The sequence below is a fragment of the Collimonas sp. GW821-FHT02H07 genome (assembly GCF_059421505.1).
On the sequence record NZ_JBWKVC010000016.1, the window covers coordinates 1 to 57,671 of the forward strand.

The 57,671-nt window shown below is 58.3% G+C and carries 45 protein-coding genes, 1 tRNA gene and 1 pseudogene (1 of these 47 running past the window's edge); 22 read left to right on the plus strand and 25 right to left on the minus strand.

Going from position 1 to position 57,671, the window contains the following annotated elements; genetic code table 11:
• A partial coding sequence (locus tag AC07V8_RS21235) for a hypothetical protein (protein ID WP_494681168.1) occupies positions 1-263 on the minus strand: 263 nt, incomplete at its 3' end.
• A 689-nt stretch (positions 264-952) separates the two neighbouring features.
• Complete coding sequence (locus AC07V8_RS21240; protein WP_494681169.1) at positions 953-2,230, minus strand: dicarboxylate/amino acid:cation symporter; 1,278 nt, start codon at positions 2,228-2,230, stop codon at positions 953-955.
• A 548-nt stretch (positions 2,231-2,778) separates the two neighbouring features.
• Here AC07V8_RS21240 and AC07V8_RS21245 point away from each other — a divergent pair.
• The 8 genes and pseudogenes from AC07V8_RS21245 (at position 2,779) to AC07V8_RS21280 (ending at position 18,259) form a co-directional block, all read left to right on the plus strand.
• Positions 2,779-4,590, plus strand: a complete 1,812-nt coding sequence (locus AC07V8_RS21245; RefSeq protein ID WP_494681170.1) for a ShlB/FhaC/HecB family hemolysin secretion/activation protein — start codon at positions 2,779-2,781, stop codon at positions 4,588-4,590.
• 112 nt (positions 4,591-4,702) lie between these two features.
• Positions 4,703-5,749 (plus strand): annotated as a pseudogene (locus AC07V8_RS21250) (filamentous hemagglutinin N-terminal domain-containing protein); the annotation flags it as partial.
• Between the two features lie 468 nt (positions 5,750-6,217).
• Positions 6,218-13,009 (plus strand): hemagglutinin repeat-containing protein, encoded by a 6,792-nt coding sequence (locus AC07V8_RS21255; RefSeq protein ID WP_494721496.1) that lies wholly within the window; start codon positions 6,218-6,220, stop codon positions 13,007-13,009.
• Between the two features lie 14 nt (positions 13,010-13,023).
• Complete coding sequence (locus AC07V8_RS21260; RefSeq protein WP_494681162.1) at positions 13,024-13,311, plus strand: hypothetical protein; 288 nt, start codon at positions 13,024-13,026, stop codon at positions 13,309-13,311.
• 91 nt (positions 13,312-13,402) lie between these two features.
• Positions 13,403-13,651 (plus strand): hypothetical protein, encoded by a 249-nt coding sequence (locus AC07V8_RS21265; RefSeq protein WP_494681163.1) that lies wholly within the window; start codon positions 13,403-13,405, stop codon positions 13,649-13,651.
• A 63-nt stretch (positions 13,652-13,714) separates the two neighbouring features.
• Positions 13,715-17,431 (plus strand): hemagglutinin repeat-containing protein, encoded by a 3,717-nt coding sequence (locus AC07V8_RS21270; protein ID WP_494681167.1) that lies wholly within the window; start codon positions 13,715-13,717, stop codon positions 17,429-17,431.
• The gene (locus AC07V8_RS21275) at positions 17,428-17,685 is read left to right on the plus strand and encodes a hypothetical protein (RefSeq protein WP_494681164.1); all 258 of its coding nucleotides are present in this window, start codon (positions 17,428-17,430) and stop codon (positions 17,683-17,685) included. Before AC07V8_RS21270 ends, AC07V8_RS21275 begins: the two co-directional genes overlap by 4 nt.
• A 40-nt stretch (positions 17,686-17,725) precedes the next feature.
• Positions 17,726-18,259, plus strand: coding sequence for a hypothetical protein (locus AC07V8_RS21280; RefSeq protein ID WP_494681165.1), 534 nt, complete (start codon positions 17,726-17,728; stop codon positions 18,257-18,259).
• Positions 18,260-18,363: 104 nt separating this feature from the next.
• On the opposite strand, the gene AC07V8_RS21285 is transcribed toward AC07V8_RS21280, so the two are convergent.
• Both AC07V8_RS21285 and AC07V8_RS21290 read right to left on the minus strand, forming a co-directional pair.
• Positions 18,364-18,504, minus strand: coding sequence for a hypothetical protein (locus AC07V8_RS21285; protein ID WP_494721493.1), 141 nt, complete (start codon positions 18,502-18,504; stop codon positions 18,364-18,366).
• Positions 18,505-18,650: 146 nt separating this feature from the next.
• Entirely contained in the window at positions 18,651-19,628 is a 978-nt protein-coding gene (locus tag AC07V8_RS21290) for a hypothetical protein (RefSeq protein ID WP_494721494.1), read from the minus strand.
• On the opposite strand from AC07V8_RS21290, the gene AC07V8_RS21295 reads away from it, so the two are divergent.
• The 4 genes from AC07V8_RS21295 (at position 19,629) to AC07V8_RS21310 (ending at position 25,178) form a co-directional block, all read left to right on the plus strand.
• The gene (locus AC07V8_RS21295) at positions 19,629-23,423 is read left to right on the plus strand and encodes a hemagglutinin repeat-containing protein (protein ID WP_494721495.1); all 3,795 of its coding nucleotides are present in this window, start codon (positions 19,629-19,631) and stop codon (positions 23,421-23,423) included. It abuts the gene before it with no gap.
• Between the two features lie 330 nt (positions 23,424-23,753).
• Entirely contained in the window at positions 23,754-24,053 is a 300-nt protein-coding gene (locus AC07V8_RS21300) for a hypothetical protein (RefSeq protein ID WP_494680164.1), read from the plus strand.
• Between the two features lie 145 nt (positions 24,054-24,198).
• The gene (locus tag AC07V8_RS21305) at positions 24,199-24,339 is read left to right on the plus strand and encodes a hypothetical protein (RefSeq protein ID WP_494680163.1); all 141 of its coding nucleotides are present in this window, start codon (positions 24,199-24,201) and stop codon (positions 24,337-24,339) included.
• Positions 24,340-24,416: 77 nt separating this feature from the next.
• The gene (locus AC07V8_RS21310) at positions 24,417-25,178 is read left to right on the plus strand and encodes a hypothetical protein (protein ID WP_494680162.1); all 762 of its coding nucleotides are present in this window, start codon (positions 24,417-24,419) and stop codon (positions 25,176-25,178) included.
• A 315-nt stretch (positions 25,179-25,493) separates the two neighbouring features.
• Here the strand turns inward: AC07V8_RS21310 and AC07V8_RS21315 are convergent, their stop codons facing one another.
• The gene (locus tag AC07V8_RS21315; protein ID WP_494680161.1) at positions 25,494-26,582 is read right to left on the minus strand and encodes a WD40/YVTN/BNR-like repeat-containing protein; all 1,089 of its coding nucleotides are present in this window, start codon (positions 26,580-26,582) and stop codon (positions 25,494-25,496) included.
• Positions 26,583-26,584: 2 nt separating this feature from the next.
• The gene (locus AC07V8_RS21320) at positions 26,585-26,854 is read right to left on the minus strand and encodes a MoaD/ThiS family protein (protein WP_494680160.1); all 270 of its coding nucleotides are present in this window, start codon (positions 26,852-26,854) and stop codon (positions 26,585-26,587) included.
• A gap of 277 nt (positions 26,855-27,131) precedes the next feature.
• On the opposite strand from AC07V8_RS21320, the gene AC07V8_RS21325 reads away from it, so the two are divergent.
• Together AC07V8_RS21325 and AC07V8_RS21330 are read left to right on the plus strand one after the other, a co-directional pair.
• Complete coding sequence (locus AC07V8_RS21325; protein WP_494680159.1) at positions 27,132-27,854, plus strand: OmpW/AlkL family protein; 723 nt, start codon at positions 27,132-27,134, stop codon at positions 27,852-27,854.
• A gap of 205 nt (positions 27,855-28,059) precedes the next feature.
• Positions 28,060-29,535, plus strand: coding sequence for an aminotransferase-like domain-containing protein (locus AC07V8_RS21330; RefSeq protein WP_494680158.1), 1,476 nt, complete (start codon positions 28,060-28,062; stop codon positions 29,533-29,535).
• Positions 29,536-29,844: 309 nt separating this feature from the next.
• On the opposite strand, the gene AC07V8_RS21335 is transcribed toward AC07V8_RS21330, so the two are convergent.
• Together AC07V8_RS21335 and AC07V8_RS21340 are read right to left on the minus strand one after the other, a co-directional pair.
• Positions 29,845-30,144, minus strand: coding sequence for a helix-turn-helix domain-containing protein (locus AC07V8_RS21335; RefSeq protein WP_494680157.1), 300 nt, complete (start codon positions 30,142-30,144; stop codon positions 29,845-29,847).
• Positions 30,145-30,148: 4 nt separating this feature from the next.
• Positions 30,149-32,452 (minus strand): FdhF/YdeP family oxidoreductase, encoded by a 2,304-nt coding sequence (locus AC07V8_RS21340; RefSeq protein WP_494680156.1) that lies wholly within the window; start codon positions 32,450-32,452, stop codon positions 30,149-30,151.
• Between the two features lie 346 nt (positions 32,453-32,798).
• Between AC07V8_RS21340 and AC07V8_RS21345 the strand changes: the two genes are divergently transcribed.
• Genes AC07V8_RS21345 through AC07V8_RS21355 form a run of 3 tightly spaced genes read left to right on the plus strand, consistent with a single transcriptional unit; the run spans position 32,799 to position 36,067 of the window.
• A complete protein-coding gene (locus AC07V8_RS21345) occupies positions 32,799-33,263 on the plus strand; it encodes a (2Fe-2S)-binding protein (protein ID WP_494680155.1) in 465 nt (154 codons plus the stop codon).
• A complete protein-coding gene (locus tag AC07V8_RS21350) occupies positions 33,260-35,473 on the plus strand; it encodes a xanthine dehydrogenase family protein molybdopterin-binding subunit (protein ID WP_494680154.1) in 2,214 nt (737 codons plus the stop codon). Before AC07V8_RS21345 ends, AC07V8_RS21350 begins: the two co-directional genes overlap by 4 nt.
• Positions 35,474-35,482: 9 nt before the next feature.
• Positions 35,483-36,067 (plus strand): hypothetical protein, encoded by a 585-nt coding sequence (locus AC07V8_RS21355; protein WP_494680153.1) that lies wholly within the window; start codon positions 35,483-35,485, stop codon positions 36,065-36,067.
• A 17-nt stretch (positions 36,068-36,084) separates the two neighbouring features.
• On the opposite strand, the gene AC07V8_RS21360 is transcribed toward AC07V8_RS21355, so the two are convergent.
• The 10 genes from AC07V8_RS21360 to AC07V8_RS21405 form a co-directional block, all read right to left on the minus strand.
• On the minus strand, positions 36,085-36,981 hold the full coding sequence (locus AC07V8_RS21360; protein ID WP_494680152.1) for a LysR family transcriptional regulator: 897 nt from the start codon (positions 36,979-36,981) through the stop codon (positions 36,085-36,087).
• 111 nt (positions 36,982-37,092) lie between these two features.
• Positions 37,093-37,533: a CzcE family metal-binding protein gene (locus AC07V8_RS21365; protein ID WP_494680151.1), complete on the minus strand. Its 441-nt coding sequence runs from the start codon at positions 37,531-37,533 to the stop codon at positions 37,093-37,095.
• Positions 37,534-37,772: 239 nt separating this feature from the next.
• A complete protein-coding gene (gene ychF / locus AC07V8_RS21370; RefSeq protein ID WP_494680150.1) occupies positions 37,773-38,864 on the minus strand; it encodes a redox-regulated ATPase YchF in 1,092 nt (363 codons plus the stop codon).
• 106 nt (positions 38,865-38,970) lie between these two features.
• On the minus strand, positions 38,971-39,555 hold the full coding sequence (gene pth, locus AC07V8_RS21375) for an aminoacyl-tRNA hydrolase (RefSeq protein ID WP_494680149.1): 585 nt from the start codon (positions 39,553-39,555) through the stop codon (positions 38,971-38,973).
• Between the two features lie 126 nt (positions 39,556-39,681).
• Positions 39,682-40,305 carry a 50S ribosomal protein L25/general stress protein Ctc gene (locus tag AC07V8_RS21380; RefSeq protein ID WP_494680148.1) on the minus strand — a complete coding sequence of 208 codons (624 nt, stop codon included), beginning with the start codon at positions 40,303-40,305 and terminating at the stop codon, positions 39,682-39,684.
• A 131-nt stretch (positions 40,306-40,436) separates the two neighbouring features.
• Complete coding sequence (locus tag AC07V8_RS21385; RefSeq protein ID WP_061936920.1) at positions 40,437-41,387, minus strand: ribose-phosphate pyrophosphokinase; 951 nt, start codon at positions 41,385-41,387, stop codon at positions 40,437-40,439.
• 172 nt (positions 41,388-41,559) lie between these two features.
• A tRNA-Gln gene (locus AC07V8_RS21390) sits at positions 41,560-41,636 on the minus strand.
• Positions 41,637-41,722: 86 nt separating this feature from the next.
• The gene (gene ispE / locus AC07V8_RS21395) at positions 41,723-42,613 is read right to left on the minus strand and encodes a 4-(cytidine 5'-diphospho)-2-C-methyl-D-erythritol kinase (protein WP_494680147.1); all 891 of its coding nucleotides are present in this window, start codon (positions 42,611-42,613) and stop codon (positions 41,723-41,725) included.
• Positions 42,614-42,635: 22 nt separating this feature from the next.
• Positions 42,636-43,301, minus strand: coding sequence for a lipoprotein insertase outer membrane protein LolB (lolB, locus tag AC07V8_RS21400; protein ID WP_494680146.1), 666 nt, complete (start codon positions 43,299-43,301; stop codon positions 42,636-42,638).
• Entirely contained in the window at positions 43,298-45,115 is a 1,818-nt protein-coding gene (locus tag AC07V8_RS21405) for a tetratricopeptide repeat protein (RefSeq protein ID WP_494680145.1), read from the minus strand. Before AC07V8_RS21405 ends, lolB begins: the two co-directional genes overlap by 4 nt.
• A gap of 264 nt (positions 45,116-45,379) precedes the next feature.
• Between AC07V8_RS21405 and mutM the strand changes: the two genes are divergently transcribed.
• The 3 genes from mutM to mutY are packed head-to-tail and all read left to right on the plus strand — an operon-like array spanning position 45,380 to position 49,311.
• Positions 45,380-46,201 carry a bifunctional DNA-formamidopyrimidine glycosylase/DNA-(apurinic or apyrimidinic site) lyase gene (mutM, locus tag AC07V8_RS21410; protein ID WP_494680144.1) on the plus strand — a complete coding sequence of 274 codons (822 nt, stop codon included), beginning with the start codon at positions 45,380-45,382 and terminating at the stop codon, positions 46,199-46,201.
• Positions 46,202-46,251: 50 nt separating this feature from the next.
• Positions 46,252-48,189: a dynamin family protein gene (locus AC07V8_RS21415; RefSeq protein WP_494680143.1), complete on the plus strand. Its 1,938-nt coding sequence runs from the start codon at positions 46,252-46,254 to the stop codon at positions 48,187-48,189.
• Positions 48,190-49,311, plus strand: a complete 1,122-nt coding sequence (mutY, locus tag AC07V8_RS21420) for an A/G-specific adenine glycosylase (protein ID WP_494680142.1) — start codon at positions 48,190-48,192, stop codon at positions 49,309-49,311.
• Between the two features lie 24 nt (positions 49,312-49,335).
• Here mutY and AC07V8_RS21425 read toward each other — a convergent pair whose 3' ends face one another.
• The 7 genes from AC07V8_RS21425 to ilvA all read right to left on the minus strand — a co-directional run bounded on the left by AC07V8_RS21425 (position 49,336) and on the right by ilvA (position 56,222).
• Entirely contained in the window at positions 49,336-49,962 is a 627-nt protein-coding gene (locus AC07V8_RS21425) for an LON peptidase substrate-binding domain-containing protein (protein WP_494680141.1), read from the minus strand.
• 43 nt (positions 49,963-50,005) lie between these two features.
• Entirely contained in the window at positions 50,006-50,887 is an 882-nt protein-coding gene (gene rapZ, locus AC07V8_RS21430) for an RNase adapter RapZ (RefSeq protein ID WP_211474372.1), read from the minus strand.
• Positions 50,888-51,200: 313 nt separating this feature from the next.
• Complete coding sequence (gene hprK, locus AC07V8_RS21435; RefSeq protein WP_038485268.1) at positions 51,201-52,148, minus strand: HPr(Ser) kinase/phosphatase; 948 nt, start codon at positions 52,146-52,148, stop codon at positions 51,201-51,203.
• A 48-nt stretch (positions 52,149-52,196) separates the two neighbouring features.
• Positions 52,197-52,673: a PTS sugar transporter subunit IIA gene (locus AC07V8_RS21440; RefSeq protein WP_211444421.1), complete on the minus strand. Its 477-nt coding sequence runs from the start codon at positions 52,671-52,673 to the stop codon at positions 52,197-52,199.
• Between the two features lie 297 nt (positions 52,674-52,970).
• Positions 52,971-53,582 (minus strand): hypothetical protein, encoded by a 612-nt coding sequence (locus AC07V8_RS21445; RefSeq protein ID WP_494680140.1) that lies wholly within the window; start codon positions 53,580-53,582, stop codon positions 52,971-52,973.
• A gap of 132 nt (positions 53,583-53,714) precedes the next feature.
• Complete coding sequence (queF, locus tag AC07V8_RS21450) at positions 53,715-54,554, minus strand: NADPH-dependent 7-cyano-7-deazaguanine reductase QueF (protein WP_494680139.1); 840 nt, start codon at positions 54,552-54,554, stop codon at positions 53,715-53,717.
• A 141-nt stretch (positions 54,555-54,695) separates the two neighbouring features.
• Entirely contained in the window at positions 54,696-56,222 is a 1,527-nt protein-coding gene (gene ilvA, locus AC07V8_RS21455) for a threonine ammonia-lyase, biosynthetic (RefSeq protein ID WP_494680138.1), read from the minus strand.
• A 176-nt stretch (positions 56,223-56,398) separates the two neighbouring features.
• Here ilvA and AC07V8_RS21460 point away from each other — a divergent pair, with 176 nt between their 5' ends.
• Positions 56,399-56,890, plus strand: a complete 492-nt coding sequence (locus tag AC07V8_RS21460; RefSeq protein ID WP_211444425.1) for a YqaA family protein — start codon at positions 56,399-56,401, stop codon at positions 56,888-56,890.
• Positions 56,891-57,160: 270 nt separating this feature from the next.
• Positions 57,161-57,671, plus strand: partial view of a DUF3683 domain-containing protein gene (locus AC07V8_RS21465; protein ID WP_494680137.1) — the start only. The gene runs 3,506 nt beyond the window's last position; the window shows 511 of its 4,017 coding nt (coding positions 1-511); its start codon is at positions 57,161-57,163; its stop codon lies beyond the right edge, outside the window.

The window sequence follows — 57,671 nt, forward strand, 5'->3', positions numbered from 1 at the left end:
TTGGTGACGCCGCCTGTGACTTGCTGCGTGATGGCGCTGGCGGCGCCGCCGGCGGAGGCGCTGTTGCCGAAGCTCGATAGCTGTTCGGCCAGGGTTTGCTTGAGCTTGTCGTCCCTGGTGTCGGCTGCGGCGTTGTCAACTCCGACGGTAGTGTCGGCGGCGCGCGCACTGCCGGCATAGAACGGTAGCAATGCTGCACCGATCTGGGCGGCGATCTGGATATGGACAACTGGCCTGAGCCAGCGGCTTCGTTGGATATTCATTGGACATTCCTCGATGTTTTTTAGGATCTGGCAGCGCCTGATTTTTTTTGGGCTACGCTCGGGTGCTGCGGCAAAGCTGCTTTGGCAGCAGGCGGATTATCACTGACTTATTCATTGGACATTCCGCTATGCTTCATTGGACATTCCTCGATGTTTTTTAGGATTTGGCAGCGCCTGATTTTTTTTGGGCTACGCTCGGGTGCTGCGGCAAAGACACTTTGGCAGCAGGTGGGATGATCACTGACGAAGAGAAATTTTTATGCAGGAATATCCTTGTGCATCGCAGGATTTATCCATTGTTCTTTTCTACGAATGTCGATTTTTCGTGAAAAAAAATGACCGCAACCTGTCCTTGCAGAGGGCATTTTCTGGGCGAAATCGAGGCAGGCACGGCTGATGTTTTAGTTTCAGAAATGCGGGACGGCCTGCGGATCTTGGTTCGACCGGCCGTTGGCGAGGGCGGACAACGATGGCCGTTGTCATTGTTGGGGATTGAGCTTGCGCAAGGCGTCGCCGTTGCGGAACGGCGCTGCGCTCCTTGCCGCGCTATTGCCAGCTTGGCCAGCAGATCAGGCGGTGGATGTAAAACGAAACCCGGACAAAAACCGGGTGAGAAGGTCGTGGTTACCGATAAGCCCGCTGCGGGAAATCATTATCCGTATGGGCACGGATGTGCCCATACGACAGGATCAGGCAGCCGCGTTGCTATTCTGATCCAGGCCGACATCGCTGTTGGCCGCATTGTAGATTTCCAGGTCCAGCAAGCCTTCTTCCTTGGCCACCAGCACCGGCACCAGCATCTGTCCGGTGACATTGGTCATGGTGCGCATCATGTCGAGGATGCGGTCGATCGCCACCAGGTAGCCGATGCCTTCCAGCGGCAGGCCGGCCGAGCTCAGCACCAGCGTCACCATCACGATCGCCGTGCCGGGCACGCCGGCGGTGCCGAAGGAGCCGAGCACGGACGCCAGCATGATGATGAAATATTGCGACATGTCGAGATGCAGGCCGAAATACTGGGCCACGAAAATCGAGGCGATCGCCGGGTAGATGGCGCCGCAGCCGTCCATCTTGATGCTGGCGCCCAGCGGTACCGCGAACGCGGCATATTCCTGCTTGACGCCGAGGTTATGCACCACGCTGCGCAAGGCGATCGGCATGGAAGCAAAGCTGGACGAGCTGGTGAACGCCACTTGCATGGCCGGGAAGGCGCCGCGGAAAAAACGGATCGGATTCAGGCGATGGGTCAGCAGCAGGCCGCCGTACACCACCACGATGTGCAGCGCGCACGCCAGGTACAGGGTGAAGACGAAATTCCCAAGCGGCAGCAGGCGTTCGAAACCGTAGGAGCCGACCAGCGCGGCGATCAGGCCGAAGGTGCCGAGCGGCGTCATTTCCAGCACGAAGCGGGTGATCTGGATCATGGCGCTGCTGGCTTCGCCCATCAGTTCGCGTATTTGCTTGACCTTGTCGCCCAGCTTGACCAGCGCCATGCCCAGCAGGGCAGCGAAGAAGATCACCTGCAGGATCTTGCCTTCGGAGAGCGCCTTGAACGGATTCGACGGCACTACGTCCAGCAGCACCTGGATCGGCGTCGGCACTTCGCGCACCGTGTAATCGGCGGCGATGGCCAGCTGGCCGAGGTTCTGGCCGGGATTGGTGAAGCTGGCGACCGCCAGGCCGACGCCGACCGCCAGCACGGCGGTGACGGCGAACCAGAGGAAGGTCTTGCCGCCCAGCGCCGCCACGCTCTTCATGCCGTGCAGGCTGGAGATGCTGTTGGCGACGGCAAAGAACACCAGCGGCACGGCGATCATCTTGATCAGCGTGACGTACAGTTTGCCGAGCGGGCCGAACCAGGTTTCGGCCGGCGCCCCTACCAGCCAGCCGGCCAGCGCGCCAAGCACGAAGCCGCCCAGCACGCGCTGCCAAAAGGGAATGCGGAACCAGAGAGAAAAAATATTCATAGAGTAATCGAGAGGTAAGGAGCGTCTTGCTGCAACGCGAATGGCGAGAGTATGGCAGGCCTGCGGCAGGCGCGTAAACCAGGCAAGCCCGGAGTATCCGGGCTTGCCTGGTTCGCGTCCAATATTTTTTCGCACTATCTATATGCCTGGTTGTTCTATTGATATCTACAATATCTACATTGCGTGACGAGCATTCTAGTCATCCGAAGCGCGGCATATGCCGCCAGTCCGTGCCGGTAACCAGGTCGTAGCAATGCTGCTGAGGCAGGCCGGTGCGCAGCACGTTGAATCGCCATGGCGTCTACGGCGTTGTCGGGCAACGCCGCTGCGATGCGACGGCAGTGCATCAGTATCGATGCATCGATTCCTGCCGGTTTTCCGACGGCAGCGGTTGCGCTGCCCGCGGCCCCATGCTGCGAGCAGAAAATGCGACGTTAAATGGCAACAACATCGGTAAAAATGGCCCGATCCGGAGCATTTCTGACTTGTCCCATATCTCATTGGCTTGCTTGTTTATAAAATTTTCCGTTTTGTAATTCGAGCAATCCATGAGGGTAAATACCCCAGATCAAAGCCTGTCCGGGATCATCAAGGGAATGGGGGCGGCACTGCTGCTTGCTGCGACTATTCAGGAGGTGTACGCACAGGCTGCGCCTGTGCCGGGCGATGAAGCATGGCGCCGCCCCCTCTCTGCGGAAGTGATTCAAACTCCCGCAAGCGAAGAGCAGCGCCGCCGCAACCAGGCGCAAGCGCAAGAGCGCCAGCGGCAGCAGCAGGCGCCGAATGTGAATCTGCAAGGCGCAGTCCCGGCAGAAGCCGCGGACACCTGGACGCTGCCGGCCGAATCTCCCTGCTTCACGATCAAGCAATTCGTTCTCGACGTGCCTGGCCAGTTGCCGCCGGAAATCCGGCTGGCTGGCGCCAGCGATCTGCCGCACGATCCCTTCCGATTTGCTCAGAATTATCTACATCGCTATGCGGGGGCCTGCATCGGCAAGGAGGGCTTGAATCTGATCGTCAAGCGCCTGACTAAGCAGATCCTCGGCAAAGGCTACAGCACCACGCGCGTAGGCATTCCCGAGCAGGACCTGGCCAGCGGTACGTTGACACTGGCATTGGTGCCCGGTGTGATCCGGACGATCCGCTTTGCCGATCCCAGCCTCTACGGCAGCTGGCGCAACGCATTCCCGACAAGTGCCAGCGCGCTATTGAACCTGCGCGACCTGGAGCAGGGGCTGGAGCAGATGAAGCGAGTACCCAGCCAAGACGTCGACATGCAAATCGCACCCGGTGAAGTTCCCGGTGAGAGCGACGTGGTGATCGACGTTAAACGCAGCGCGCCGTGGAAGCTGACCGGCACGCTCGACGACAGCGGCGCCAAGGGCACCGGCAAGCTGCAAGCCGGCCTCAATCTGGCCGTCGGCAATCCGCTCGGCCTGTCCGACATGTTCAGCATTGGCGTGAGCAGCGACGCCGACCGCAAGGCCGGTCAGCGCGGCACCAGCGGCAACAATGTTTATTACGCGATCCCTGCCGGCTACTGGAATTATGCGGTATCCGGCAGTACCTACGACTATCATCAGAAAATCGCCGGCAACAACGAGGATTTCGTCTCCAGCGGCAAGTCGCGCAATCTGGAATTGACCGTTGCGCAATTGTTCCAGCGCGATCAAGTACAAAAGAACAGCTGGCAATTCAAGATCGGCAAGCGCTGGAGCCATGCCTATATTGACGATACCGAAATCGCCGTCCAACAGCGCAACACCACCTTCGCTGAACTAGGCTGGGTGCACAAGCATTATTTCGGCGATGCCCAGCTCGATCTGACCCTGGCCAACCGCTGGGGCGTCTCCTGGTTCAACGGCCAAGCAGATCCAGATAATCGCGAACCCGGTTCACCGACCTTCCGCTACACCCTGCAAACCATCGATGCCACCTTGCGCCTGCCATTCGGGGCTGCCGGCCAGACGTTGACTTACATCGGCACCCTGCGCGGCCAGAATACCCGTTCGCCGCTGTACCTGACCGATCAATTGAGCATCGGCAATCGCTACACGGTGCGCGGCTTCGACGGCGAACTGACGCTGGCCGCGGAACGCGGGTTCTTTGTGCGCAATGAACTCGACATCCCGCTGGCCCAAAGCGGCCAATCGGCCTATGCCGGCATCGATTACGGCCAGGTATATGGCCCGAGCGTGCAATACCTGATCGGCAACAAGCTGGCCGGCGCCGCAATTGGCCTGCGCGGCGGCCTGCTCGGCTTCACTTACGACATCTTTTCCAGCTGGTCGCTGTACAAACCTGCGGAATTCAAAACGGCGGCGCCTGCGATTGGCTTCAGCCTGACCTATCAATACTGACTGTGAGACCTGATCGTCCGTCATTTAGCCGCCGATTCACCGTATCCGATTTGGAGCAAGCATGAACAAGCAAGCCTACCGCGTCATTTTCAATAAAGCCCGCAGGATGTTGATGGTCGTTGCAGAAAACGCGTCGCGTCAGAGCAAAGGCACAGCAGGCGATAGCGATGCGCGCATCAGCGCGGCGCCGCTGATGCGCTTTGCACCATTGGGCCTGATGGTGGCGGCGTTGTTCGGCCACGTCACGGTAGTGCAGGCGCAAATGGTGGCGTACAAGAACGGCGGCCCGCGCCCAACCATCGACCAGAGCGCCAATGGCCGTCCGCTGGTGCAGATTGTCACGCCCAATGCGGCAGGGGTGAGCCATAATCGCTACGATCAGTACAACGTCGACAGCAACGGCGCCATTCTCAACAACGCCCGCACTGCCACGCAGACCCAGCTGGGCGGCTATATCGACGGCAATGCGAATCTGGCTGGCGGCAGCGCCAGAATCATCCTCAATGAAGTCATGGGCAGCGGCCGCAGTCAACTGAACGGCTACACCGAAGTGGCTGGACAGCGCGCCGAGGTGATCATCGCCAATCCGAACGGCATCACCTGCTCCGGCTGCGGCTTCATCAATACCAGCCGTGGCGTACTGACTACCGGCACGCCGGTGTTCGGCGGCGATGGCAGCCTGAGCGCTTTGCGCGTCACACGCGGCGACATGCAAATCAATGGCATGAATGCCGGCAATACGGACCAGACCGACCTGATCGCCCGCAGCGTCCAGGTCAACGGCCAGCTATGGGCCAATAACCTCAACGTTGTCACCGGCGCGAATCAAGTCAACTACGGCGATCTGGGCGTGCAAGTGATCCAGGGAGAAGGCGCCGTGCCGTCGGTCGGCATCGATGTGGCGGCGTTGGGCGGCATGTATGCCGGCAAAATCATGCTCAAGGGAACCGAGCAAGGCGTCGGCGTGGTCAGCGCCGGCAATATCGCCGCCTCCGCAGGCGATGTGACCATCGACAGCGCTGGCCTGGTGAGACTTCACGGCGCCACCAATGCCAGCGGCAACATCGCGTTGCGCAGCGATGCCGATGTCAGCAATGACGGCGCCTTGTACGCACAGCAGACGATGCATATCGAGAATGCCGGACAAATGCGCAACAGCGGCACCATCGCTGCCGGAGCAGATGTCAACGTGCGTGCCGGCAGTATCGATTCGCGCGGAACGCTTGGGGCCGGAATCGATGCCAACGGGGCGGCCAACCAGCCCGGCAGTCTCGCCCTGGTTGCGGACGGCGCGGTTGCCGCTGTGGGACAGAACATCGCTGCCGATCACATCGGCATCCAGGGCGCCAGCCTCCATCTGGCGGGAGCGCGCACCACTGCCGGCGGCAATGTCGACCTGACCGCCACGGCCGGGGATATCGATCATGCCGGCGCCAACCTGCTTGCCGGCGGCAGCAGCAATGTCAGCGCGGCCGGCGTGCTCAATAACAGGCAAGGCGAGATCCATGCCAATCAGCTGAACATCCATGCCGCCAATCTGGACAACCAGCAGGGCCGACTGATCCAGACCGGCGCGGCTGGCGGCAGCGTTGATGTTGCCAGCACGCTCGACAATCGCAACGGCGGCTTGTTGCAGACCAACGGCGATGATCTGACCCTGACACCGCAAACACTGCTCAACGACAGCGGGACCATTGCCCATGCCGGCAAGGGTGCGCTGACCATCGGCGGCAGCGGTATCGGCACCCTCTCCAACCAGGGCGGCAGCATTGGCAGCAACGGTCAACTGAAGGTGGCGATGGCCGCCGTCAACAACCAGTCGGGCAAGCTATTCGCCGCGCAGCAGGCAGAGATTCGGAGCGGCAACCTCAATAACAGTGGCGGCTATATTGGCGCTGCCAGCCTGCATCTGGAGAGTGCCACCATCAATAACCAGGGCGGTACGGTCGAGAGCAGCGCCGGTGATGTCACAGTCAGCGGCACTGACTTTGCCAACGATGGCGGCACCTTGCAAAGCCTGGGCGGCAATCTCACGCTCGACAACAACGGCAAACTGAGCAACCGCAGCGGTGGTTTCATCGGCAGCAGCGCGGTACTCACCGTGCACGCCGGCAGCATCGATAATGCCGGCGGCGCGATCTACGGCGCCGCCGGCGTCAGCCTGGCCAGCGCAGGCGAATTCAACAATGACGGCGGCGCCATCCAAAGCGATGCCGATGCCGACCTCCAGGCCGGCGGCGCCCTCAGCAACCAGGGCGGCCGCATCGAAGCCAACGGCAGCACGGCGTCGCTGTCGCTTGCGGCAGGCACGCTCGACAATAGCGCTGGGCGCATCGCCAATGCCGGTACCGGGACGACGTCGATGCGCAGCGCGCACATCGGCAACGCCGGCGGCGTCCTCGGCGGCAACGGCGACGTCACGCTCACCGCCGGCGCTCTGGACAACAGCCGTCAAGGTCAGATCATTGCAAGCGGCAATCTTGCCCTCCAGATCAGCAATATGTTCAACAACAGTGCCGGCAAGTTGTACGCCGGCCAGTCGCTGGCGTTCGATCAGGCCGGCGCTGTCATCGACAACAGCAACGGCAGCATCAGCGCAGACGGCAACATCATTCTGCACAGCGCCAGTATCGACAACAGCAGCGGCAGCATCGTCACCGGCAACGGCAATATCGATCTGCAGCAAAGCGGCGTGATCGCCAACAACGCCGGCCAGATCGCTGCCGCTACGGATCTGGACCTTGCCGCCGGCAGTCTCACCGGCGACGGCACGGTCCTGGCAGGGCGCGACGCCGAACTGCGCCTGCAAGGCGACTACACCCATAGCGCAGCCAATCGCATCACGGCCAACCGCAACCTGCGACTGAACGCCGCCGGCACATTGACCAACAACGGCGCCTTGCAAGCCGCAAACGGCCTCACTCTCGCCGCCGGCAACATCACCAACGCCCAGGGCGCGCTCATCAACAGCGGCGCCACCGTCCTGCTGGCGCAGCAGAACCTGTTGAACCAGGGCCGCATCTATGGCGACGACATCGCCCTGTCGGCAGCGGCGCTGACCAATGATGCCGACGCCGTCATCGCCTCGCGCAACACGCTCCACATCGGCGCCGGTACTGTCATCAACCGCGAGCATGCGCTGCTGACCAGTGCGGGCGACATGGCCATCGGCGGCGCGCTCGATGTCAATCAGCAAGCCACCGGACAGAGCGCCACGATCACCAACAGTTCCGCCGCCATCGATGCCGGCGGCAATCTGTCGCTGCAAACGGCCAATCTGCTCAACCAGAACGCGCACTTCAGCACCGAAGAGCAGGTCGATCCCGCCAAGACTGTGCGCGTTACCGAATACCGATCCTGGGACAGCGATACCTGGTACCGCGCCGATCAGATCAGCTGGAGCGACAGCGGCAACGGCGGCATCGTGCTGGTGCTGCCGGACGGGAGTCGTTACGAGAAATTCTACAAGCGCGACTACACCCTGACCGTGTCCCAGACCGTGGTCAAGAACAGCGATCCCGGCAAGATCAGCGTTGGCGGCAACCTGCTCCTGTCGGGCAACGTCACCAACGATAAAAGCGCCATCATTGCCGGCGGCACGATCTCGGGCCAGACCGGCGACATCACCAACATCGGCGCCACCGGCAGCATCAACCCGGTGCAGCACATGACCGCCGGCGAGAACTACTATCACTGGGTCAGCGGCAGTTCGCACGACAACCATTACACCTACGACAACAACGGCCAGGCCTATGAGGTTGCGCTGCCGGCGACGGACATGGCGCTGCCGGTCTGGTCGCTGCAGGAGAACACCCATCCCGGCCATAGCGACAACCCGGCCGCCGGCCAGCAGGTCGATCCGGGCCGGCTGCCCGGCGCCACGGGCGGCAGCCTCGGCAGCAATCAAGGCGGTCCGGGCATGAGCGGCACCGGGCAAAGCGTCGTCGGCCCTGACGGCAAGCTGCCGAATCTGCAATTGCCGACCAACCAGCTCTATCAACTGCACCCGCAGCCGGGCCAGTCGTACCTGATCGTGACCGACCCGGCCTTCACCAATTATCAGCAGTTTCTCAGCAGCGACTACCTGCTGGGCCGGCTCGGCATCGATCCGCAAGCAGTGCAGAAACGCCTGGGCGACGGCTATTACGAACAACAGCTGATCACCAGCCAGGTCGCGCAACTGACGGGACGGCGCTACCTGGACGGCTACCGCAGCAACGAAGACGCCTACCGCGCACTGATGGATGCCGGCGTGGCCGCTGCCCAGCAGTTTCAGCTCACGCCCGGCGTCGCCCTGACCGATGCGCAAATGGCGGCGCTGACGTCCGATATCGTCTGGCTGGTGACGCAGACGGTCACGCTGCCGGACGGCAGCAGCACCGAAGTGCTGGCCCCGGTGCTGTACCTGGCGCGGGCCAATGCCGGCGATGTACGCGCCGACGGCGCCCTGATTGCCGGCCAGAACATCGATCTGAGCATCAACGGCTCACTGGCCAACGGCGGCACGCTGCAGGCCGGCAGCAACCTGATCGTCAATGCCAGCGGCGATATCAGCAACAGCGGCCGCCTGCAAAGCACGGCCAAGGACGGCAACGGCACCGTCATCCTGGCTGCGCAAAACGACGTGCGCAGCAGCGGCAGCATCAGCGGCAACCGGGTCGGCATCCTGGCCGGGCGCGACATCGACCTCGCCAGCACCACCAGCTCTGCGACCAGTAAAAACGGCAGCAACGTGGGTCTGAACCAGATCGCCAGTGTCAGTGCCGATCAATTGTCGATGCAAAGCGGGCGCGATATCAATTTGAATGGCGCCGCCATCAATACCACGGGTGATGCGGCCTTTGTTGCAGGACGCGATATCAATCTCAATACCGTCACGACGCAAGCGACATCGAACGTCAGCTATGGCAATCAGAATCATTTGAACGAAAGCCAGACCATCGCCAACGGCGCCAGCATGCAATCCGGCGGCAATATCACCCTGGCTGCCGGTCAGGATGTCAATGCCAATGCGGCGTATGTCAATGCGGATCAAGCGTTAACCGTTGCTGCCGGTCGTGACGTGAATATCACCTCAGCGCAGCAAACCTATAGCAAGGATCAGGAGATTTCCACCACCAGCAAAGGCATGCTGTCGTCATCGACTTATCACTACACCGATCAGCAGCAAGGTACGCAAGCGGTGGGTTCAACCTTCTCAGGTGATAGCGTCCAAGTCGTTGCGGGTAATGACATCAATGTCAAAGGTAGCAACGTGGTCGGCACGCATGACGTGACAGTTGCTGCCGGCAACAACGTCAACATCGTCGCCAGCCAAAACACCGCTGCGCAGAGCACCAGTTCAGAAGACAAGACTTCGGGCATGTTCAGCAGCGGCGGCATTGGCTTCACAGCGGGAAGTAAAGAACAGCAGAATACGCAAACCAGTCATCAGCTGACGCACAACGTCAGCATGATTGGCAGTACAGACGGCAATGTCGTGATTCAGGCCGGGAATGCGTATACGCAAACCGGCAGCAATGTCCTCACGCCCAAAGGCGATACCACGATCGTCGCCAGGTCGGTCGATATCAATGCGGCGATTGATACGGCTAGTGCGACGCAAGATACCAAGTTTAAGCAAACGGGTGTATCAGTCACGTTGACTAATGCGGTGGTATCAGCCGTCCAGACGGGGCAACAAATGCATCAGTCATCTCAACAAATTGATGACTCTCGCCTGAAAGCCTTGGCTGCGACAACTACGGGCATTGCAGGCGCGAATGTGGCTGAAGCACTGTCCAATGGCACTGCTAGCGCTGTCAATGTGAGCATCGGCTTGGGTTCCAGCAAAAGCGAAAGCCACAGCGAACAAAACAGCACGACAGTCCAAGGTAGTAACGTTTTTGCGGGCGGAAACGTCAATATTATTGCTACCGGCGGTGGACAGGCCAGCAATATCAATGTGACTGGCTCGAATATCCGTGCGGGCAACAACGCCAATCTGATCGCCGACAACAATATCAATTTACAAGCAGCACAAAATACCGCTGAGCAGCACAGTACCAACAGTTCATCTAGCGCTTCAGTCGGCATTGGTTTCTCAGTAGGTGGGCAATCCAACGGTTTTACGCTCAACGCCGGTGTTTCCGGTGGTCGTGGGAATGCTGATGGTAATGATGTGGGTTATACCAATACCCATGTCACAGCAGGCAATCAGCTCAATCTGGTATCCGGGGGAGATACCAACCTCATCGGTGCCGTCGCCAGTGCCAATAAAGTTCTTGCTGACGTCGGTGGCAATCTGAATATTCAAAGCCTTCAAGACACCAGTAACTACAACAGCAAACAGCAAAGCGCTGGGGTTGGTGTGAGTTTATGTATTCCGCCGTTCTGTGCAGGGGCTAGCAGTGTCAGCGGCAATGTTAGCAAGACCAACATGAACAGTAATTACGCCAGCGTCACCGAGCAATCTGGCATCAAGGCTGGCGACGGCGGCTTTGATGTGACGGTGCAAGGGAATACCAATTTAGTTGGTGGTGTGATTTCCGGCACCGATAAAGCGGTCAATGACGCTAAAAACAGCTTTACCACAGGGTCATTAACGCAGAGTGATATCCAAAACCACGCCAATTACAGCGGCCAGAGTGTAAGTCTCGGCGGCGGGTACAATTTCGGCGGGCCAACTGGCAATGCCAATGGCGTTGGCACCGATCAAAAAGGATATGTCCAAACGGGTTCTAACCAAACGCCCGGCACTACTCTACCGAGTAAAAATGGGCTTGCTGTCGGTGCGCCTATTGCTATGAATGCCAAAGGTGACGCTAATAGCACTACCCAAAGCGGCATCAGTGGCATTGCTGGAAACGCAGCAGTCAGAACCGGTGATGCTGAAACAGGTATTGTACCGATCTTCGATCCTCAGAAAATCCAGGCTGGATTTGATATCACGCAAGCGTTTGGTAATCAGGTCAGCACCTACGTCAATACCAAAATGTCAGAAGCCGATGCCAAGAAGCAGCAAGCCAATGACTCTAATAACAACCTGACACCTGATCAACGCCAGCAATTGTTGGACGATGCTAGCTTGATAGAAAATAGCTGGGGTGCAAACGGCACGTATCGTCAGATCGCCACGGTCTTGACTGCTGCGGCCAGCGGCAATGTGGCCGGTTCAACCACGCAAATGGTACAGGCGGGACTGGTCAACTATGTACAGCAGCAAGGCGCAAGTTACATCGGCAAACTGGTCGCTGACGGCACGTTGACCGAAGGTTCGCCAGAGCATGCGGCATTGCATGCCATCGTTGCCTGTGCTGGTGCTACTGCCAGTGGCCAGAGTTGTGGTGCGGGTGCGATGGGTGCGGCGGCAAGTAGTCTGCTCACGAATTTATTTATCGATACGCCGAATGAAACTAATGCAGAAAAAGAGGCTAAAGGTAATTTGGTGACTAGCTTAGTGGCAGGCTTGGCAGCGATGACGGGGAATGATGCATCAACAGTGAGCAGTGCGGCTACCGCGGCGGTAGATAACAATTGGTTGACACCGAAACTGCAGATAACAAAAGCTATCGCACAACGTGACTGCGATGGCGGCAATCCGAAGGCATGTGGCTACGTAGAGGAACTCAACAAGTTTGATGCAGAAACGAAAAAGCAGCTAGATCAAATGGTTGACGCCTGTATAAAAGGCGCTGCTGATGCATGTGCACAAGCAAAGCAAGTTGTCGCAAGCCGTACTGAATTAGCGAAAGGACAAATCGATTCCTGCGACAGCGCCTCTTATAGTTGCATTGGCATGTATCAGCCAAGCGCAAAAGAAATTGCTGATGCTTTGCGGCAGTTACCAGGTGCCGGGAGTGGTGCGGTTGTGGCAACGATGGATCCTGTGACAGCGGCCGTATTAATTCGGACGGGGATGGTGTCTCCTTCAGTGGCTGCTGCTGGTGCAAGCGTTGGTAGTACCTCTGAATGGCTAAACCAAACTCTTTATGGAGATGGAACACTTAACTACGAGCGGATTGCTAATGCTGGTTTAATTTCTTGGGCATCCGGCGGTATCGGCAGCACGTTAAATAGTTTGGGTTCTGTAGCAGCATTTGGTGGGGCCACCAATGCTGCAATTACCGCCTATAACAATAGTCAAACTGGTAGTAACGACTCCATAGCATGGAGTGCCCTTATTGGCGCGTCTTTTTCCGCGGGCGGTAAAATTATAGGCGATGCAGGTGGCCTGTACTTAAATAACGCAATGAACTACACGAAAAAATTAGATCCTAAAAAAGCCGCGCTACTTCAGCCTCCAGGCGGAGTTATTGTGCCGGTTTCAAATCCGAGCAATCTTCCGTGGATTTTTAGAAATATTGGAAACACGTGGTTTCCTGGTTCGTCCGGAGCAATTCCATCTGTTCCCGTCAATGTATCTGGGAGCAAAAAATGAGATGGAGGTGGAAGATGTTCTGGTTAATGCTCCTTACCTCAAAAAGCTGGGGTAATGGAACAGGACTTGGTCGTATTGTAGGTCCATTATTAATGGCGGATATAACCTGGATTGGCATCATGATTTATAAAGTCCACTACAAAGGTGAGCCATGGAGTAACAATTATTTTTTCTCAATGCTTTACATGCATGGAGCAATTCTACTAATGCTTTTTTTTCTTTTGATTTACTCAATTTTTAAAGAAAGGATGCACAGAGAATTCTGGACGTTGGCGAAACAAACTCTCCGAAGAAAAAAATGAGGGGGATACCACAACCAATCCGCTTTGCTACCTTCGTAGCATTCTTAGATTCATTAAACATGCCCAAGAAACTAAGCGATGGCGATAAAAAATGAAACAACAATATCATCATTCTCGCTGGGCACGTTATGCCGAAATATTTTTTGGTGGAGTGGCGATTGCAACAATGGCGGTTGTTGCATTCGCTGGCGTTATTCTCGTTTTGTTAAGTGGTGATCTTAGCGGAATTGGCGCACCGACATCTCGCAAGGATTTCTACATTTTTTTCTTGATAGGGCTACTTATGTTATTGGTCGCAGGCCTTGTTGCTTACTTTCATTGGCCGTCCTTCAAAGTCTAATTAATGAGGTTCTGTAATCTGTCATCCACGATTGAGACCGACTGCACGCTGAACGTGGCGGTCATGTCCGGGCGCAATATCGATCTGAGCATCAACGGCTCACTGGCCAACGGCGGCACGCTGCAGGCCGGCAGCAACCTGATCGTCAATGCCAGCGGCGATATCAGCAACAGCGGCCGCCTGCAAAGCACGGCCAAGGACGGCAACGGCACCGTCATCCTGGCTGCGCAAAACGACGTGCGCAGCAGCGGCAGCATCAGCGGCAACCGGGTCGGCATCCTGGCCGGGCGCGACATCGACCTTGCCAGCACCACCAGCTCTGCGACGAGCAAAAACGGCAGCAACGTGGGTCTGAACCAGATCGCCAGTGTCCGTGCCGATCAATTGTCGATGCTGGCCGGGCGCGACATCAACCTGGCCGCCGCCGATATCAACACCACGGCAGAGGCCAGCCTGACAGCCGGACGTGATCTGAACCTGACGACAGTGAAGACGCAGAACGCCTACAACGTCACCTACAATGCCGACAACCATCTCTATGAGAACCAGACACAGGTCAACGGCACGCAGATCCAAAGCGGTGGCAACCTGACCCTGGCCGCCGGTCAGGATATCAATGCGGCGGCGGCTTATGCCAGCGCTGGAGGCCAGTTGACGGCTGTTGCCGGCCGCGATGTCCATATCGGTAGCGCGCAGCAGGAAGCCAGCCTGGACCAGGCGATATACACCACATCCAAAGGCATGATGTCGTCGTCAAGCAGCCGCTCGCAAGACAACGTCAACACCAGCACGGCCATCGGTAGCACGCTCTCTGGCGACAGCGTGACGGTGGCAGCAGGACGCGACATCACCGTCAGCGGCAGCAACGTTGTCGGCAGTGGGGGCGTCGCGCTGATGGCTGGCAACAACGTCAGCATCACGACATCAGAGAACAGCGCCAGCCGCAGTTTCACTGCCGAAGAAAAGAAATCTGGTTTGATGAGCAGCGGCGGTATTGGCGTGACTGCGGGTAGTCAAGCGCAACAAAACGCCCAAACCAGCCAACAGATCAGCCACAGCGCCAGTACCGTTGGCAGCACGGATGGCAATGTGGTGATTCAGGCAGGGAATGCCTATACGCAAGCTGGCAGCAACGTGGTGGCATTAAAGGGGGATATTGGTATTGCAGGAAAAACGGTTGATATCGTGGCCGTGCAAGACACCGCAATACAAACCAGTGAAGCACATACCCAGCAAAGCGGTTTAACCCTAGGCGTATCGGCTCCCATCATCAGCGCGGTGCAAACCGTTCAGCAGATGAATGCAGCTTCCGGAAAAACAGACGATCCGCGCATGAAGGCCTTGGCCGCGGCCACAGCAGTTTCTGCCGCCGGCAATGCTGCAAGTGCAGCACAAGATCCTTCGCAAGGCGTTACCGTCAGCTTAACGGTGGGTTCCAGCAAGAGCGATAGCCAAAGTAAGCAAACCAGCGGTACCGTGGTTGGCTCTAACCTGAATGCAGGCGGCAACGTTGCCATCATCGCCACTGGCGCGGATAAAGACAGCCATATCAATGTCATCGGCAGCACAATCAACGCCGGCCAAAACGCCTTGCTCAAATCTGATGGCGATATCAATCTGCAAGCGGCGCAAAGCAGCAGCGATCAGCACAGCACCAGTTCCTCCTCCAGTGCGGCGATAGGCATTGCGGCGACATACGGCTCCAACGGCTTTGCCTTCGGTATCACTGCCAACGCCGCCGGCAGCAGGGGCAATGCCGATGGTAGTGATGTCACGAATGTCAACACACACGTCAATGCAGGTAATACGCTGATACTCGAATCCGGTCACGACACCAATCTGATTGGCGCAGTCGCCAGCGCGAATCAGGTATTAGCCAATGTCGGCACATCAGGCCAAGGCAATCTGAACATCACCAGTTTGCAAGACACCAGCAACTACAACAGCAAAGATCAAAACATTGGCGGCAGCGTCACGATCGGTTACGGCGCCTCCGGCAGCTTCAGCGCCGGGCAAAGCAAAGTCAATGGCGACTATGCAAGCGTAGGCGAGCAATCCGGCATCAAGGCCGGTGATGGTGGATTTATCGTCAACGTCAACGGCAACACCAATCTCACCGGCGGTGTCGTTGCCAGTACCGCCGTGCCGGGCGGAAATCTGCTGGTGACGCAAACCTTGACGCAAAGCGATATTGAAAACCACAGCCATGACGATGCCAGCAACACCAGCGTCGGTGGTGGTTACGGCAAACAAGCCAATGCCGACGGTAAAATCCACACCTTCACTGGCGGCGCAACGGGCACCGCCATGGGTTTCAGCAGCACCGATGGCCATGCCAGCGGCACCAGCAAGGGCGGTGTCAGCGCTGGAACCATCGTTATTACCGATGATGCCAAACAGCAGCAACTGACGGGGCAAACCGCAGAACAAGCCGTTGCCAGTGTCAATCATGATGTCAGCACAGAGAATGCCGGTTCGATCACGAAGGATTGGGACGCACAAAAGCTAAAAGACAAAGTCACGGCAGAATCGCAGATAACGGCAGCGTTTGGGGCAGCGGCGGCCAAAGAAATCGGCAGTTATGCGGATGCTAAACAAAAAGAAGCCTCTCAAAATGGTGATGAGGACGAAGCTGCAAAATGGGCAGAACGCGGCGCTTACCGTGTGGCCTTGCATACCGGCGTTGGTGCCTTGACCGGCGGCATCGAGGGCGCTGCTGGTGCATTTGCGTCAGCGGAGTCAATGAACCTGATAGCCGGCGTCATCGATCATATGGGCTTGCCGGATGTGGTCAAGCAGGGATTGGCACAAGTGACCGCAACGGCGATTGGCGCTGCGGCCGGTGGCGGTGCCGGGGCTGCGGCGGGATTGAATGTGGAGGCTAATAATCGGCAGTTGCATCCAACAGAAATTGACCTTATTAAAAAGAACGCAGCACGTTATGCAAAAGAACTCTATAACACTGATAATCCAACTCCAGAACAGGTGCAAGGTGCGTTAGCAGCACTTGCCAACACAGCACAAAATTTGGTGGATTACAACTTGGGTTATGACGTTCCTTATTCAGCTCAAGCAGAAAAATTCTTGCATACACTACAAGCTGAATATGCAGTCACCAGCCCTAATTTGTCTATCGGTAATGGACAGTATCTGTTCTACGCCACCAACGATCAGAAAAATTCGCCATATATCAATAGTGGTACAGTGGATAAAGAAATTGCTGGTGTGATTATTAAAGCGCCGATTAAGCAACCTGAAACAACACAATCAAGTGCAGAAAAACGCGACCCTGCAACTAATTTTCTACTTGATGATCAAGGACGTTACAGTCAGCAGATTGTCGTTGATGGCAAAACTTACGTGCCAAAATATTTCCCATGCCCTGTCGCTTCTGCTGGTTGTGGAGGACAAAATCTGGATATGTCTGATCCACAGACGGTCGCTTATGTAAAAGCGTTAGATAAAAAAGCTCTTAATGATATGGGAACAGGAGTGACATTAATTAGCATTGCAAATCCTGTCGGTGCTGGAGGAGCTGTAGCGGGCTATCTTGGGCCATTACTCTCAGTAATAGGGGGATTTTCTGATGGGAACGTAACATCAGCCGCATCTAAAGAAATAGTTTCGCGTGCAGCTCAAGAGTATTTGCAAAATGTGCTTAAGGTTCCAGCGGCAGCAGCAGCTCAAATAACTGCATTAGTGGATTTAGGTGGTGGTTGGCAAGCTTTTACAGATAGAGTGCAAGGCATAATATCTAACAAAAAGGATGACAGTAAATGAAGATATGGGCATTACTAATCATCGTCTTATTAACAATTGCGAAAGCAATTTTAATGTTGCTTGAAAGATCGACTAGCCATATATTTTTCCTTATTCTTGCTGGGGCTTTAATTTTCTGGCTAACTTATGCAATGCTTTATAACCGCGACTTATCCGGGCCATTGGCCTACAAAGAGGGAGGAAATCAGGTTGCACGTTGGATAAATTATTTTGTCTTCTTAAGCATATTTTTAATATTATTTTTCACTCTGTAATTTTGATGTGTGACCATTGATTATTTTATAAAAAATAAAAATGAATAAAAAAAATTTTAAAATTTCTCACTTCAGAAAAATAGTGCTAACAACATTCATCTCTGCTTTCATATCTGGCTGTGCATCACAAAAGCCATATGTAGCACCAGAAGGGATACCCCATGCGACGATCTTTTTCAATCCGTTTTACGAAGGATCATTGTTTCTGATTGGGCCAGTCATTTGCTCAAGCCAGTTTGGTACCAAGAGAAATTATAGAGAGACTACACAAATCGCAAATTTTAGAAAGCGGTCAAAACCTACGACTGTAAACATCGCATCTAGCAATAGTGTTTCTTTTAGAGCGGAATACTATACATCTAACATAGCTGCAAATATCACCATGTCTTTAGATTGGGAAATGCCTGTTGATGCTAACGCTGTCTATGAAGTTCAATACAGTCCGATCTATGGCACATTTGGTACGTTTGGCGGAGCAAAATCACTCAAGGTTGAAGTCAAAAAAAATGGAATACCTATTTCTATTAACTTACTACCAAAACCTAATGATTCACCATGTGCGAATCCAAAGTAATAGTTTTTTTAAACCTGAATGAAATTCCCCCAAAATCAATTGCTGACAATTAGCTGTTGCATCCCAAAGAAGCCTATACCAGCAGTTAAAGCCGAATCCTGTCATTAACCAACCGAACGCAAGCAGGCGGCACGTAACACGAATGCCTTTGCAAAATCTAACAAAGGCAATTCCGTGAAAAACTCTCTAAAACTGTCCATCATTACCAAAAACATTGCCTCGACCTTGCTATTGGCCGGTGCCATGTCTGATGCTTACAGCCAGACACCACCTCCCATCACCGAAGAACAGCGCCGCCGTGCTATTGAAGACGCAGCACAACAAGAGCAGTTGCGCCGTAATCAATCCGATCAAATGCGCAACAGCGGCACCATCGCTGCCGGAGCAGATGTCAACGTGCGTGCCGGCAGTATCGATTCGCGCGGAACCGCTTGGGGCCGGAATCGATGCCAACGGGGCGGCCAACCAGCCCGGCAGTCTCGCCCTGGTTGCGGACGGCGCGGTTGCCGCTGTGGGACAGAACATCGCTACCGATCACATCGGCATCCAGGGCGCCAGCCTCCATCTGGCGGGAGCGCGCACCACTGCCGGCGGCAATGTCGACCTGACCGCCACGGCCGGGGATATCGATCATGCCGGCGCCAACCTGCTTGCCGGCGGCAGCAGCAATGTCAGCGCGGCCGGCGCGCTCAATAACAGGCAAGGCGAGATCCATGCCAATCAGCTGAACATCCATGCCGCCAATCTGGACAACCAGCAGGGCCGACTGATCCAGACCGGCGCGGCTGGCGGCAGCGTTGATGTTGCCAGCACGCTCGACAATCGCAACGGCGGCTTGTTGCAGACCAACGGCGATGATCTGACCCTGACACCGCAAACACTGCTCAACGACAGCGGGACCATTGCCCATGCCGGCAAGGGTGCGCTGACCATCGGCGCCACGGGCGGCAGCCTCGGCAGCAATCAAGGCGGTCCGGGCATGAGCGGCACCGGGCAAAGCGTCGTCGGCCCTGACGGCAAGCTGCCGAATCTGCAATTGCCGACCAACCAGCTCTATCAACTGCACCCGCAGCCGGGCCAGTCGTACCTGATCGTGACCGACCCGGCCTTCACCAATTATCAGCAGTTTCTCAGCAGCGACTACCTGCTGGGCCGGCTCGGCATCGATCCGCAAGCAGTGCAGAAACGTCTGGGCGACGGCTACTACGAACAACAGCTGATCACCAGCCAGGTCGCGCAACTGACGGGACGGCGCTACCTGGACGGCTACCGCAGCAACGAAGACGCCTACCGCGCACTGATGGATGCCGGCGTGGCCGCTGCCCAGCAGTTTCAGCTCACGCCCGGCGTCGCCCTGACCGATGCGCAAATGGCGGCGCTGACGTCCGATATCGTCTGGCTGGTGACGCAGACGGTCACGCTGCCGGACGGCAGCAGCACCGAAGTGCTGGCCCCGGTGCTGTACCTGGCGCGGGCCAATGCCGGCGATGTACGCGCCGACGGCGCCCTGATTGCCGGCCAGAACATCGATCTGAGCATCAACGGCTCGCTGGCCAACGGCGGCACGCTGCAGGCCGGCAGCAACCTGATCGTCAATGCCAGCGGCGACATCAGCAACAGCGGCCGCCTGCAAAGCACGGCCAAGGACGGCAACGGCACCGTCATCCTGGCTGCGCAAAACGACGTGCGCAGCAGCGGCAGCATCAGCGGCAACCGGGTCGGCATCCTGGCCGGACGCGACATCGACCTCGCCAGCACCACCAGCTCTGCGACCAGCAAAAACGGCAGCAACGTGGGTCTGAACCAGATCGCCAGTGTCCGTGCCGATCAACTGAGCGTGCAAAGCGGGCGCGATATCAATTTGAATGGCGCCGCCATCAATACCACGGGTGATGCGGCCTTTGTTGCAGGACGCGATATCAATCTCAATACCGTCACGACGCAAGCGACATCGAACGTCAGCTATGGCAATCAGAATCATTTGAACGAAAGCCAGACCATCGCCAACGGCGCCAGCATGCAATCCGGCGGCAATATCACCCTGGCTGCCGGTCAGGATGTCAATGCCAATGCGGCGTATGTCAATGCGGATCAAGCGTTGACCGTTGCTGCCGGTCGTGACGTGAATATCACCTCAGCGCAGCAAACCTATAGCAAGGATCAGGAGATTTCCACCACCAGCAAAGGCATGCTGTCGTCATCGACTTATCACTACACCGATCAGCAGCAAGGTACGCAAGCGGTGGGTTCAACCTTCTCAGGTGATAGCGTCCAAGTCGTTGCGGGTAATGACATCAATGTCAAAGGTAGCAACGTGGTCGGCACGCATGACGTGACAGTTGCTGCCGGCAACAACGTCAACATCGTCGCCAGCCAAAACACCGCTGCGCAGAGCACCAGTTCGGAAGACAAGACTTCGGGCATGTTCAGCAGCGGCGGCATTGGCTTCACAGCGGGAAGTAAAGAACAGCAGAATACGCAAACCAGTCATCAGCTGACGCACAACGTCAGCATGATTGGCAGTACAGACGGCAATGTCGTGATTCAGGCCGGGAATGCGTATACGCAAACCGGCAGCAATGTCCTCACGCCCAAAGGCGATACCACGATCGTCGCCAGGTCGGTCGATATCAATGCGGCGATTGACACCAGCAACGCGACGCAAGACAGTAAATCAAAACAAAGCGGCATCACTGTTGCGGTGACCAATCCGATCATCTCTGCAGTACAAACCGGCCAACAGATGAGTCGTGCATCGGGCAACACGGACGATGCACGCATGAAAGTATTGGCTGGGGCTGCCACAGCGTTAGCCGGTTACAACGCCGCCAACGACATCGCGGCCAATCCCGCCACTGCCGGTGGCGTGACTTTGAGTGTCAGTGCAGGCACCAGCAAAAGCGAAAGTCATGCGCAACAACACAGCAGCACGGCCCAAGGCAGCAACATTGCCGCTGGCGGCAACGTCAATATCATCGCTACCGGCGGTGGACAGGCCAGCAATATCCATGTGAGTGGCTCGAATATCAGTGCGGGCAGCAACGCCAATCTGATTGCCGACAACAATATCCATTTACAAGCTTCGCAAAACACGTTCGAGCAGCACAGCGACAACACATCGAGCAGCGGTTCGATAGGCATCAGTGTCGGCACCAATAGCGGTTTCGCTGTTACCGCCAGTGCAGCCCAAGGGCGCGGCAATGCTGACGGCCAAGACATCACCAACAACAATACCCACGTCACCGCAGGCAATCAGCTCACCCTCGTCTCCGGCGGCGATACCAATCTGATCGGCGCCGTCGCCAGCGCCAATAAGGTGCTGGCCGATGTGGGCGGCAATCTGCATATCGAAAGCCTGCAAGATGCCAGCACCTACAACAGCGCACAGAAAAACACCGGCATTGGCGTCACGATTCCAGTTGGCGCAGGGGCAGCTGGCGTCAATATCAGCACCGGCAACAGCGGCGTCAATAGCCATTACCAAAGCGTCACCGAACAATCGGGCATCAAGGCAGGCGATGGCGGCTTCGATGTGAAGGTCGCAGGCAACACCAACCTGGTCGGTGGCGTCATTGCCAGCACCGACAAGGCTGTGCAAGAGGCGAAGAACAGCTTTACGAGCGGCTCACTGACGCACAGCGATCTGCAAAACCAGGCTGCTTACGATGCCAAATCCACCAGCATCAGCGCCGGCGTTGGCACCCAACCGGCAGGCAATCAAGGCGCAGGCGTTGGTTTAGGCAGCGAGCAAGGCAGCGCCAACAGCACAACGCACAGCGGCATCAGCGGCATGGCCGGCAACACCGCCGTGCGCAGCGACGATGCAGAAACCGGCATCGGCAAAATCTTTGATCAGGACAAGGTGCAAAAGAACATCGACGCCCAGACGCAGATCACGTTGGCGTTTAGCCAGCAGGCGCCGAAAGCGATTGGGACGTTTGCAGGAAACCAAGCCGATCAGCTCAAGCAGCAAGCCAACAACGAAAGCGATCCTGATAAAAAGGCAGCCCTGCTTGCCGATGCGGCGAAATGGGAGGAAGGCGGTATCTACCGTGTTGCCCTGCACACGGCTGCGGGAGCGTTAGGCGGCGGCGTCGGTGGGGCATTAGGTGCAGGAGCAACGGCGAGTGCCGCCCCACTCCTCGGTGAACTGCAGGCCAATGTGACACAAAGTCTGATTGCCTCCGGCATGAGCCCGGAAGCGGCGCAATTGGCTGCACAGACGATTGCCATGGGCACGGCGGCGGGATTGGGGGCGGTAGCGGGTGGCGGTAGTGCGGCTGGGGCGGGGATGGGGTTGGTGGTTGACGCTAATAATCGGCAGTTGCATCCGACAGAAACTGATCTGATTAAGAAAAATGCAGCGCGATTTGCGAAAGAAATCTACGGTACAGACAATCCGACGCAGGAACAGATTACTGCTGCTACGTCGCTGCTTGCCAACACCGCGCAATATCTGGTCGATTACAACCTTGGTTACAACGTCCCGCATTCTGCACAGGCCGAAGCGTTCTTGCATACGTTGCAAGCAGAATACAGTGCGACCAGCCCGAATCTGTCTATTGGGAATGGTCAGTATTTGTTCTATGCGACACCTGACCAGATGAATTCACCATATATCAACAGCGGTAACGTTGACCCAAGCATTGCTAATTTGATTGCTAAGAATCCGATCACAACGCCATCGACTAACCCTGTGTATTCGGCGAGCAATCCTTACACGCCAGCTAATGCTTGTATTTCTGCTGAGTGTATTCCGGTGGGAAAACCGGGGACTGGCCTAGATTATTTGTCGGTATCAGCTAACTTCTATTTGTTCTCTGGTGGTGGTGTAGTTAACTTGCACAATGGTGATATGTTTGGGCAATGGGGATTGGGGCGGTCTTATCCGGGGTACTCAATAAAACCGGGTATATCAATTGTTGCCGGAAATATTATAGGTGGAGCTAGCGCGCAATCGACAAGCAATTTTTTACAAGGTGCGGGAGCTTCAGGAGCATTCTATTACCCCGTCCCTGCCTTTCCAGTAATTGGGGCTGGTGGTGGACTAAATCATGGTTATGGTGGGCAAACATCTATTGAAGGTGGATTTAGCTTTCCTCCCGGAGCTGGTGTAACTCCCGTAGGCTATGGATTTGAAATCAATAAGAAAAAGGAGCAATGATATGGCAGGTCCAAATCTCAGCGATGAACAATACAAAAAATTACCTCAATGGGGAAAAATAATTTACTGGATTATTGTTGCACTCATTCTTTCTATTTTTGTATATTTTTGCTTAAGAAATTTCAATATTGTTTAATTGTTTTTAAATACAAAAATCCCCCTTCATCACCCAGTGGTAACTGGATGTCTGGTGTAGCTAACTCGGTTAAAAACGTAGCGACATTGCCCGGATTTGTGATCCGTTTTAATAGTTTGGTGTTCGGTAAAATCGTCGGTAGTGCTGCGCAAGCTGCAGTCAATTCACCATCTAAGCAATAATCGGAGAACACTATGCTTGACGGTTTTTGGTATGGGATATTTGGAGGCTTGTTCGGCCCTGTAATTGCTCAATGGCTGAGTCGGTTTAAATATTGGGTGATTTTTTTAGTAGGGACGATGGGTATGTATTTGGGGCTATTTATAGCGCTACTTTTCTCAGAAGGATTGCAATTTACTATTAAAGCGATGTTAAAAAATATCTTCACTCCTGCTGGGATTTTAGTTCCAATGGGCGCAGGTATCTTTGCTGTCTTCGTAGCATTCTTAGGCTCATTGAATTCCCCGAAGAAAAGTGATCATGGCAAAAATTGATAACGCTTTACGTTATAACCACCATGCCGGTGTCGGTACGCAGTCGGCAGATAATTAGGGCGCAGGCGTTGGTTTAGGCAGCGACAAAGGCAGCGCCGACAGCGTCACACAAAGCGGTATTAGCGGCATTGCAGGCAATACCGACGTGCGCAGTGACGACAAGGAAACCGGCATCGCCAACATATTTGATCAGGAAAAGGTGCAGAAGAACATCGATGCACAAACGCAGATCACGTTGGCGTTTAGTCAGCAGGCGCCGAAAGCGATTGGGACCTTTGCGGGTTGAGGTTTCCCTGAAATTTTGTCTTCCACACCAAGTTTCCCATGAATCACAATTTCACTTAAGGAAAAGAGTAATCCCCAATGAAGAAAATAAAATCCTTATTATTCCCGATGTTTCTATCTCTATTTCTTCTCGGCTGCGCCACTGCACCGCCTCATCTCGTACAAAAGCAGGCCAACCGATCTGCAATTGAAGCAACTCAGCGCATCGAGATTTTCTATCACCCCGATCAGGATTACCCCGTGATCGACGCCGGGGGATCGAGCTATGCCGGCCTGTCTGGCTTGTTAGGACCTATTGGCATGATTGCGGGATTGGGGGCACAAGTTGCGAGCAAGACTACGATGGTTGATCGCGCTCGCAGTCGTAGCGCTGATTTCACGAAGGCTGTGCACGCCGCTTCCGGTACGCATGACTTTACAGAGCAATTCGCTCAAAACCTGGCGGAGCAACTTCGTGTAACCGGGCGGGAGGTTAAGCTGACTAAGATCGAGCGTCCTCAGGGCGATGCTGCGTTATCCAAGAGCATGGCCAAGGATATGGTGTTCACACTAGGTTACACAGCACTTGTATTACGTACTTCAAAGAGCTATGTGGCAGAAAGCGCTACCAGCAGTTATCGACCGGTCGTCATTGTGGAGTTCGCTCTTATGAGCACTCCTCAGAAACCGTTAATTGAGAGCCGTCTGTCGAACATGCTTGATAAGCCAACATATATCACTTACAGCGGTCTTTTAGCTGATGCCAAGCAGGCGGCAGAAGCGCTGGACAACGGGCTGCTGGCACTGGTACCACAAGTTCAACGCGCGGTTTTTGACATGAGCGAACTCTCCAGCCGCTAACAATCGGCGGTTGCATCTGACTGAAAAGAGTTCATCAAAAACAATGCGGCACGCTATGCCGCCCGAAAGGGCATTTCGGTTGAGCAGGCTGTGCAGGAATTGACGGATCAAGCGAATCGTCGGGTGCATTCCGGATCGCCAGGAGCATGGGATCAAAGTGCAAAGGAATTTTTATCGGAAATCGGACATGGCATGTTGCCTGCGGAAGGCAATAGTGGCCCCAGCTACATGTTCTATGCTACACCGGATCAGACGGCCAATCCGAATAGGTACGCCGAATATGGCAAACAGAACACGCGATAATTTTCTAAGGCATTAACCGAAGCAGACCGCATAAGCCGGCGGCAGGTTGCTGCTTAGCGATTGCCAGGCATCGCCGCCATTTTCGGACAGCCAGACGCCGCCGGTGGTCGATGCCATCAGCAGGGTGCGGCCATCGTCCGCCACCGCCAGCCCGTGCCGGTATATCAGGTCGTAGCAATGCTGCTGAGGCAGGCCGGTGCGCAGCACGCTGAACGATTTGCCGCCGTCGACAGTGCGCGTGACTGCCAGCGCTGCATCGACCGGGATGCGGGTCTGATCTGCCACGGCAGGGACGAACCAGGCGGTGTCGCCATCGTTCGGATGGACTGCCACCGCGAAGCCGAAATTCGATAACGGTACTTCGTTGATTTCCTGCCAGTCGGCGCCGGCATTGGTCGAGCGCCAGATGCCGTTGTGATGCTGGCACCACAATTTATCCGGTGCGCCGGCGGCCCGCACGATCCGATGCGGGTCCTGGATGCGTTGGTCGTCGGCCCGTTCCGGCGGCATGTAGGTGGCGCGCATGCCTTTGGCGCTGGGGGACCAGCTGGCGCCGGCGTCATGCGTGACCCAGGCGCCGCCGCAGGAAATGCCGACCAGGATATGGCGGCTGTCGCGCGGATCGACGCAGATGCTGTGCAGGCCCGGCACATCGTAGCCGCCGCCGAACCATTCGCTGCGCTCGGGGGCCTCCCACAAAGACTGCACCAAGGTCCATGAAGCACCGCGGTCGGGTGAACGAAACAAGCCGCCCGGCAGGGTTCCGGCCCAGAGCACGCCAGGCTCGTCGGCGCCGCCGCAAGCCAGCGACCAGATGAATCTGAGCGTCCAGTCAACCGGGTCCGCACTGTCTGCCGGCTTGATGGGATAGCTGGGAGCGGCAATTTCCGTCCACTGCTCGGAACCGGCGTCGCGGCGATGCAGTTTCACGCCGAAGTGGCCGAGATTGAGCGCCGCGTAGACCGATCCGTCGCGTGGATCCGGCAACATCATCGAGACCGGCTCGCCGAGAAACGCAGTGGCCGCGAAGTCCCATTTTTCTGCGCGGCGCAGCAATTCGAATAATCCCTTGCGAGTGGCAATCCAGGCGCGGTCACTCATGATCAACCTCCGGAAAGTGCTTGCAGAACGTGAACCGTACTCCCGGTCCCGAGCGGGACGTCAAGGTGGATACGGTCACGCACGGTATGGCCGTCGATGAAAACGGCGACATTCGGCCGCAGCCGGCCCTGGTCGTCGAGCACATAGCTGCGCAGGCGCGGATTGGCCGAGAACGCACTCTCCAGTCCGGCACGCAGGGTGGCGGCGTCGGTGTGAATCTCCGGCGCGTCGGTAAAACGCGCCAGCTGGCTGGTAAAAATAAGAGTCGCCATGGCGTCTCCAGGGTTGTCGGGCGAGGTCGTTTCGTACTCGAACTGTCGAGCAGACGGGGCGTCCGCAGGAAGAATATTTTGATATGAAAAGCAGAAATAAGCTATCTCAATTTCAGATTCGACTCATACACGCTCCCTCGTTTATCTCTTAGCATTTTAGCCATATAGCAGAGCGCTTCCGATCCAGCCGGGATCACAAGGCGCCACAAAAAGATCTGCACTGCACCCGCAGGCTGTGCGGATGTTCACAAATAAAATACTACCTTAGGAGTAAAAAATGAGAGAACGCATTGCCACATTTCCAAAATTGATAGCTTTTTCCGTCATTGCAGCATTGGCGGCGCCTGTGATGGCGCAGCAAGCCGGTGATACTGTCATCAGTGCCGGATGGGCGCATATTGCACCGCAAGACTCCAGCGAGCCGCTGAAAATCAGCGGCAATGCGATCCACGACTCCGGCGCCAGTGTCGCCAACGCCGATACCCTGGCTTTGCAAATCACGCATTTCCTGACCGATCATTTCGCCGTCAGCGCTGATATGGGAATTCCGCCGACATTCAAGCTTGCCGGTGAAGGGGCGTTGGAGAGAGTCGGGCAAATCGGCACAGCCAAGCTGTGGAGCCCGGCTTTGCTGGCCAAGTATTATTTCGGCGATGCCCGGAGCAAATTCCGGCCCTTCGTTGGAGTCGGGGCAGCCTACGTCTGGTACTCCGATATCAGGACCACAGATAAATTCGTCCAGGCTCTCAGCGGAATGACGGCCGGTAATACGAGCAGCCCTACCAGTGTGAGTCTGAGCAATTCGCTGGCGCCGGTCGCCAATATTGGTCTCGCTTACAATTTCGACAAAAACTGGTCTGCGAATTTTTCAGTGTCGTACGTGAAATTGAAAACTGCGGCCGAACTGACTACGCAAACCCCCGCTGGCCCGGTGTACAGCACGACCAAGCTGACGCTGGATCCGATCGTCACGCTGTTGACTGTCGGTTATCGTTTCTGATTTTTCTGCTTTCGGCTCGGCACACGGATAAATAAAGAGAGCGTCCTTTTCTATCTGAAGGCGTTCGCGCTGCATTTTTCCGGTCGAGCCTGAGGCTGAAACTTACTCTTCCGCTATGGCACGTCATCGGCATTGCCGATGGGGCGCTCGCCGGGATTGATTGTCACTATAATGAGGCGGTCATCGATCCCTGCGAGCGCCCCGCTTGAAAACCTCCCGCCGCCAACCGCTATACCAACGCCTGGCCGAGCAGGTAACTGCTTCCGTGCACAGCGGCGTATTACGGCCCGGCGATCGTGTCAGTTCGGTGCGGCAGGCCAGCCAGCAGCATGGGCTGAGCATCACGACCGTGGTGCGCGCCTATGAGTTGCTGGAGAGCAGCGGGATCATCGAAAGCCATCCGCAGTCGGGTTATTTTGTGCGGCCGCAGTTTGGCCGCATCGGTGCCGCACCGGCGCCGGTGTCGTTATCCGGGCAGGCTTCTCCGGCGGAGCCCGGGCGCTCGGAGCCGTTGCCGGTGTCGGCTGAAGTGGATGTCAGCCGCCATGTGCTGGCGACGCTCAAATCGATACATCAGAACGATGCGATTCCGCTCGGCTCGCCGTATCCCGATCCGGCCCTGTTCCCGGCGCGCCGCATCAGCCAGTACAACGGCGCGATCCTGCGCAGCGGCGGCCCGCTCGGCGTGCTGGACGATTTGCCGCCCGGCCATCCGGATTTGATCCGGCAGATTGTCAGGCGGCACCTGGAAACCGGGCTGAGCGTCGATGCCGGCGATGTGGTGGTGACGGTCGGCGCCACCGAAGCCATCAACCTGTGCCTGCAGGCCGTAGCGAAAGCCGGCGATACGATTGCCGTGGAATCGCCGACTTTCTATGCGATGTTGCATGCGATCGAACGGCTCGGCATGCGCGCCATCGAAATACCGACCGATCCGCGGCAAGGGATGGATATCGGCGCATTGAAAACCATCATGCAAACGCAGCCGATTGCCGCTTGCATGGTGATGCCGAATTTCCAGAATCCGCTGGGCTTTGAAATGCCTGAGGAAAACAAGCGCCAGCTGGTCGAACTGGGCGCACTCTACAACATGCCGATCATCGAGAACGGCGTCTACAACGAACTGTATTTCGGCAATGCGCACCCGAGCGTGCTGAAGGCCTACGACAAGCGCGGCATGGTGCTGTACTGCTCTTCGTTTTCCAAGAGCCTGACATCGGCCTACCGCATCGGCTGGACGCTGCCGGGGCGTTACCGGGCGCAGGTCGAGAAACTGAAATTCCTCAATACGCTGAGCACTTCAAGCCTGCCGCAGCGGGCGATCGCCGCCTATCTGACTGCCGGCGGCTACGACCGCCACCTACGCCGGGTGCGCCGCACCTTGCAGCAGCGCTGCGACATCATGAGCGCCTTCGTCGGCCGCTTTTTTCCGGCCGGCACCCGCATCACGCGGCCCAGCGGCGGTTATGTGCTGTGGATAGAACTGCCATCGGCGATTGATTCCATGGTGCTCTACCGGCAGGCGCTGGCGGAGGGGATCACGATTGCGCCGGGGCGGTTGTTTTCAACTTCGGATGCCTATCGCAGTTTCATCCGCCTCAATTACAGCTACAGTTGGACGCTGCAGATCGAGCAGGCTTTGCGCCGGCTGAGTGAGTTGGCGGCGGCTATGCCGGAGTGATGTCCGCCAGCATCTCGCCCAGCCGGCGCATTGTGGCGTTGCGCTATCAGAGTCATCTGGGGTCAGAGTCGACTTTCGCGGCGTTTTATCGCGAAACTCGACTCTGACCCCACATGACGGATTCGGAGAAAAACAGGGTGTGCAGAGCGGCTTTTTTAACGCGACACGGCATATACTCCGTGGCCCGCTAAGTGGGGTCAGAGTGAAGTTTTTGCAAAAGGCGCGCAGAAAATTCACTCTGACCCCAGTTAGCTGCATAGGTTAAGCGCCACGAAAACCGGGTGGCGGTTTGTCGTGTTTTATGAAATTTCAAAAATCTACGTTGGCGCTCTGACTCTCATCCAGCGCATCGAAAATCGCCATGCCGTAAGGCGTCAAGGCGGCGCGTCCGGTGCCATCTTCGTTGACGGCGACGCCGACAATTTCCGCATCTTCCAGCGCACTCAGATGACGCCGCAGCGTGCTCATGCGCAGTTCGGTGCGCTTGCTGAGCCTGGCCAGCGACAGGCCGGGCTCGCCGCGATGGCTGTCCTGATCGCTGGCGTCGGCATGCAGCGCCGACAGGATCAGCAGCACGGCGTCGTCGATTTCATTTTCCAGTATCAGCATCGGATCACGCGGCCAGCTGCAAGGAGCGGCGCAGCAGCACCGGGATCGACTTGGACGTCGGCGTGCGCGCCTTGTCGGCAAAGCTGTTGAGCGGCACCAGCGGATTGGTTTCCGGATAGTAGCTGCTGATGCAGCCGCGCGGGATGTCGTATTCCACCAGCAGGAAACGGTCGGCGCGGCGCTCGATGCCATCCTCCCAGACGCCGATCAGATCGACCCAGTCGCCGGCCTTGAAGCCGAGCATGGCGATATCGAGCGGATTGGCAAACACCACGCGGCGCTGGCCGAACACGCCGCGATAACGGTCGTCCATGCCGTAGATGGTGGTGTTGTACTGGTCGTGCGAACGGGTCGTCATCAGGATCATCAACTCGGGGCCATGCTGGCGCCGCGCGCGGTGGATCGGCGTGTCCTTGGGAATCGCCAGGGTCTTGAACTGGGCGCGCCCGCTGGCGGTCTTCCAGACCCGTTCGCGCGAAGCGACACCCAGGTGGAAGCCGCCGGGCTGGGCGATGCGCGCGTTGTAGTCCTTGAAAGCGTCGTACACTTTTTCGATATCGTCGCGGATCAGGGCGTAGTTCTTGACATACTCCAGCCACTGGATGCGGCTCTCCTTGAGCGTCGCGTGCGCCAGGCGCGCGACGATGTCGATTTCCGACAAACAGGTCTTGGCGACCGGCTTGTTGATGCCGTACGAAACGTGCACCATGCTCATCGAGTCTTCCACCGTCACGCCTTGGGCGCCGCTTTCCTGCATGTCGATCTCGGTGCGGCCCATGGTCGGCAGGATCAGTGCATCCTTGCCGTGGATCAGGTGGCTGCGGTTGAGCTTGGTGGTGATGTGCACGGTCAGCGCGCAGGATTGCAGCGCCTGCCAGGTGTGCGGCGTGTCCGGCGTCGCCATGGCGAAGTTGCCGCCGAGGCCGATGAAGACCTTGACCTGGCCTTGCAGCATGGCCTCGATGGTGCCGACCACATCCAGGCCATGCTCGCGCGGAGGCTTGAAGCCGTACACCTTTTCGATGCGGTCGAGGAAAGCCGCGGTCGGCTTTTCATCGATGCCGACCGTGCGGTCGCCCTGCACGTTGGAATGGCCGCGCACCGGGCACAGGCCGGCGCCAGGGCGGCCGATATTGCCGCGCAAGAGCATCAGGTTGGACACCATCTGGATGGTGTCGACGCCATGCTTGTGCTGGGTCAGGCCCATGCCCCAGGTCGCGATGACGTTCTTGCCGCGCACGTAGACCTGCGTCAGCTGTTCGATATCGTCGCGGCTGACGCCGGATTCGGTGATGATGTCGTCCCAGCTCTCGGCGCGGATATCGGCGGCGAACTCGTCGAAGTAAGCAGTGTGTTCGGCAATGAACTGGACATCGATGACGCGCTCTGCGTTGTTTTGCAGCGCCAGGTCGTCCAGCTCCAGCACGCGCTTGATCACGCCCTTGACCAGCGCCAGGTCGCCGCACAGGGTTGGGCGGATGAACATGTTGCTGATGGTGGTGCCCGCCCGCGACAGCATGTCGGACGGATGCTGCGGGCTGGAGAAGCGCTCCAGCCCACGCTCGCGCAAGGGATTGATGGAGACGATGGCGGCGCCGCGCTTGGCGCATTCGCGCAGCTCGCCCATCATGCGCGGATGGTTGGTGGCGGGATTCTGGCCAAAGATCAGGAAGGTGTCGGCCAGGTCGAAATCGTCCAGCGTCACCGTGCCTTTGCCGACGCCCACGGTTTCCGGCAAGCCGACGCTGGTCGGCTCGTGGCACATGTTGGAGCAGTCGGGAAAATTGTTGGTGCCGTACTCGCGCACGAACAATTGATAGAGAAACGCCGCTTCGTTGCTGGTGCGGCCGGAGGTGTAGAACGAAGCCTGGTTCGGGTCCGGCAGCGCGTTGAGATGATTGGCCATCAGCGCGAAGGCGTCCGGCCAGGAGATCGGCTGGTACTTGTCGCTGGCGGCGTGATAGACCATCGGCTCGGTCAGGCGGCCATGTTCTTCCAATTCGTAATCCGATTGCTGCAGCAGTTCAGCGACGCTGTGCTGGGCGAAGAAGGCGGCCGTGACGCGCTTGGAAGTGGCTTCCGCCGCCACCGCCTTGACGCCGTTCTCGCAGAATTCAAAGGTTGAGGCATGGTCGCGGTCCGGCCAGGCGCAGCCGGGACAGTCGAAGCCGTCCGGCTGGTTTTGCTTGAGCAGGGTGCGGATGCCGCCGCCCGGCACTTTTTCCTTCAGCAAATGCAGTGCGACATATTTCAGGGCGCCCCAGCCGCCGGCCGGATGGTTGTACTGCTCGATCTTCTCGTTGCTCAATGTTATTCCTTGTGACGCTGCCGAAGCCACGCGATGCCGATTGCGCAAAATGCGCAGGATAGGGTGGAGTGTAATTGGCGGTTCTCTACCCTGGCATATACAGTCAGCACGGTAGATTCAAAGCACAGTTACATTTTCAATTATATCTGTACTTGTTTATTGCATTAGAGGAAAACCTGAGGCGGGCACATGGGTATTGGGCGGATTTTGTGAATACTGCATTCAGGAATTGTGTCTATTTTTTGCTTTTGATTAACTTAAAATTAATGCGCCGCAGCCAGACAGGCGGCTCACAAACGATTGGCCGTCCAGGCTTATTCACAGTGCACGATCAACGGGGAGCGTGATGACGACACTTCATATCAACGGCAAGGCACACCAGGTAGATGCATCGCATCAAAAGCCGCTGCTGTGGGTCTTGCGCGACGAACTGGCCATGACCGGCACCAAATTCGGCTGCGGCGCGGCGCTGTGCGGCGCTTGCACCGTGCATGTGGATGGCTTGCCGGTGCGCTCTTGCGTGACGCCGGCAGCGGCGCTGGAAGGCAAGCAGATCACGACCATCGAAGCCATAGGCGCGCATCCGATCGGCAAGAAAGTGCAGCAAGCCTGGGAAGAATTGAACGTGCCGCAATGCGGCTACTGCCAGTCGGGCCAGGTGATGGCGGCGGTAGCCTTGCTGACCAGCATACCGAAGCCGAGCGACGCCGATATCGACCAGGCCATGTCGGGCAATATCTGCCGCTGCGACATGTATCCGCGCATCCGCGCTGCCGTGCACAGCGTCGCCGACAGTGGAGCGAAAAAATGAGCGTGACCAATCCTCCCTCTGATGCCGCTGCCGATTCGGTTTCCATCTCGCGCCGTGGATTTTTGCAGGTCAGCGCCCTGGTCGGCGGCGGCTTGCTGGTCGGCTGGCACATCAGCGCCACGATGCGCGGCGCCATGGCGGCCACGCCGGCTGCGGACGCCGTATTGCAGCCGAATGCCTTTGTCCGCATCACCCCGGATAACCTGGTTACCGTGATCGTCGGCCATACCGAAATGGGCCAGGGCGTGTCCACCGCCTTGCCGATGCTGGTGGCGGAAGAGCTGGACGCCGACTGGAACCTGGTGCGCTGGGAGCAGTCGCCGACGGCGCCGGCCTACGCCCATCCGCTCATGCACACCCAGCTGACCGGCGGCAGCATCACCACCATGGCGCAGTATGAGCCGCAGCGCAAGGCGGGCGCCGCGGTGCGCGCCATATTGCTGGCGGCCGCGGCCAAGCGCTGGAATGTCGACAGCGGCAGCCTGCATACCGACAAGAGCAGGGTGCTGCATGCGGCCAGCGGCCGTAGCGCCAGTTATGGCGAGCTGGCCTCGGAAGCGGCAGGACTGGCGGTGCCGGACAATGTGGCGCTGAAAGATCCGCGCAACTTCAAGATCATCGGCCGCCCGGTGCGGCGCCTGGACGGCAAGACCAAGTCGGACGGCAGCGCGAAATTCGGCATGGATGTCATGCTGCCCGGCATGCTTACCGCATTGATTGCACGGCCGCCGATTTTCAAGGGAGAGGTGCACAGCTTCGATGCCGGCAAGGCGCGCCAGGTTGCCGGCGTGCTGGGGGTGTACCAGGTGCCGGCCGGCATCGCGGTGGTCGCCAAGGATTTCTGGGCCGCCAAGCTGGGACGCGATGCGCTGGTGATCGAATGGGACGCGGTGGCCGGCGAGCGCGTGTCCTCGGATATGCAAGGCATCGTGTACCGGCAGCTGATGGAGGTCGCCGGCACGGTCGCGCGCAATGACGGCAATGTGGCCGATGCGCGCAAGGCTGCAAAGCAAAGCTTCACCGCCGACTATCAGTTTCCCTACCTGACACACGCCACCATGGAGCCTTTGCATGCGGTGTTCGATGTCCGCGCAGACGGCTGTGAGGTGTGGCTGGGCACGCAATGGCCGGGCGGCGACCAGCTGGCGATCGCTGGCGTGCTGGGGCTCAAGCCGGAGCAGGTCAAGCTGAACACCATGTTCACCGGCGGCGGCTTCGGCCGCCGTTCCAGCCTCGGCTTCGACGTCGTGGTCGATGCCGCGCATGTGGCCAAGGCGGTGGCCCAGGACCTGAAGCAGCCGGTGAAAGTGGTGTGGACCCGCGACCAGGATATCAAAGGCGGCTACTACCGTCCGGCGTCCTACTGCCGCCTGAGCGCGACCCTGGACGAGCAAGGCCAGGTGAGCTCCTGGACCGACCGCATCGCGGTGCAGTCGATCGGCGGCGGCACCATCATGGAACCGTTCATCGTCAAGGACGGCATCGATTCCTTGTCGACCGAAGGCGCCCAGGACATTCCCTACGCGATCCCGAACGTGATGGTGGACCTGCACACCACGCACTACCAGGTCCCGGTGCTGTGGATGCGCTCGGTAGGGCATTCGTTCAACGCCTATGCGGTGGAAACCTTCATCGACGAACTGGCGCATGCGGCAGGCAAGGATGTCTATCAGTTCCGGCGCGCGCTGCTGAAAAGCAAGCCGCGTCACCTGGGCGTGCTGGATGCGGTGGCAAAAGCCTGTGCCTGGCCGCAGCCGGCTGCAAACGGCGCGCATAGAGGCATCGTGGTGCACGATTCCTACGGCAGCTTTGTCGCCATGGCGGTCGAGGCCAGCGTCGGCAAGAACCGCAAGCTCATCGTGCACAAGGTCTGGTGCGCCATCGATTGCGGCGTGGTGGTCAACGCCGACCTGGTGCGGGCGCAGATGGAATCGAGCGTGGTGTTCGGTTTGTCGTCTGCCTTGTTTGGCGAGATCACTTTGAAGAACGGCATGGTCGAGCAGAGCAATTTCGACGACTACCCGGTGCTGCGCATGTACCAGACGCCGAAGATAGAGGTAGTGCTGGTGCCGAGCAGCGAGCATCCCGGCGGCGTCGGCGAGCCGGCCGTGGCTTGCGTTGCCCCGGCCTTGGCGAACGCCATATTTTTTGCGACCGGCGAGCGCATACGTTCGCTGCCCCTCAAGAATCACCAGTTCCAGATCGCATAGGGTGGCGTGATGAAATATCTGAAAATATTCGGCGTCCTGCCAGCCTTGCTGCTGGCCCTGATCTGCGTTCCGGTGTTTTCCCAGCAAACACCGGCGCCGACCGGTCAGCAATTGTTCGAGCCCATCGCCAGCGTGGTGATGGGGCCGCGCTGCCTGAATTGCCATCAGGTGCAGGCGCCGCATCAAAAGGATATCGGCATCGAGCATGCGCAGCTGGTGATGCGCGGCCCGCACGATAGCGGCGTCGCTACCTTGCAGTGCGCGGCCTGTCACCAGGCAAGCAATAGCGCCGACGGCAAGGTGCCGGGCGCGCCGCACTGGAAAATGCCGCCGCTCAGCATGGCCTGGCAGTCGCTGAGCAAGGTGCTGATCTGCCAGTCTATGAAAGATCCGGGCAAGAACGGCAACCGCAAGACCATGGATGAAGTGATCGAGCACATGAAGACCGATCCGCTGGTGCTGTGGGCCTGGAACCCGGGCGCCGGCCGCACCACGCCGGTGATTTCACATGAAGAGTTCGTGCAGAAACTGCAGGCCTGGGCTGACGCTGGCGGACCATGTCCCGGCGATCCGGTCAAGCAGGCCGCAAAATAGAACAGGATCGCTGCGCGTTAATGGTGCCGCCGCAGCAGGATTTCGATCCAGTCGATAAACACCTGCACCCGGCGCGATAAATGCCGCCGGTGGGGGTAGAGCGCGAAGACGGGCATGGCGCTGGCGCGCGCCTGCGGCATGACTTCCTGCAGTTCGCCCGTGCGTATGTGGTTACGCACGTCATAGGCCGGTATCTGGATCAAGCCCAGGCCGGCCAGGCAGCAGGCGATGTAGGTTTCCGCATTGTTTACCGCCACGCGGCTGCGCATTTCCAGGATCTTGAGCGCATCATCTTCTACATATTCCCAGGGCGCGCTGCGGCCAGTGGTGGGCGACAGATAGTTGATGGCCCAGTGCTGTCCCAGTTCGGATGGCGTGGCAGGCTCGCCATATTGCCGCAGATACGCCGGGCTGGCGCAATTGACGAGTTCAAACTGACCCAGCGGACGCGCCACCAGGCTGCTGTTTTCCAGCTGGCCGACGCGGATCACGCAATCGACGCCTTCCTGGATCAGGTTGATGGAGCGGTCGGTGCAGCGCAGTTCCAGTTCGATATCGGGATACAGTTTGAAGAATTCCGGCAGGGCCGGCGCTATCACCAGCCTGGCGAGGCGGCTCGGCACGTCCACCTTGAGCTTGCCGCTGGCCTGCGCCGGGGTTTGCCTGAACAGCCCGGAGATTTCTTCAAAGTCGGACAGCAGCTGATAGCAGCGTTCCAGCAGGGCGCTGCCGTCCTGCGTCAGGTGCACGCGGCGCGTGGTGCGCTGTAGCAGGCGCGCCCCCAGGCTGGCTTCCAGCTGCTGGATAGCGGCGGAAACGGTGGCGCGCGGCAGCCCAAGGCCATCGGCGGCCTTGGTAAAGCTGCCGGTTTCGGCCACGCGCACGAATACCTGCATGGTTTCTACTCTGTCCATCGTCGCTCTTTGCTATGCGGATGTTGGACAGTCTAGTGAATCCTTGATGGTTTGTATGGAATTTATTGCACAATGCGCTTGGTTTTGACTTTTGTTAACAAACCGGGCCAGCTACTTATGGCCGCCGCCGCCATGACCGCCGCCGCTGGTAAAGTCGCCGCCATGGTCACCCCCGTGACCGCCGCCATGACCGCCGCCATGACCGTCGCCGTGATGGTGGCCATCGCCGCCACCGGAATATAGGGGATTGGCGGCGACATAGGCTATGACCCGGTGATCAAGCATTCCTGGCGGCGCGGTCTGATTCAAATCGAATTTTTCAAGATAATCGGCGCCGTCAAAATTCCAGGCAAATGATTTGTCGCCCACAACGAATTTGATGATTTCGCCGCCGGTTACATTGACGTAGCTGGTTTCCGGAGTGATAACGATGGTGCGTGTGGCAGCCGTCGCTACCGCCGGATCGCCCAGCAGATCGATTCTAGGCGGCAATGAGCATGCTGCGCATAAGGTGGCCGCAGCAACGGCCGGGATGAGCAATTTGGGGTTCATGGCTCCTCCTCAAATAGAGGTGGCGGGAAGGCAAGGTGCGAGTGTCGGACCACATCTTCTTAGAGTGCATGGCGCGTGGTTTTGTTCATCCACGTCTGATAGCGAAAAAGCCCGGCGCTAATCCCCAATTTGCAGGGAGAGAGCCGGGCTTCGTCGTGTCTTGCGTTTGCGGGATGTCTGTTCGACATGCACCAAAACTCAATACGGGCAGTCAATACGCCTATGTGCCGAACGGAGGCTTAGACGTTAAACAGGAAATTCAGCACGTCGCCGTCCTTGACTACATATTCCTTGCCTTCGGCGCGCATCTTGCCGGCTTCCTTGGCGCCTTGCTCGCCCTTGTGGCTGATGAAATCTTCGTAGGCGATGGTCTGGGCGCGGATGAAGCCGCGTTCGAAATCGGTGTGGATCACGCCGGCTGCCTGCGGGCCGGTGTCGCCGACGTGGATGGTCCAGGCGCGCACTTCCTTGACGCCGGCGGTGAAATAGGTCTGCAGGCCGAGCAGCTTGAAGGCGGCGCGGATCAGGCGGTCCAGGCCGGGTTCTTCCATGCCCATGTCGGCCAGGAATTCGTGCTTGTCGGCTTCGTCCAGGTCGGCGATTTCCGATTCGATCGCTGCGCAGATGGCCACGATGGGCGCGTTTTGCGAGGCCGCGTAAGCGGTCAGCTGATCCAGCAGCGGGTTGTCGGTGAAGCCGTGGTCGGAAACGTTGGCGACGTACATGGCCGGCTTGGCGGTGATCAGGCAGAGCGGCTTGATCAGGGCCATTTCTTCGGCGTCGAGGCCGCAGGCGCGCACCGGCTTGGCCTGGTCCAGTTCCGGCATCAGGCGTTCCAGCAGGGCCACCAGCTTGGCGGCATCCTTGTCGCCGGAGCGAGCCTTTTTGTTTTCGCGATGGATGGCTTTTTCCACCGTGCCCATGTCGGCCAGCGCCAGCTCGGTCTGGATGACGTCGATATCGTCCAGCGGATTGATCTTGCCGGCGACGTGGATCACGTTGTCGTCTTCAAAGCAGCGCACCACGTTGACGATGGCGTCGGTTTCGCGGATGTGCGCCAGGAACTGGTTGCCCAGGCCTTCACCCTTGGAGGCGCCCGCCACCAGGCCGGCGATATCGACGAACTCCACGGTCGCCGGCAGGATGCGTTCCGGCTTGACGATCTCGGCCAGCGCCTTCAGGCGCGGATCCGGCACCTCAACCATGCCGACGTTCGGCTCGATGGTGCAGAAAGGATAATTTTCCGCCGGAATGCCCGCTTTGGTCAGGGCATTGAAGAGGGTAGATTTGCCGACGTTGGGTAGGCCGACGATGCCGCATTTGAGACTCATGATTTGGACTTTACAGAGTGAAGTATTGAATTAACCCGCTATTTTACCGGAAGCTGCTGCCAAGGCCCTTAAACCGTAAGCAATCGTATTGACGGCAGAGGCGATTTTATTTGGCGGTATGCAGCTGCATGGTCGCCGCTTCGAATTTGCCTTCGCACAGCAGCGGAATGATCCTCAGGCTGTCGGCAATCGCCTCTTCGATCGGCGCCTGCTCGTCCTTGCGCGGCCGGTGCAGCACAAAGTCGGCTACGACCTGCTGCAGGTTGAGCGTGCGCGGATGGCCTATGCCCAGCCGCAGGCGCCAGTAATCCTGGGTGCCGAGCGCGGCCGTGATGTCTTTCAAGCCATTATGGCCGCCGGAGGAGCCGCCTTTTTTCAGCTTGGCGCTGCCGGGAGGCAGGTCCAGCTCATCGTGCACCACCAGGATTTCTTCCGGCGCGATCTTGTAGAAACGCGCGATGCCGCCCACCGACTGGCCGGAGCGGTTCATGAAGGTCTGCGGCTCCAGCAGCCAGACTTCCTGGCCGGCGATGCTGGTCTTGGCGACGAAGGCGTTGAAGCGCGCTTCCCTGGCCAGCCGGCAGCCGAGATCGTTGGCCAGGTTGTCGACCAGCCAGAAACCGGCGTTGTGACGCGTTTGTTCGTATTCCGGACCGGGATTGCCGAGGCCGACGATGAGGCGGATGGACATGTTTGCGTGATTTTCGTGTGAGGGCTAGCGCAGATTATAGAAGAAGCAGTGGCCAACAATAAAAAACCCGCCACGAAGGCGGGTTTTTCGACCAGAGCAAAAACCTTCTGGTAAATGCAGCGACTATTACTTCTTGTCGGCAGCGTCGGCAGCAGGAGCGGCTGGAGCAGCAGCTTCGGCTTCAGCTTCAACTTTGCCGGCTGGGATCGATGCAGTAGCGATAGTCAGGTTTTCTTGCGACACAGCCGAAACGCCCTTAGGCAGCTTCAGGTCGGCCAGATGGATCGAGTGACCGACTTCGATGCTGGTCAGGTCGACTTCAACGAACTCTGGCAGGTCTGCCGGCAGGCAAGTGATTTCCAGTTCAGTCAGCACGTGGCTGATGATGGCGCCGGACAGTTTCACTGCAGGAGCAATTTCTGCATTGATGAAGTGCAGCGGCACTTTGACGTGGATTGCCTGTTTGGCATCGACGCGCTGGAAGTCAGCGTGCAGGACCAGTTGCTTGTATGCGTGGACTTGGAAGTCGCGCAGCAGAACTTTCTGTACCTTGCCGTCGATTTCGAGGTCGAGGATCGAGGAATGGAAAGTTTCTTTTTTCAGTGCGTGGTACAGCGCGTTGTGGTCCAGCGAGATATTGACCGGCGCGTCGGAACCACCATAAACGATACCTGGTGTCTGGCCAGCATTGCGCAGGCGGCGGCTCGCTCCGGTCCCCTGCTCTTTGCGTACAAATGCGATTACTTTCATTTTGAAGCTCCAATGTGTGCCGGATAGAAGTCCGGCGGTAAAAACCCTCCGCGACCAGAGGGTTTTGTTAGCCTGTTACGTCTGCTTTTCGGCTGGCGCAACAGGGAATACGAATTCAGAATGCGAAATATTTATTCAGCAAACAGCGACATCACCGAATCGCCCTTGGTAATACGCTTGAAGGTTTCAGCCAGCAAGCTGGCGCATGTCAGCTGGCGGATCTTGCCGCAGGCCTTGGCTTCCGCCGACAGCGGGATGGTGTCGACGACGACCAGCTCATCCAGCGGCGAATTGACGATGCGTTCGAGGGCGGGACCGGACAGGACCGGGTGCGTACAGTAAGCAACCACTTTCTTGGCGCCGCGCTCTTTCAATACTTCGGCTGCCTTGGTCAGGGTGCCGGCGGTATCGACCATGTCATCCATGATCACGCAGTTGCGGCCTTCGACTTCACCGATGATGTTCATGACTTCGGAGACATTCGCCTTCGGCCGGCGCTTGTCGATGATCGCCAGGTCGCAGTTCAGGCGTTTTGCCAGGGCACGGGCGCGCACCACGCCGCCGACGTCCGGCGATACGACCAGCAGGTCGTCGTAGTTCTTGCTTACCAGGTCGCCCAGCAGAATCGGCGATGCGTAGATGTTATCTACCGGAATATCGAAGAAACCTTGAATCTGGTCAGCGTGCAAGTCCATGATCAGGACCCGTTCGACGCCGGCTTCCTGCAGCATGTTGGCAACTACCTTGGCGGAAATCGCAACCCGCGCCGAACGCGGGCGACGGTCTTGCCGTGCATAGCCATAGTAAGGGATCGCAGCGGTGATACGGCCGGCGGATGCGCGCTTGAGGGCATCGACCATCAGCATGATTTCCATCAGGTTGTCGTTGGTCGGTGCGCAAGTCGATTGCAGCACGAAGACATCCTTGCCACGTACGTTCTCGTTGATCTCGACCATGACTTCGCCGTCGGAGAATTTAGTAACGTTGGCTTTGCCTAGCGGAATACCGAGTTGCTTGACAACTCCAATAGCTAGTTCCGGGTTTGCGTTGCCGGTAAAAACCATCAGGTTTTCGTTTGCCATGGAGTTCCCTGGATACTGTCGTTAAAAAGTTGAAAAGCCGACAATGCCAGACTGTTCCAGTCTTGCGTTGGCGGCTTATGTGTTCGCTGTGTGCAGTGTTGTATTTCTGATGCGGCGTATCTTGCTGCCGCTATAAGACTAATTGCTGCTGGACATCATTGTCCGTATTTAATGGCAGGGGAACAAGGATTCGAACCTTGGAATGCTGGAATCAAAATCCAGTGCCTTAACCAGCTTGGCGATTCCCCTACGCAACTTGTTGTCTACCATAAATCCGCGCCGGCACTATCTGCTGCGCTTGAATCTGATGCTAAACCGAATTCTGTGCAACTCAACTAACTATCCAACAATCCGGCGAGAGGATGTTCCTGCATCGCCTTGGCTTTCCATGCTTTCCACTGGGCAGGCACCGATTTCAGCACCTCGTCAGCGTCGTGTTCTTCGGTAAAAGCACAAAAAACACAAGCACCTGAGCCGGTCATCCTGGCGTCTCCGTAATTGCCTAGCCATTTGATGGCTGCTGCAACTTCCGGGAACTTGCTTGCCGCCACGGTTTCCAGATCGTTTTTTCCGAAAAGTTTTTTAGTACCTATCGAAAAGTCCGTCATTTTGACGGGTTTCGTATTCCTTGTCAATTCCGAAGATGAAAAAATTATTTCTGTCGGAATTGTTACGCCGGGCTGAATTATAACGAACCATAGCCCCGGGGTGTCAAGCTTTTGCAGCGATTCTCCGATGCCTTCTGCAAATGCGTTCCGCCCGAACAGGAAAAACGGTACATCCGCTCCCAATTGCAGGCCCAAAGCCATCAATTCCCGGCGCGACAGGCCGCCTTGCCAGAGGTGGTTGAGCGCCATCAGCGTGGTGGCTGCATCGGAAGAGCCGCCGCCAAGACCGCCGCCCATCGGCAGGTTTTTTTCAATGCCGATATTCGCGCCCATGGGCGCCGGCGTCGCTACGGCAAGCGCGGCAGCCTTTTGCCGGATAGCGCTTTGCAGCAGCCTGGCGGCGCGCACAATCAGATCGCTTTCCTCAGGCACGCCGGGAATATCGGTGCTGCGCCGGATCTGGTCGTCGTCGCGCAGTTCGAAGTGCAACAGGTCGTTGAAGTCGACCAGCTGAAACACGGTTTGCAGCAGATGATAGCCATCCGGCCGGCGGCCGGTGACGTGCAGGAATAAATTCAGCTTGGCTGGCGCGGGGCAGTTGTTCAGCGTGCGTGTCATTGCGAAGTTCTGTATGCGAGGTTCAATGCGATTGGCGGCTGCTGATGGCGATGCGGATAGCCACTTCGCCAGCCTGCGCGGTATTGCGCGCCAGGTCTATCCGTTTCGGATAGCTCTCGGCGCCGCTGTCTTGCCAGTTGCTGTACTGGATCAGCCACTTGTCGGCGGTGGTGACGCTGAAGCTGTCGTCGGCGTTCGGGGTCGCCGTAAAGCGCTGGCCGCCGGCATCTTCGCCAAAGCCCTGCAGCCAATCGCGCAAGCCGGCGATCGGCAGCGGCCAGCCCAGCGCCTGCACCGTCAAGGCATCGACGTCGCTGGCGATGCGCGGCGGCTGGCCGGCTTGTTTGAGGGTGGCCTGGCCGGCGCCGATATTGATGGTGGCGAGCGTTTGCCCCAGCGGCGAAAGCAGGGTGATGGCGGTTTCCTGCTTGCTTTGCGACCAGGTGAAGCTGCCGTACATGGCCTGCTGCTTGCCGTCCTGCTGATAGCGCAGGGACAGCCGGCCGCTGACGTCGATGGCCTGGCGATACTGGCGCGCGGCGGCGCTGCCGGCGCCGGCCGCCGCAGTGTCGCCCGAAGACGGCAGGGTGCTGCAGCCGCTCAATGCCATGGCGGCCAGCATCAGCGCGCCCAGGCCGGCACGGCGCAGCGCCGACGGCTTCGTGGTGTTGCGGACGGTGCGCATCATATGTTCGCGCGCAGTCGTGCCAAGGTATTCTTCAGGGCGTCGTTCTGTGGATCCTTCTGCCGCACTTCGCGCCACAGTTTTTGCGCATCGGTCTTTTGTCCCTTGACCCACAGCACTTCGCCCAGGTGCACGGCGATTTCAGGATCGGGCAGCAAGCCGTAGGCAGTGCGCAGCCGCGTCTCGGCTTCGTCCAGGTTGCCCAGGCGGTATTGCACCCAGCCCATGCTGTCGACGATGAAAGGATCTTGCGGCGCCAGGGTCAGCGCTTTCTGGATCAGGACCAGCGCTTCCGGCAAACGGATATTGCGTTCCGCCAGCGAATAGCCGAGCGCGTTGTAGGCCTGCTGGTTTTCCGGCGCGATCGCGATCAGCTTGCGCAGCGCGCTTTCCATGGTGCTCAGGTTGTCGAGCTTCTCCGCCATCATGGCGTAGTCGTACAGCAGGTCGGCGTTGTCCGGCTGCGCCTTGAGCGCGGTTTCCAGCACCTTGAACGCTTCCTGCGGATGGTTAGCTTCGCGCAGCAATTGGGCTTCGACCTGGGTCACCTGGGTTTTTTCACGCTCGCCGTTGGTGTCGATTTCAGCCAGCACCCGGCGCGCGCCATCGAGGTCGCCGCGCTTCGACAGCAGCTGGGCTCGGCGCAGCTGCGCATCCAGGTAAGCATCGCCCGGTTCGACTTGCGACAGCCATTTGAGGGCGGTGTCGGTGTCGTTGCGGTCGGCTGCGATCTGCGCCAGGATCAGCAAGGCCTGGGTGCTGTCGCGCGCTTCGTCCGGATGCTTGGCGAGCTGGTCGAGATAGCTGGTCAGGTAACGCTCGGCTGCCAGGGTGTCGCCGATCTGCGCATTCAGCAGGCCGAGCGCCAGCAAGGTGGTGGCGTCCTGCTTGTCGCTTTTCAGCAGGATCTCGAACTGGCTGCGGGCCTTCTCGTACTGCTTCTGGTCGATCAGGGTGCGCGCATAAGCCACCCGCACTTCACGCGAACCGGGATATTTTTTCAGGAAATCGGTCAGGATGCGCTCGACTTCCTTGCTGTCTGCCGCCACTTGCGCGCTGGTCAGGATCGCCAGTTCTGAATCCGGTTTCAGGTTCAGGGCGATTTGCGCTTCTTCCTTGGCGCGCGTGGCGTTGCCGATGCTGAAGGCTTCCTGCGCCAGCGCCAGGTGGGCTTCCGCCATCGCCGTGTAAGGTGCCACCAGCTGTTCCAGCAGAGCGAAGGCGCCGGGTTTGTCCTGCGCCCGCATCAGCAGGCGCTGGATTTGCAGCATCATGACGCCGCGCGCCTGGGGCGGCGCGTCCAGCAGGCGCTTTTCCAGGATCGGCCTGGCTTCGGCCAGGTTATTGCTGAGCATGATGAAGCCAAGATAGTACTGGGTCGCTTCTTCCGAATCGGGCGCCAGCTCGCGCCACAGGCGGATCGCCACCAGTGCTTCGGCGGCCTGTTTGGCGCCCAGCGCCATCTCGGCCGCGCGGCGCGCCAGGCGCGGGTCGCGCGTCTGCTGCGCGGCGCCCAGCAAGGTCACATAGGCGGATTGCCAGCTGCCGCGCTGGAAAGCGATTTCCGAACTGAGCACCTTGAACAGGATTTCCTTGGTCAGCGGCACGGCCGGCAAATGTTCCTCGGGCGGCTTGACCGGCATGGCGCGGGTCGCCAGCTTGCGCGCCTTGAGTTGCTCCGGACTGGCCGCCGCGCTTGCTGCCGGCGTTGCGGCAGGCTGGGCATCAGCGCTTGTGGCATCGTTGTTGCTTGGCGTTACAGAGGCGCAAGCCGACAGCAGGGTGGAGAGCGTTACAATGGCAAGAGCTTTTTTCAAGGGACATATCCTAGCTTGTCAGCGGTGAGTTCTGAATTTCAGAGGTAATCCTGATTTTACGCCCAACCAGAAGGCAATGCGCGGCGGCGGGCGGGAGTTTTGTTTCAAAAAATGTATCGGGCGGCGCCATGCAATTGCCGCCCTTTGTAATTGCAGATCTTATTTATCTGCTTTTTAACTATTTATCCGATCAGCCTGGAGCAGGAGAGTTCGCGACAGATTTTGTCAGTTGCTGCTCAAGCCTGTCTCCGGAATTAAAGACCTATGCCAGAACTACCTGAAGTAGAAGTGACCCGCCGCGGCGTTGCGCCGCATCTGGATGGCCGTGTGGTCACCGCTGTCGTTTTTCGTCACAGCGGTTTGCGCTGGCCGTTCCCGCAAGACTTGCCGGCGCTGCTGGTGGGCCGTCCCGTGCTGCGGGTCGAGCGCCGCGGCAAGTATCTGCTGCTGCGTTTCGATCACGGCACGCTGCTGATCCACCTGGGGATGTCCGGCCATCTGCGCATCCTTGAGCTCGGCACGGCGCCGCAAAAGCATGACCATTTCGACCTGGTGGTCGGCCAGCAGCTGCTGCGGCTGACCGATCCGCGCCGCTTCGGCGCCGTGCTGTGGCATGCCGACGCCGACGGCCCGCTGGAGCAGCACCTGCTGCTGGCCGGTCTCGGGCTGGAGCCGCTGGAGCAGGTTTTTTCGGCGCAGATCCTGTATAAGGAGACGCGTAAGCGTAGCGCGCCGATCAAGCAAGTGCTGCTGGCGGGTGATATCGTGGTCGGGGTCGGCAATATCTACGCTTCCGAGAGCCTGTTCCGCGCCGGCATCAATCCGAAAACGCCGGCGCACCGCATCAGCCTGGCGCGCTATGAGCGGCTGGTTGATGCCATTCGGATAATTTTAGCGGCGGCGATTGAGAAGGGCGGCAGCACTTTGCGCGATTTTATTGGCGCCGATGGCCAATCCGGCTACTTCCAACAGAGTTATTTCGTCTATGATCGTGCTGGGTTGCCATGCAGAAATTGCGGAGCGCTGATTTCGCAGATCAAACAGGGGCAGCGGTCGACGTTTTATTGCAAGACGTGCCAGAAATGAATTCCAGAAATAATCATCAAAAATATCAGAAACGATAGGCGAGAGCGACAGTGAGTAATCTAGTTCAGAAATTCCAGGAATACAGTGAGTGGCGTACCGGCGTGGCGGGCGCACTGCGGCGTTACCAGACTTGGGCGAGCGCATCGAAATTGTCGGATATCGCCAGCGAACAGCGCATAGAGCGCGCGCTGGCGCGGCTGACCGACGATAAACTGTCGATCGCCTTCGTGGCCGAATTCTCGCGCGGGAAATCAGAGCTGATCAACGCGATCTTCTTCGCCGACTACGGCCAGCGCATCTTGCCGTCGGCCGCCGGCCGCACCACCATGTGCCCGACCGAGCTGCTGTACGATCCCTCGTTCCCGTCCTGCATCCGGCTGCTGCCGATTGAAACCCGCGCCGAATCGCAGTCGACCAGCGATTACAAGGGCGTGCACCACGTCTGGACCGTGCTGCCGCTGGACATCTCGTCGACCGACGGCATGCTGGAAGCCTTCAAGCAGGTCAGCCTGACCAAATGGGTGCCGGTGGAAGAGGCCAAGCTGTATGGCTTGTACGATGAAGACGATCCCGACGCCGCGGTCGCGGTCGACGTCCTCGGCCGGGTCGAGATTTCGCAGTGGCGCCACGCCATCGTCAACTTCCCGCATCCCTTGCTGAAGGAGGGCTTGGTGATTATCGACACGCCGGGCCTGAACGCCATCGGCACCGAGCCGGAACTGACGCTCAACCTGATTCCCAATGCCCACGCGGTATTGTTCATCCTGGCCGCCGATACCGGCGTCACCAAGAGCGACATCGATGTCTGGCGCCATCATATCGGCAGCGGCGCCGGCCGCATGGTGGTGCTCAACAAGATCGACAGCATGTGGGATGAGCTGCGCTCGCCGTTCGAGGTCGAGCAGCAGATCAGCAAGCAGGTGTCCAACGTGGCGCATACGCTGGGCTTGTCGGAGGCGCAGGTCTATCCGGTCTCTGCGCAGAAGGGGCTGGTCGGCAAGATCAACGGCGAGCCCGACCTGTTGCGCCGGAGCCGCTTGCCGACGCTGGAGAACGCCCTGTCGCGCGAGCTGATCCCGGCCAAGCGCGACATCATCCGTTCGCAGCTGATCGCCGACATCCATGACCTGACCGTCACCAAGCAAGCCCTGATGTCGGCGCATATCCGCAGCGTGGTGGAGCAGTTGCTGGAGCTGAAGAGCCTGCGCGGCAAGAATACTTCCATCATCAGCCATATGATGAAGCGCATCGATATCGAGAAAAAGGAATTCGACGAGAGCTTGCTCAAATTGCAGGGGACGCGCACGGTGTTTGCACGCCTCTCGGCCGGCGTCTTCACGACGCTGGGCATGGGCTTGCTGAAAGAAGAAATCCGCAAGACGCGCGAAACCATGGAGGGCAGCATGTTCACTGCCGGCTTCCGTCACGCGGTCAAGGAGTTCTTCGACAATTCGCAGGAAAACCTGATGCTGTCGGGCCAGAAGACCGATGAAATCTCGGAAATGATGACCATCATGTACCGCAAGTTTTCGACCGAACACGGCCTGGCATTGTCGACGCCGATGCCGTTTTCGCTGGATAAGTATCGCAAGGAAATCGGCGTGATCGAAGCCGCGTATCATCGCCAGTTCGGCACGGTGACGCTGGTGAAGACCAGCCAGGTGGTGCTGATGCAGAAATTCTTCGATTCGATCGCCTCGCGCGTCAAGCAGAGCTTCCTGCAAGCCAACCGCGATGTCGACGCCTGGCTCAAGGTGGTGATGGCGCCGCTGGAAGAACAGATCCGCGCGCACAAGTCGCAGCTCAAGCAGCGTACCGATTCGATAGAACGGGTGCACGTGGCGATCGACAGCCTGGAAGAAAAAATCCAGTCGGTGGAAATGCTGCAGAATGAATTGACTGCGCAAAGAAACACCCTGATGGCGTTGGAGAACGATTTGAGAAATGCGCTGGGCAGCGAGCTGGCGCCGATGAAAGTTGCCGTATAAATGAAACGTGTAGTCAGTAGCAGCAGTATTCCGTCAGAACAGATAGCCGCGCAGTATGCCGATCCGTCTTTTTCCGCGGCGGTGATCGCGTGGCAGAAGCAGCATGGCCGCCACGCCTTGCCGTGGCAGCAGACGCGCGATGCTTATCGCGTCTGGCTGTCTGAAATCATGCTGCAGCAAACACAGGTGGCGGCGGTGATTCCCTATTACCAGAAGTTCCTGGCCAGCTTTCCCGATGTGCAATCGCTGGCTGCCGCACCGAGCGAAGCCGTGATGGCGCACTGGAGCGGACTGGGTTATTACACCCGCGCCCGCAATCTGCACCGCTGCGCGCAGCGCGTAGTGGCCGAGCATGGCGGCATCTTCCCGCGCGATCCGGCGCTGCTGCAAGACTTGCCCGGCATCGGCCGTTCCACTGCCGCCGCCATCGCCGCCTTTTCCTATGGCGTACAGGCCGCCATCCTGGACGGCAACGTCAAGCGCGTGTTTGCGCGGGTATTCGGGATTGAAGGCTATCCCGGCGCCAAGCCGGTGGAAGATGCGATGTGGCAGCGCGCGGTAGCGCTGCTGCCGCAGCAGGGCGTGGAGTCATATACGCAAGGCTTGATGGATCTGGGCGCGACCCTGTGCACGCGCAGCAAGCCGTCTTGCCAGACTTGCCCTCTGGCGCAGCGCTGCGTCGCGCTGGCCAGTGGCCGCACCGCGGAACTGCCGGTGCGCAAGCCGAAGAAAGCCATCCCGGAAAAGCATACCGGCATGCTGGTCATCGTCGACCAAGGCCAGGTCTTGCTGGAGCAGCGTCCCGACAGCGGCATCTGGGGCGGCTTGCTGTCGCTGCCGGAAGTGGCGCCGGAAGGCGATGTCGCGACAGCGCTGGAGCGCGCCACGGCAGCCTTCGGCAACATTGCCTCGTATGAAGCGCTATCAGGCTTCACCCACGTGTTCACCCATTTCAAGCTGCATATCGCGCCGTTCCAGATTACGCTGGCGCAGCGGCTGGACGGCATCGCCGAGTCCGGCCACGTCTGGTATCCAGCCGACAGGCTGGCGGACGCGCCGCTGCCGGCGCCGGTCAAGAAACTGTTGCTGGAAGTTTTCCGCGAGGCTGACCTGTTTGCCTGAGCCAGGCGCGCAGGCCAGGATTTGCTAGATGATGTTGTGCTGCAGGAGGTACTGATGAACGATGCCCAGCCGCTCGCGGCCGTCGGTCAGCTCCAGCAGTTTTTGCCGCGCTTTCAAAGGAATCGGCAGGATTTCGCACCAGCGGTTGGCTACCCAGCCGGCATTGTCGAATTGCACCGGCAATGAAAACGGACTGGCGTAATCCACGCCGTGCGTGGCGCGTCCCTTCTTGTTGATATCGTCGATCACCAGCTTCAGCGTGCCCGCGCATTGCAGGTGCACTTCATCCGGCGTGGTCGCCGGATCGGCGTCGATTAATTCTATCTGCGCCTCCAGGCGCTGGTCCGGCAATACCCGCTGCTGCAGGATGCGGAAGCGCTGGCTGCCTTCGGTGCGCAGCATCATCACGCCCAGGTCTTGCATGTCCCATTCGGTGATGCGGGTCAGGCAGCCGACGTTTTCTGGCTCCGCCGCCATCCCCACCTCCTGTCCGGACTTGATCAGCACCACGCCGAACTGCTGCCCGCTTTTCATGCAGGCGCGCAGCATGTCCAGGTAGCGTGTTTCAAAAACCTTGAGCGGCAAGACGCCGCCGGGGAACAGGACGGCATTCAGGGGAAATAACGGAATCCAGGAATTGTTTTCGGGCATGGAAAAAGAAGTGAACGGCTGAGAGGATGAACTGCGGCTTTGATTAGCGGTCGCCGGCGTGCTTGGCCAGTTCGCGATGGCGTCGCACTACGCGTTCCGACACCTGGAAATACTCCGCCAGCTGTTCCACCATATATACGGAGCGATGCTGGCCGCCGGTGCAGCCGATCGCCACCGTCAGGTAACTGCGGTTGTCGTCCTTGAATTCAGGCAGCCATTTTTCGACAAAATTGCGGATGTCGCCCAGCAGGTCGCTCACCTTGGGCAAGCCTTCCAGGAAAGCGATCACAGGTTGGTCGCGTCCGGTCAGCGGCCGCAGCTTGATGTCGTAGTGCGGGTTCGGCAGCATTCGCACATCGAACACCAGGTCGGCGTCCAGCGGCACGCCGCGCTTGAAGGCAAACGATTCGAACAGCAGGGTCAGCGGCGCCGGTTCGGTATCGACCAGCTCCTTGATCCAGCTGCGCAAGCGGTTGGCGCTCATGTCGGAAGTATCGATGGTATGGCCGATGCTCTCGATCTCGACCAGCATCTCGCGTTCGATCAGGATGCATTCGGTCAGGGTCAGCCGGTCGCTCGGATTCTGGCCGGGGCGCAGCCGGTGCGACAGCGGGTGGCTGCGGCGGGTCTCGGAAAAACGCGCGATCAGCGATTCAGTCTGCGCCGTCAGGAAGAATACCTTGACGTCGTGCCCTTCGGCCCGCAGTTGCTGGATATCGCTTGGCAGGCCGGCCAGCGAATCGGCGCTGCGGGCGTCGGTGGCTACCGCCAGCATCTGCGCGCCTTCATGCTGGCGCGCGGCGACCAGCTCGCGCAGCAAGACCGGCGGCAGATTGTCGACGCAAAAATAACCCGCGTCTTCGAGCACCCGAAGAGCGACTGATTTGCCGGAACCGGAGATGCCGGTGATAAGAATAATGCGCATTGGAGAATGATACCGTAAGTCGCGGGTTTTACAGGAAGTGTCCGGATTGAAAGGGGCATGGATCGCATGCCGCCGAATCTGCAACTCCGTATTTTATATGTGACGGGCAGGAATCGTGCGTCGGCTGCGCCTGCGGCTTTGTTTCGTTATGTACTTTCTGTCTAGTAGCGTAGGGTGGGCAAGTTTTTCTGCCCACGCGTGACGGCCGATACAGTTTGGACGGTAGATATGCATAGGTCACGCGTGGGCACAGACGGCCATACCTCTTGGACGGCAGATGCGCATAGGTCACGCGTGGGCACAGGTGCCCACCCTACAGATCGCTATCGCTGTCCATCGCAATCCGTTGCCGCGCGATGAAATCCTTGAGTGTGTCGATGCCGCGCAGCTGCAGTATGGTATTGCGCACCGCGGCTTCCAGCAGCACCGCGATGTTGCGGCCGGCGGCCACCGGGATGATGACCTTGCGGATCGCCAGTCCCAGCACTTCCTGGGTATGGGCGTCGAGCGGCAGCCGTTCGTAGTTTTCTTCCAGCGTCGCGCGGCGCACCAGGTGGACGATCAGCTTGAGGCGCATCTTGCGGCGCACCGCGGTTTCGCCAAAGATGGTCTTGATGTCGAGCAGGCCGAGGCCGCGCACTTCCAGCAGGTTCTGCAGCAGATGCGGACAGCGTCCTTCGATCATGTTGGGCGCGATGCGCGCGAATTCGACCGCATCGTCGGCCACCAGGCCGTGACTGCGCGAAATCAGTTCCAGCCCCAGCTCGCTTTTGCCGAGGCCGGATTCGCCGGTGATCAGGACGCCGACGCCCAGCACATCCATGAACACGCCGTGCATGGTGATGCGCTGCGCCAGTTTCTTCGACAGGTACACGCGCAGGTAATCGATCACCTGGGCCGCGGGCAGCGGCGTGGAAAACAGCGGGATATTCTTTTCGTCGCAGATTTCAAGGATGTCGGGCGGCGTCGCCAGTCCTTGCGCAATGATGAATGCCGGCGGCGCGCCTGCCACCAGTTCGGCGGTCTGGTAGACCCGTGAGGTAGCCGACAGGCGCTGGTAGTACTCGGTTTCCTGATGGCCGAAGACCTGGATGCGGCCCGGGTGGATCAGGTTCAAGTGACCGACCTGGTCGGCGGCCGAAGCGGCGTCGCCGGAAATCAGGCGTTCGCCGCCGGGGAAACCTGCAAACCAGCCTAGTTGCAGCGACTCGCGGTTTTCGTCATACAGTTGCTGGATCGAGAGGGGCGTGGAAGCTGGCATGGTTGGCATCTGACATGGTAATTGGGCGGGCGGTTGCCCTCCTGTCAATTATGTCGCATTTTCCGTGCCCATGGGCTGCCAAGAGACAATGTGGGCATGCACCGAGGCCGGATCGGGATCGCTGGCGAGGATCTGGCGGAAGGCGTCGCTGGAAAACATTTCGGCGATTTCCGACAGGATTTCCAGGTGCTGCTGGGTGACGTTGTCTGGAATCAGCAGGAAAACCAGCAGGCTGACCGGCTCGCCGTCCGGCGATTCAAACGGAATCGGTTCGGCCAGGCGGACGAATGCCGCCAATGGCGCTTTCAAGCCCTTGACCCGGCCGTGCGGCACGGCAACGCCGTGGCCCAGTCCGGTGGAGCCGAGGCGTTCGCGCGCAAACAGGTTATCGGAGACGGTAGAGCGGGCAATGCCGCAGTTGTTTTCGAAGAGTAAACCGGCTTGTTCGAAAGCGCGTTTTTTACTGGAGACTTCCAGATCCAGCGCCACATTTTGTGCGGGCAGGATTTTTGCAAGATTAGTCATAATACAAATTGGTATGCGGTCCAGTATGGATGGTTTGTCTTACTCAGCAGAGCCGCCATCGCTAAAAACCTGCCGCAGCATGTCGAAAACATGCCAGGTTCGGGGGGTAGGCTGCGGCTCCCTGTTACGTGAGCGCAGATTTTACTACACGCCTCCCCCGGTCTGGTCCAAGCCGGCATGGCTCGGGCTACGGCGCCGATGTCGTTTCTATTGGCGACACCCAATCCGAATTATAGACTTGATTCCGGCCAACAACATCAACTTGCAATGATGCCTCTCGCTGAAAAGCCTGGTGTTTTACTTAACTTCGAAGCGCGCGAATACCAGCCAGACGTCGCCATTGCCCTTGTTCTGGGACAGGCGCGGCACGTAAGAACCCATCAGCTTGGCGCCCTTGACGCCCAGCGACAGGACCGGCAAGGCAATCGGAAACGGGAAGCCGCCGAAGTAATCCTGGCGGCTCATCAGCATGGCGGTGTAGCCGGCGCCGACTTCGACCGGGGTCTTGGGCACGTTCCAGATCCACTCATAGGCATAGCCGGCCATGATCTGCGGCTTGAAGTGGGAGTCGCGGATGGCGAACAGGTACAGCGATTCGTCGTTGCCGTCGGCATTGCGGATGGTGCGGCCGCCGCCCAGGCCCCAGGCCTTTTCATTCAGCTCCCGGATCTTTTCTTCGGTATAGGTATGGCGGCCGTGGTAGGCGTAGCCTGACAGATACACTTCCATATCGCCATTGTTGGCGATGTTGCTCAGCCTGTCCTGGGTTTGGGTGAGGGTTTTGCTGAACCAGCCGGTGGTGTCCGGGGTTTCCTGAGCGTGGGCCGGGGCGCACACGGCGGCGATTGCAGTCATGCCGGAGAATATCGCGGTCCTTTTGACGGCGGTGAAGCGAGAAAAAATTGTCATGAAATATAGAGTCCTTTACAGCGAGGTGGTACGTTAGACGTATAGTGACAACACGTCAATATCCCCGCCAATTTAATGCCTATTTATCTGCTTAAGTGCGGTCTTTTTGCTACAAATGTAACGAATTGTGTGCTACTGCCTTGCCTGACGCCAATTCGAAGGGGGCTGCCCGGTGGAGAAATTACTGCGCCAGGGGTTGATGTCCAGGCCGCCGCGGCGGGTATAGCGGGCGTATACAGACAGTTTTTGCGGCGCACAGTTGCGCATGATGTCCATAAAAATGCGTTCCACGCATTGCTCATGGAATTCGTTATGGTCGCGGAAGCTGATCAGGTAGCGCAGCAGGCTTTCCTGGTCGATGGCCGCGCCGACATAGTGGATCTGCACGCTGCCCCAATCCGGCTGGCCGGTCACCAGGCAATTCGATTTCAGCAGATGCGAGACCAGCGTTTCTTCAATGACAATCTTGTTCGGATCCGTCTTCAGCAGCGAGGGATTCGGCTGGTATTCGTCGACTTCGATATCCAGCCGGTCCAGCAGCAAGCCCTGCGGTTCTTGTATTTTTTGGCTGGCAAAGGCATCGGCCGTGGTCAGCGTGACGTGCACCGGCGCGCCGAAGCCGGCCGACAAATCGTTGCGCAACAACTGCAGCAAGGCATCGGCATCGGCCAGCTTGGTTTGATTGAAGGAGTTCAGGTATAGCTTGAACGACTTCGACTCGACGATATTCGGGGAATCGGCCGGCACGGTAAACGTGGCGATGGCAACCTGGGGTTTGCCGCGTGCGTTAAGCCAGGACACTTCATACGCATTCCAGATGTCGACGCCGAAAAAAGGCAAGGTGCCGCTGACGCCGATTTCGTCGCGCTTGCCCTGGCGGGCGATCGGAAATAGCAGTGAAGGCTGGTACTGCGTCTGGTAGGCGGCGGGTTTGCCGAGCGGCGAGGCGTCGGGTGTATTTGGTGTGGTCATGGCTTTTGCTTGTACTTAAAAGCAGTATTTTGCCAGATAAGCATGATGTTCCTGATATGAGCCGCTTAATTGCTGGTATTTGCGCTTGTCAGAAACCATGATGCCCGCTTGCGGCCTTGCGCCGCAAGCGAGTCGTGCAACTTAGCCGAGGAACAGCTTGTAGACCGGATTGCTGCTCTCGTCCCAATAACGATAGCCGAGGCTGGAAAGGAAAGTACGGAACGCTTTCATTTCCTTTTTCGGCACCTGCAGGCCGACCAGGATACGGCCGACATCGCCGCCCTGGCTGCGGTAATGGAACAGGCTGATGTTCCAGTTGGGCGCCATCGAATCTAAAAAGCGCATCAGCGCGCCCGGCCGCTCGGGAAATTCAAAGCGGTACAGCAATTCGTCCTGCGCCAGTGCGCTCTTGCCGCCCACCAGGTGGCGTACGTGGACCTTGGCCAGTTCGTCATGGGTCAGGTCGAGCGTATCGAAGCCGTGCTTCTCGAAGTTCCTGGCGATCTGGCTGGCTTCGTCGCGGCTCGACGTCTGCACGCCGACAAACACGTGGGCGGTTTTTTCATCGCTGATGCGGTAGTTGAATTCGGTGACGTTGCGCGGCCCGACCAGCTCGCAGAAACGGCGGAAACTGCCGCGCTGTTCCGGGATGGTGACGGCGAACACCGCTTCGCGCAACTGGCCGATATCGGCCATTTCCGCGACAAAGCGCAAGCGGTCGAAATTCATGTTGGCGCCGGAGGCGATGGTGACCAGGGTCTGGTTCTTGATGGCCTTGCGCGTGCCCTTGACGCGTTCGACATAGGCTTTGGCGCCGGCCACCGCCAGTGCGCCGGAAGGTTCAAGAATGCTGCGGGTGTCCTGGAACACATCCTTGATCGCGGTGCAAACCGCATCGGTATCGACCAGGATCACTTCATCGACATACAGGCGCGCCAGGCGGAAGGTTTCTTCGCCCACCAGCTTGACCGCGGTGCCGTCGGCGAACAGGCCGACATCCGGCAGCGTCACGCGGCGGCCGGCCTTCAGGCTGCGCGCCATGGCGTCGGAATCGGTGGTTTGCACGCCGATGATCTTGATCTCGGGGCGCACCGCCTTGACATAGGCGGCGATGCCGGCGATCAGGCCGCCGCCGCCGATCGGCACGAAGATCGCATGGATGGGGCCGGCGTGCTGGCGCAGGATTTCCATGCCGATGGTGCCCTGGCCGGCGATCACGTAAGGATCGTCGAAAGGATGGACGAAGGTCAGCTTGAGCTTTTTCTCCAGCGTCAGCGCGTGGTTATAGGCATCGGTATAGGAATCGCCGAACAAGACCACTTCGCCGCCGCGCGCCTTGACGCCGTCGATCTTGATCTGCGGCGTGGTCTTCGGCATCACGATGACCGCGCGGCAGCCGAGCTTGGCGGCGGACTGCGCCAGGCCCTGGGCATGGTTGCCGGCCGATGCGCAGATGATGCCGCGCTTGAGCTGCGCCGGCGTCAGGCTGGCGGCCTTGTTGTAGGCGCCGCGCAATTTGAAGCTGAACACGCTTTGCATATCCTCGCGCTTGAAATAAATCTGGTTTTCAATTCGCTGCGAGAGCGTTGTCGCCAGTTCAAGCGGGGTTTCGACCGCGACGTCGTAGACGCGGGCGGTGAGGATTTTTTGCAAATAGTCTGTGGTCATGTCGTTAGTCAGTGGTGGGTGAAACGTGGTCGGCAACAGGATCAGGCTGCGGGAAACAGCCGGTCATTATAATGGAGGGCTTTTTCAGCGCCACCAGGTTTTCTCGGCCGCACCGCAATCCGTCTCATTTCGAGCCGCCATGCGTGGCCGGTCTGCCGTCTTTATGAATTGCTTTTATGATCGAATCCGCCGTTTTATGGCTGCTCAAGACCCTGGCCGTGCCCAGCGTCGGCCTGACTTCCGTTTTTATCATCAGCTTCGTCGCCGCCACCTTGCTGCCGCTGGGCTCAGAGCCGGCGGTGTTCGCCGTGGTCAAAGCCAATGGCGCGCTGTTCTGGCCGGTGATCTTCGTCGCCACGCTGGGCAACACCTTGGGCGGGGCGGTCGATTACTGGATGGGCTACGGCGCCAAGCAGGCGTTCGCGCGCGAGCGCGGCAGCAGCTGGTTCGGCTGGCTGGAACGCTATGGCGCGAAAACCATGCTCCTGGCCTGGGTGCCGGGCGTCGGCGATCCGATCTGCACCCTCGGCGGCTGGCTCAAGCTGCCGTTCTGGCCCTCGCTCATGTACATGGCGATCGGCAAATTCCTGCGCTACATCCTGGTGGTCTGGCTGCTGCTGAATGTGCCTGACGGCTTCTGGCGCGAGGTCGCGAGCTGGCTGGCGTGAGCTGAAAATAAGCCGTGTTTTTTGCAGTGCGCTACGATCAATTTCCCTGAATCAACGCTGGTTTGCATGTTTCTTTGAAATTCGTTTGGATCAGATAACTATCAAATTATGGAAATTAATTGTATTAATTAATTTCATATGAATAGGCTATAAGTCAACCGAATGTTGTAGTCTGTATCTTGCACTGCACAAATCGACTGCTTGCCGTCGCGAACGGGCGCAATCAGCTAAAATGCTGATTCAGCAGCAGTAGCCAACTTCTCAAGACCAATGAACGCCCCAGTCAAAATCCAGGCATTATTGTCAGATGCGCCACAAGGCGCCACCCCTACGCGATTGCGCGAGATCCCCTATAACTACACCTCGTTTTCCGATCGCGAGATCGTGATTCGTCTGTTAGGCGAAGCGTCCTGGCGCTTGCTCGACGAATTGCGTGGCAAACGCCAGACCGGCCGCTCCGCCCGCATGCTGTATGAAGTGCTGGGCGATATCTGGGTGGTGCGCCGCAATCCGTATTTGCAGGACGACATGCTGGACAATCCCAAGCGTCGCCAAGCCCTGATTGACGCGCTGCATCATCGCCTCAGCGAAGTCGACAAGCGGCGCATCGTCACCGACCAGGCCGACAGCGGCGACGCCGTCAACGATGAAGAAGCGAAGAAGCGCAGCGAGAATGTCGAAGCGCTGCTGGCTGCCGCCCGCAAGGCGATTGCCGCTTTCGCCGACGAATTCCGCCAGACCTACGATTTGCGCAAGCGCGCCAACAAGATCCTGGGCCGCT

Coding starts and splice junctions, on each gene's coding strand:
- AC07V8_RS21240 (WP_494681169.1), bottom strand. CDS start 2,230: ATGAATATTTTTTCTCTCTGGTTCCGCATTCCCTTTTGGCAGCGCGTG.
- AC07V8_RS21245 (WP_494681170.1), top strand. CDS start 2,779: ATGAGGGTAAATACCCCAGATCAAAGCCTGTCCGGGATCATCAAGGGA.
- AC07V8_RS21260 (WP_494681162.1), top strand. CDS start 13,024: ATGTTCTGGTTAATGCTCCTTACCTCAAAAAGCTGGGGTAATGGAACA.
- AC07V8_RS21265 (WP_494681163.1), top strand. CDS start 13,403: ATGAAACAACAATATCATCATTCTCGCTGGGCACGTTATGCCGAAATA.
- AC07V8_RS21270 (WP_494681167.1), top strand. CDS start 13,715: ATGTCCGGGCGCAATATCGATCTGAGCATCAACGGCTCACTGGCCAAC.
- AC07V8_RS21275 (WP_494681164.1), top strand. CDS start 17,428: ATGAAGATATGGGCATTACTAATCATCGTCTTATTAACAATTGCGAAA.
- AC07V8_RS21280 (WP_494681165.1), top strand. CDS start 17,726: ATGAATAAAAAAAATTTTAAAATTTCTCACTTCAGAAAAATAGTGCTA.
- AC07V8_RS21285 (WP_494721493.1), bottom strand. CDS start 18,504: ATGGCACCGGCCAATAGCAAGGTCGAGGCAATGTTTTTGGTAATGATG.
- AC07V8_RS21295 (WP_494721495.1), top strand. CDS start 19,629: ATGGCGGCGCTGACGTCCGATATCGTCTGGCTGGTGACGCAGACGGTC.
- AC07V8_RS21300 (WP_494680164.1), top strand. CDS start 23,754: ATGCTTGACGGTTTTTGGTATGGGATATTTGGAGGCTTGTTCGGCCCT.
- AC07V8_RS21310 (WP_494680162.1), top strand. CDS start 24,417: ATGAAGAAAATAAAATCCTTATTATTCCCGATGTTTCTATCTCTATTT.
- AC07V8_RS21315 (WP_494680161.1), bottom strand. CDS start 26,582: ATGAGTGACCGCGCCTGGATTGCCACTCGCAAGGGATTATTCGAATTG.
- AC07V8_RS21320 (WP_494680160.1), bottom strand. CDS start 26,854: ATGGCGACTCTTATTTTTACCAGCCAGCTGGCGCGTTTTACCGACGCG.
- AC07V8_RS21325 (WP_494680159.1), top strand. CDS start 27,132: ATGAGAGAACGCATTGCCACATTTCCAAAATTGATAGCTTTTTCCGTC.
- AC07V8_RS21335 (WP_494680157.1), bottom strand. CDS start 30,144: ATGCTGATACTGGAAAATGAAATCGACGACGCCGTGCTGCTGATCCTG.
- AC07V8_RS21345 (WP_494680155.1), top strand. CDS start 32,799: ATGACGACACTTCATATCAACGGCAAGGCACACCAGGTAGATGCATCG.
- AC07V8_RS21350 (WP_494680154.1), top strand. CDS start 33,260: ATGAGCGTGACCAATCCTCCCTCTGATGCCGCTGCCGATTCGGTTTCC.
- AC07V8_RS21355 (WP_494680153.1), top strand. CDS start 35,483: ATGAAATATCTGAAAATATTCGGCGTCCTGCCAGCCTTGCTGCTGGCC.
- AC07V8_RS21360 (WP_494680152.1), bottom strand. CDS start 36,981: ATGGACAGAGTAGAAACCATGCAGGTATTCGTGCGCGTGGCCGAAACC.
- AC07V8_RS21365 (WP_494680151.1), bottom strand. CDS start 37,533: ATGAACCCCAAATTGCTCATCCCGGCCGTTGCTGCGGCCACCTTATGC.
- ychF (WP_494680150.1), bottom strand. CDS start 38,864: ATGAGTCTCAAATGCGGCATCGTCGGCCTACCCAACGTCGGCAAATCT.
- pth (WP_494680149.1), bottom strand. CDS start 39,555: ATGTCCATCCGCCTCATCGTCGGCCTCGGCAATCCCGGTCCGGAATAC.
- AC07V8_RS21380 (WP_494680148.1), bottom strand. CDS start 40,305: ATGAAAGTAATCGCATTTGTACGCAAAGAGCAGGGGACCGGAGCGAGC.
- AC07V8_RS21385 (WP_061936920.1), bottom strand. CDS start 41,387: ATGGCAAACGAAAACCTGATGGTTTTTACCGGCAACGCAAACCCGGAA.
- ispE (WP_494680147.1), bottom strand. CDS start 42,613: ATGACACGCACGCTGAACAACTGCCCCGCGCCAGCCAAGCTGAATTTA.
- lolB (WP_494680146.1), bottom strand. CDS start 43,301: ATGATGCGCACCGTCCGCAACACCACGAAGCCGTCGGCGCTGCGCCGT.
- mutM (WP_494680144.1), top strand. CDS start 45,380: ATGCCAGAACTACCTGAAGTAGAAGTGACCCGCCGCGGCGTTGCGCCG.
- mutY (WP_494680142.1), top strand. CDS start 48,190: ATGAAACGTGTAGTCAGTAGCAGCAGTATTCCGTCAGAACAGATAGCC.
- AC07V8_RS21425 (WP_494680141.1), bottom strand. CDS start 49,962: ATGCCCGAAAACAATTCCTGGATTCCGTTATTTCCCCTGAATGCCGTC.
- rapZ (WP_211474372.1), bottom strand. CDS start 50,887: ATGCGCATTATTCTTATCACCGGCATCTCCGGTTCCGGCAAATCAGTC.
- hprK (WP_038485268.1), bottom strand. CDS start 52,148: ATGCCAGCTTCCACGCCCCTCTCGATCCAGCAACTGTATGACGAAAAC.
- AC07V8_RS21440 (WP_211444421.1), bottom strand. CDS start 52,673: ATGACTAATCTTGCAAAAATCCTGCCCGCACAAAATGTGGCGCTGGAT.
- AC07V8_RS21445 (WP_494680140.1), bottom strand. CDS start 53,582: ATGACAATTTTTTCTCGCTTCACCGCCGTCAAAAGGACCGCGATATTC.
- queF (WP_494680139.1), bottom strand. CDS start 54,554: ATGACCACACCAAATACACCCGACGCCTCGCCGCTCGGCAAACCCGCC.
- ilvA (WP_494680138.1), bottom strand. CDS start 56,222: ATGACCACAGACTATTTGCAAAAAATCCTCACCGCCCGCGTCTACGAC.
- AC07V8_RS21460 (WP_211444425.1), top strand. CDS start 56,399: ATGATCGAATCCGCCGTTTTATGGCTGCTCAAGACCCTGGCCGTGCCC.